This is a genomic window from Paenibacillus sp. 4624, from assembly GCF_050435065.1.
GTDB lineage: Bacteria > Bacillota > Bacilli > Paenibacillales > Paenibacillaceae > Paenibacillus > Paenibacillus amylolyticus_D.
Genome location: NZ_JBNDJR010000019.1, coordinates 1 through 57,671 on the forward strand (window position 1 = coordinate 1; position 57,671 = coordinate 57,671).

The window sequence follows — 57,671 nt, forward strand, 5'->3', positions numbered from 1 at the left end:
TCATACAGTCCGAAGACGTGTACCAATTTTTCCAGCGTCGATCTTGCAAGCAAGATCGTTACTCACTCGTTGTTCAGTTTTCAAAGATCAAACTTGTTTAGTTACCTTTACTCATTCGCATCAGTAACTTTTATATCATATCACTTCCGAACCAACTTTGCAAGCTTTTTTTGAAGTTTCTTTCGAAGCTTTCTTAATTCACTGCTTGCCGCACCGTGTTAATTGTGTTTTCTTGGCCGGAATTAGAATATACCATGTATAGAAGTTGAATGCAAGTTTTTTTTCTAAATTCATATCATATCTTGAAACTTAACTTTAGTTGGCTCATATAATCACTAAATTTACTTATAAACGATGATCTATGAACGACTAATTAAAAATTAAGAGGAGACCCTCTCGTTATGAGAAGGTCTTCCCACCTATAAATCTAGATACGTATTCAACCGAGTACTTCCTGTATATATAACTGTCTTTGTTGCATTAGATTGATAATCGATCCTTCTACAGATACCATTGGCCGTGTAGGATGATTTCGATCCGAGAAGATAATTTCCCCAATTTGGCTATTACTCAGTTTTACCCGAATCCCGTTATGAATTTGAGTGGAGCGCTGTACAAACACATTCACAATAGAAGGTTCAAGCTTACCAAATGCCTCGCTTTGAATTTGTTCCAACACCAGATATGGAGATTGAGCCTTTCGATAGACCTTCTCCAGGGTCATTGCATGGAAAATATCTGCAATAGCTACGATTTTGGCATAGATATGAATCTGCGTACCGGTAAGTTGCAGGGGATAACCCGATCCATCCACTTTTTCATGATGCTGCAGTGCTGCGAGTCTTGCACCCTCATTAATCGCTTTAGCCTGTTTAAGAATCTGATAACCATATTTACTGTGTTGCCTGATTTCCTCCTGCTCCTCGGCTGTTAGAGAAGAAGGTTTATGAAGAATCTGCGGATCAACCTTGTTATTACCGATATCATGGAACAATCCAGCAAAGGCAACCTGCATCCAATCCTTGGAGGGAAGATCGATCCACTGAGCCAGTTGATAGGATGTAATTGCGCTCAGCACGGCATGGTGATATACATAATCATGCTCTTTCATATTGCGTGGAGTGAAGGTGAGCACATTATATTGCTTGAGATGCATGAACAGAGCCTCAAGTTGTGTCCGTAACTCATAAACGGGCAATTCGGCAGCCAATGAGGAGAGAAAGGCGTTTTTAGTCAACGTAACCATTTTCTCGTATTCGTCCTGAAGCGTAATAACCGGAGCTGAAACCATTGTACTTGTCCGATCACCATTCTTCTCAGCGACGGCTGTTCCTAATGCTCCGCCGGGTCCAGTTGCTCCTTTGGAACCACCACTGCTAGTTCCTGTCCTGTCTTGTTCGATATCTACCTGATGAATCATAAACGCCCTGAGGACTTCCATATCTTTGGGTAAAATAATTTTACCCTTTTGAAGCAACACATTGCCACGCAACGTCTGCACATCACTTCCCAACTTCAGTCCTGGTTTGACTTCTGACAGGGTAATTAATCCCATAGTGATTCCCCTCACTCATCGTTCTTCTTAAGATGATGACAATACAAGACCATAGTCCCGGTTTCTCATGTTATTTCCCATTATATTACTCAGAAAACAGGCTGTACATCCTAGATTTTGAAGCTTCCATCATTTCATCTGTACATATCAAAAAGGCCCCCATAAAGGGAGCCTTTCCTATCCTGTTCCAATCTTCTGAACGATTTGATAAACAAGATACCTATGTTATTCTTCCGAACCTGAATCATCACCTTGAACATCAGCTTCGGCCTCAGATGTCATGTTCTCTTCCAGATTTGACTCTGTAAGAGAAGACACCCCAGCTTCCATTGCTTCAATGTTATCTTCGTCGGGTTCTTCTTCATTTTTATCGATGCGGCTCACGGTAGCCACAGCGTCTTCCTCACGGATATGAATCAGCTTCACACCCTGTGTATAACGACCCATGGTTGAGATGCCATCCATGCTCATCCGAATCAATGTACCACTGGATGTGATAATCATCAGATCCTCTTCGGTTTTAACCATTTTGAGGCTGACAACAGCACCATTCTTCTCGGTAACATTGATCGTCTTGATCCCTTTACCGCCACGGGTTTGCATCCGGTAATCACTAACTGGAGTCCGTTTACCGTATCCTTTGGCTGTAACGATCAGAACATCCAAATCAGAATCTACGACATCCATACCGATAACTGCATCCTGATCATCAAGCGTGATACCCTTAACCCCGGTAGCGCTACGTCCCATAGAACGCACATTACCTTCCGAGAAGCGAATAGACATTCCATGAGCTGTACCCATAATAATCTCTTGCTGCCCGTCCGTCAGTTTCACATCAATCAGGCTGTCATCATCACGCAAGGAAATCCCGATGAGACCACCTTTACGGATATTGGTGTAATCTTCAAGCGGCGTTTTCTTCACTACACCCTGACGTGTTGCAAAGAACAGATACTTGTCGCTCTCGAATTCCTGTACCGGAATAACCGCATTGACGGATTCTCCCTGCTCAATCTGAATCAGATTGATAATCGGTGTCCCGCGCGCTGTCCGTCCAAGCTCCGGAATCTCGTAGGCTTTCAACCGGTATACTTTACCTTTATCCGTGAAGAACATCAGGTAATTGTGAGAGTTGGTTACGAAAAGATGCTCGACAAAGTCAGTATCCTTCGTGTCCATCCCTACAACACCACGTCCTCCGCGTTTTTGACTACGGTAGGTAGATACAGGCAGACGTTTAACGTAACCCGTATGGGTAATCGTGATGATTACTTCTTCGCGTGGAATCAGATCCTCATCCAGAATACTCTCTTCCCCAACCGTGATCTCGGTGCGGCGATCGTCACCAAAGCGCTCACGGATCTCTTGTAGCTCTGTACTGATAATCTCAAGTACAAGATGCTCATTAGCCAAAATTTCGCGATACTCGCTGATTTTGACCATCAATTCGTTGTACTCGTTCTCGATCCGTTCACGTTCCAAACCTGTCAGACGTTGCAGACGCATATCCAGAATCGCCTGCGCCTGGTCATGACTGAGTGAGAAACGCTCAATCAAACCTTCTCTAGCGGCATCTGTATTGCTGGATGAACGGATCAACGTAATAATCTCGTCGATGTGATCCAATGCAATACGCAAACCTTCCAGAATGTGAGCACGAGCTTCCGCTTTTCTCAGTTCGAATTGTGTACGACGACGAATAACCTCGATCTGATGCTGCAAATAGTGATACAACACTTCACGCAGATTCAAAATCTTCGGTTCTTTATTTACAATTGCCAGCATGTTAATGCCGAACGTGGACTGCATCGATGTATGCTTGTACAGATTGTTCAGTACAACCCCAGGGTTAACGTCCCTGCGAAGCTCTATCACAATCCGCATACCGTTACGGTCAGATTCATCACGAAGGTCGGTAATGCCATCGATCTTTTTGTCACGAACCAACTCAGCAATTTTCTCTACGAGCCTGGCTTTATTCACCTGGTACGGAAGCTCTGTAACAACGATTCGAGCTTTGTTGTTGTTCTCCTCGATATTCGTTCTGGCACGCATCGTTACCGATCCGCGTCCAGTCTGGTAAGCCTGACGAATGCCTGAGCGTCCCAGAATATAACCGGAAGTAGGGAAGTCTGGCCCCTGAATATAATCCATCAATTCCATGGATGTAATGTCTGGATTTTGGATCATGGCCTGTACGCCGTCAATAACCTCGCCCAAATTATGAGGGGGAATATTGGTAGCCATACCTACGGCGATCCCACCGACCCCGTTAACAAGCAAGTTAGGAAAACGAGACGGCAGAACAACGGGTTCACTTTCTTCACCATCATAATTCGGTTGGAAGTCAATCGTATCTTTGTTGATATCTCTGAGCATTTCCATTGCAATTTTGGACAAACGTGCCTCAGTATAACGCATCGCTGCAGCCATATCGCCATCGACTGAACCGAAGTTACCGTGACCATCCACGTGCATGTAACGCAGGGAGAAGTCTTGAGCCATCCGTACCATCGTCTCGTAAACGGCAGAGTCACCGTGCGGGTGATACTTACCGATAACTTCGCCGACGATTCTGGCTGATTTTTTATGTGGTTTATCAGGTGTCATGCCAAGCTCCGACATTGCGTACAGGATACGCCGGTGAACCGGCTTCAATCCATCACGCACATCTGGCAGGGCACGGCTCACAATGATGCTCATCGCATAATCCATAAACGATTCACGCATCTCGACGCCAATATCCCGATCTTTAATCTGCGAGTTCATTTCTTCCGCCATGCTGGACCTCCTTCTTGTCCTTCAACAAACGTTCCAAATCAATCATTTCCAAAAAATTAATATATGTGAAAAGCCTAACAAGGCTAAAACCGCGCAAGAACGCTACTCTTTATTATATTACTTTCACAAAAGTTACACAATTAAACGTCCGCTGGGCAATAGCCTTTCTTCCGGGAACTTGAGCGTGTCTGGGGGTTCGCCCTGCCTTCCTCTGCAATTGCACATACAATGCTAGAAAAGCGGCATATGTACTGTCCAATCAAGGCTAGAGCCGTTCCCGCGTGGCAATCAAACTGCAATTTTATTGGCTGACAGCACAAATCGCCATATTCCTCTATTATACCACTGAAATCATCTCTTGTCCTTTGATTTTCTGCATAATGTCCCTCAGCACAACGGATCAAAACCAAGAAAGGACTGATGCACATGAGTATCCAGCGTGTCTCCAGCAAATGGACTAAAACGGCCATTTTGCAACGCAGTCGTCATGTCAATGAATATATACCAGTGACCCGAAAATATAGCTCGCAAACACTAGAACGAATGACCGAGTTATTCCCAGCAAATTTTATTAAGCCCGACCGGGGAACTTACGGTAATGGGGTGATGCGGGTAAGGACAGTTCGCACCTCAATAGAAGTCCCTCGTTCCGCAGATTCAACAACCGAATCCACAAGTGATGAAGCTCCCGATGAATCCACCTCACCCGATTCGGTAGACTCAGATCTTAATCCTCCAACCATGTCCGATCTGACGACCTATCATCTGCAACATGGAACAGAAGAGCGAGTCTTTCATTCGCTCACAGAACTTGAGAACGCATTGAACGAACGTATTCAGAAACGTGACTACATTATTCAACAGGGCATTCCGCTGATGACACATGGGGGATTACCTTTTGACCTGCGTGTATTAACCCAGAAGAACCCACAGCACAGCTGGGAAACGACAGGTATACTGGGACGGGTTGCTGCACCAGGTAAAATCATTACCAATATCCACGGAGGCGGCCGTCTGGCCACCTTTGAAGAACTTGTACTCCCGCAACTCAAAAGGGAAGGATATCAAAAGCTTGAGCACGAATTGCGCCGCCTCGGTATTCATACTGCTGTCCAATTGCAAAGTTCTTTTCCCAGACTCAAAGAGATCGGGATTGATATCGCTTTGGATGACCACGGGCGGCCCTGGATCCTGGAGGTTAATACACTGCCAGGCATCTACGCCTTCGGTCTGCTTCCAGATAAGGCGGCTTATCGTAAGATCAAACGTTATGCCATTGCTTATGGACGCTTACCCTCCAAAAAGGGCAAAACGAAAAAGGCAACTTCTAAAGCTTCCAAAGCGCAAGCTTCAGCCGTTAAACGACGGACAGTCAGATAAATAAGCGCATAGCCTCTCATAATATAAAAAAGGCGCCCTCACAGGCGCCTCTTCGCAACTCGTTAAATATCGAGGTTTTTCACGTATTTTGCATTCTCCTGGATGAAGTCACGACGAGGTTCGACGTTATCTCCCATCAAGGTGTCGAACATGGCATCCGCGAGCATCGCATCGCTAATCGATACTTGCAACATCGTACGGCTTTCCGGGTCCATCGTGGTTTCCCACAGCTGTCCGGCATTCATCTCGCCCAGACCTTTGTACCGCTGAATGTTGAACTTGGCGTTCTCACCCAAGGAAGCGATAATCTCGTCACGCTCTTTCTCGGAGCCTGCATAACGAATGACTTTGTTACGCTCAATCTTGAAGAGTGGTGGCTGTGCAATATATACGTAACCAGCCTCAATGATTTTGCGCATGTAACGATACAAGAATGTCAGCAACAGTGTCCGGATATGGGCACCATCAACGTCGGCATCGGTCATCAGGATAATTTTGTGATAACGTGCTTTGGAAATGTCGAAATCATCGCCGATCCCTGTTCCCATCGCTGTGATAATCGCACGAATCTCGGCATTGCCCAGAATACGGTCAAGGCGTGCCTTTTCCACGTTCAGAATCTTACCACGAAGCGGCAAAATCGCTTGGAAGTGACGGTCACGACCCTGTTTGGCTGAACCGCCGGCAGAGTCCCCTTCGACGATGTACAATTCACTGATGGATGCATCTTTGGATGAACAGTCCGCCAGCTTACCCGGCAGCGAGCTGACTTCAAGCGCGCCTTTACGGCGTGTCAGTTCACGAGCTTTACGAGCCGCTTCACGGGCACGGGCAGCCTGCAATCCTTTTTCCAAAATACGACGGGATACGGAAGGATTCTCCTCCAAGAACTCCTGCAGCTTCTCTGCAAACAAAGACTCCACAATACCACGTACTTCACTGTTTCCGAGCTTTGTTTTCGTTTGTCCTTCGAATTGCGGTTCCGGGATTTTGACCGAAATAATGGCCGTCAGACCTTCACGCACATCGTCACCAGACAGATTGCCGGTGCTATCCTTGATTACACCCGCTTTACGGGCATAGTCATTAATAATCCGTGTAAGTGCACTCTTAAAACCGGACTCGTGCGTTCCACCTTCATGGGTGTTGATATTGTTGGCAAAGGAATAAATATTCTCGGTGTAGTTGTCATTGTATTGCAGTGCAACCTCCACCTGAATGTTATCCCGCGAACCTTCAACGTAGATCGGATTCTCATGCAGCACTTCACGCTTTTGATTCAGGAAAGATACATACTCAATGATCCCTCCCTCGTACATGAAGGAATTGGTTGCACCAGTACGCTCATCCGTTAACGTTAGACCAATGCCTTTGTTCAAGAAAGCCAGCTCACGGACACGTGTAAGCAATGTTTCGTAGTCATATACAGTCGTTTCTGTAAAAATTTCAGGATCGGGATGGAACGTTACAGTCGTTCCTGTCTCGTCTGTTGTACCGATCACTTTGAGGTCATATTGCGGAGCACCGCGGCGGTATTCCTGCTGATGGATATGACCATCCCGTTTTACAGTGACGACCACTTTCTCAGAGAGTGCGTTGACAACGGATACACCTACACCATGCAAACCACCGGATACCTTATACCCGCCTCCGCCGAATTTACCCCCTGCATGGAGAACAGTCATAACGACTTCCAGAGCTGGACGTTTCATTTTGGCATGTTCGCCAACTGGAATACCCCGTCCATTATCCACAACGGTTACGCTGTTGTCTTCATGGATACTGATTTCGATATGATCACAGTAACCCGCCAGCGCTTCATCGATACTGTTGTCCACTACTTCCCAGACCAGATGATGCAGACCTTTGGCACTGGTGGAACCGATGTACATCCCCGGACGTTTACGTACGGCTTCCAGTCCTTCAAGGACCTGAATTTCATTCGCATCATATGACGGTTGATTCATAGACATGCCTTTCACCTACTTCTATAGATTCAATATCTTGAATATGCGTTAACTTAAGAATATTAGCAGACATAGGAGTTTTCTCTTGAATATCCGCTATAGATCAGGAAAATGGTGAGCACGCTTCTTAAGCGTGGCAGAGGAGATCGGTGAGTAATACACAATGTTTTTCGTCACCACAATGGACTTTGCTTCCTCTTCACCGATATGTTCAACGGTTTTCTCCTGTTCGGCATGTGTAACATACTGCTTGGATATTTTTGAGGATTTCTCAATCGATATATCAAAAATAGCAACCAACTCAGAAGAACGGATGATTTTTTCACCGCCCAGATGAATGTACATAAGCCCTCACTCCTTAGCGTTCCACCTGTCCGGCATGAACGTGATAGATACTAGCGTCTTTAAGCTTGTCAACGTTCAGGCTCTCAATTCCCGTAGCAGTAATAAAAGTCTGTACCTTGCTTTGGAATGTTTCGATCAGCTGGGTCTGACGAAAAGGATCGAGTTCGGATAATACGTCATCCAGCAACAGAACCGGATATTCTCCGATCTCTTCATGAATCAGTTCAATCTCCGCAAGCTTAAGAGACAACGCTGTCGTGCGCTGCTGCCCCTGAGAGCCGTACGTTTGTACTTCCCGTTCGTTAATGAAAAAGGACAGGTCATCCCGATGTGGCCCACTCAGCGTTGTGCCTCGGCGAATCTCCTGCTCTTTCATTTGTGATAATTTTATCATAAATTGCTCCATTAAGACAGCTTCATCTTCCTCAGCGGCTTCGCTGAAGGAAGGAAGGTAGGCCAGACGCAGGACTTCTCCACCTCCAGTAATCCCCTGATGGATCGTTTCTGCCCATTTTTGAAGTTTCTTTATGAATTGTTTCCTTTTTTTGACGATTTTAACACCGTGCTCTGCAAGCTGTTCGTTCCAGATCTCCAGCATCGCTTGAGCCGAATCCCCTTTTCCCCACAGTTGCTTGAGCAAATTATTCCGCTGCACCAGCACCTTCTGATACTGCTGCAGATGATAGAGATAACCTGGAGCCACTTGCCCGATCTCCATGTCAAGGAACCGGCGGCGTACCCCCGGTGTGCCTTTGACAATCTCGAGATCTTCAGGGGCAAACATCACCACATTGAGAGAACCGACAAAATCGCTTAATTTACGCTGCTCCAGACCGTTAATCTTTGCCTTTTTCCCTTGCTGTGATAAAGACAGTTCCAGCTTAACTGCTCCGTATTTTTTGTCGACCTCGGCGGTGAGCCTTGACCGTTCTTCCCCGAATCGGATCAATTCCTTATCTCGGGAGGTGCGGTGGCTCTTGGTTAGTGCCAGCACAAAAATAGCCTCGGCCAGATTGGTCTTGCCCTGAGCGTTTTGTCCAATCAACAGATTGACGGGTCCAAACGAATCCAGCTTCAGATGCTCATAATTGCGGTATTGCTGCAACTCTATGCTGTTTACAAACACGCGTTAACCTCCCTTTTATCCCGTCCGTCAGGAGGCAGCAGGATTGCACCTTGTTTTCTACTCTGCAACCACTTCGAACGTTCCTTCTCCGTCTACCTCAACGATATCCCCAGGGTATAACTTCCGTCCACGGCGTTCTTCAGCCTCTTTATTCACACGAACAAGTCCTTCTTGGAGGAGGGCTTTCGCCATACCTCCGGTAGGGATGCAGTCTGCGAGTTTCAAAAATTGGTCAAGCTTAATATATTCCGTACGAATCGATACTTGCTTCATCGTGTGATCTTCCTTTCGTTAGTTGGTCGTCCGATAAGGCAGGATGACGTATAGGCTCTGACTGTCGTCCAGTGGTTTCAGGATAATCGGACTCATTACACCGGTAAAGGCAATCATCAGTTGCTCACTTTCCACCACTTTCAGTACATCCAGCATGTATTTGGAGTTAAACGAGATTTTAAGCGGATCACCCGTAAATTCAGCCGGTTCGATCTCTTCTCGTACTTTACCAAGCTCGGAGGAGCTGGAGGATATTTCAATCGTGCCGGAGTCCATCGTCTGCATGCGCACAATGTTTGTTTTTTCCTCACGCGACAGCAAATAAGCCCGGTCAATCGATTCACTTAATTTTTTTGTGTCCAAAACAAGTTCTGTTTTGTATGACGTTGGAATAATTCTAGAAGTATCCGGATATGTTCCGTCCAAAATACGGGAATAGAACAATACGCGGTCAATTTTAAACAAGACCTGATTATCTGCGACAACGATATCCACAAGTGTGTTCTGGTCGGGAACGATTTTACTCAGCTCGTTCAGTGTTTTACCAGAAATGACGACGTTGTTGAAACGGATACCCTCTGCATTATCCAGCATTGCCGAGCGTGTAGCAAGACGATGACGGTCCGTTGCCACGAATTTCAACTCGTTGTCACCAAGACTCCAGAGTACACCTGTCAGAATCGGTGTCGTTTCATGGGTGGAAATGGAGAACACAGTTTGTTTAATCATATTTTTCAGCAAATCTCCAGGAATGGAGACTGTTTGGTTCTCTTCAATGCTTGGCAGTACCGGGAACTCTTCCGGGTCCAGACCTACAAGTTGAATCTCCGTTGCTCCTGCAGATATAAACGTGTTGAAGTTTTCTTTGACTTCCATATGCACTTCCTGGGAAGGCAACTTTTTAATGATCTCTACGAAAAATTTGGCTGGAAGAACAACGCTGCCTGGTTGCTCTACTTGAACAACACTTTTGTCTCCCTCTTCAAGCGGGATAAACGACTGGATCGAGATATCTGTGTCACTTGCTGTCAACGTTACACCTTGGTGATTTACGTCGAATTTGATACCGCCCAGAATAGGAATCGTCGTACGACTGGAGATCGCTTTGGATACTTGTTGAATAGATTCGTTAAGATAACTTTTCATTATGCTGATTTTCATGGTTTCACTCCTAGCGGATTTTTTAGATGTCTTTTGGTTTTGATCTGGTCTTAAAAAGGTGTTTATCGAAAGGCCGAAGGCCGTGCTTTGCAACGGCTTTTTGGAGAAGATATCTTTAGATCTTTATAGTAATAATAGTAATAGGGGCACTGAATATGTGGATAAGTAGGGTTAAACCCATAAAATTAAGCCTATCCACATGTGTACACGTTGTGCATAGGCTTGGGACTTGTTCAGGTTGGATTCTTAATTTTTTCGGTTAAGCTGTTGATAACTTTATAGAGATCCTGATCGTTCTTGATCGCTTGAGAGATTTTTTCATGGGCATGAATGACCGTGGTATGATCTCGTCCTCCAAAAGCATCCCCGATTTTGGGCAGAGAAAAGTCTGTCAATTCACGAGAGAGATACATAGCGATCTGTCTAGGAAAAGCAACAGCTTTCGTCCGTTTCCGTGCTTTGAAATCTTCAAGCTTGAGGCTGTAGTATTCGCCGACCTTTTGTTGGATGTCTTGAATTGTGATCATTTTGGGACGGCTGGAAGGAATGATATCCTTCAGTGCTTCAGCTGCCAGATGAGAACTAACGTCCTGATTGGTCAGTGAAGAGTAAGCAACGACACGAATCAGAGCTCCTTCAAGCTCCCGGATGTTCGTATCGATCTGGTTCGCGATGTACATCATCGCTTCATTTGGAATATCCAGATTCTCCGCACGCGCTTTTTTACGCAAAATCGCAATCCGCGTCTCCAGATCAGGAGGCTGAATATCCGTAATTAATCCCCATTCAAACCGAGAGCGAAGCCGCTCCTCCAGAGTTGGAATTTCCTTCGGCGGTCTGTCGCTGGAGATGATGATCTGCTTCCGTTCCTCATGCAGCGCATTAAACGTATGGAAAAATTCCTCTTGTGTTGATTCTTTCCCGGCAAGGAACTGAATATCATCAATAAGCAGAATATCTACGCTCCGGTACTTGTTACGGAAGCTTTCACCGCGATTATCACGGATGGAGTTGATGAACTCATTCGTGAATTTCTCAGATGACAAATAAACCACCTTGCTACTCGGATTATGCTCCAAAATATAATGTCCGATGGCATGCATCAAGTGGGTTTTGCCAAGTCCTACGCCTCCATATAGAAAAAGAGGATTGTAGGCTTTGGCGGGCGCCTCAGCGACCGCCAGCGATGCGGCGTGGGCAAAACGGTTACCCGGCCCAATGACAAAGGTGTCGAACGTATATTTAGGATTCAGCATGCTAAGCACGGCTTCTTCCTGAACAACTGTCGGCGTCGGCGCCGGCAGTTGCGGATCTGGTTCTACAGGTTTGTTCTCCTCGATGACAAATTTCACATCGACCTGTTTGCCAAGCAGTTCATAGACCGTCGAACCAACCAGTTTGGTGTAACGGCTCTCCAACCATTCGACGGCAAACGTGGTTGGGGCGGAGATGACGATCGTCCGATCGTTCAGCTTGGTAGCCTTGGTTGCTTTGAACCAGGTGTCGAAGCTGGGTTTGCTGAGTTTATTTTGTATGATTGATAGAATTTGCTGCCATAAATCAGAAGTATGGCTGTCCACAGACTGTCACTCCTTTTACATGTTCCAAGTGTGGCTTAAGCCATGATGCAGTGTCGAAATACGAGATATATTGCCGAATTTATCCCCAAACTCCCGCAGTTCAAAAACAAAAAAAGAAGGAACAACGGAAAATTGTTCACAACTTTATCCACAGGCTGTTGATAATATTATGGGTCAGATCACATATTCACATCCAAAAGTAATACAATCATAGCAAAAGAAGCCCCGCATTTCAACGTATGGCGAGATTTTATCCACAAATTCAATAACTTGTGTATAATTTTTAGTCACAACACAATATATTGTTTATAAATTGTTTAATTTTCGACAGCATGACCTAAAGTACAAAAAATTTTTATACACAGGATATCCGTCGAAAGATGCTAAATGATGTGCAAAAGTGGACTTGCAGTGTGAATAACTTGGTTGTGGATAAACTGAAAGTGAATTGAAGTGAGTAAGTGGAAAATGAGACGAAGTGTAGAGAGGTCTTTTTCAACCTCATGAGGTACTACGTAGTAATAAGGTGACGTATTTGGTTGCTGAATACTCATAAAGGGATGGTTGATTAAATTAAAAGTGACCAGGAGAAAATGAGTGAGGGACATAAGTATGACTGTGCTCACTGAATTGTGACAAAATATCATCAAAAAGAGGAAGACCCCGAAGCCGTTTATGGCTTCGGGATCTTCTCTACTTATATATGAAGCGTAGACATTTTGCGTTGGAATGCAGCAATGTCTGCATATTCCTCTTCCAGTTTGCGCGAAATTCGAATGTAGATCGGCAGCAGCTCCTGATAGAGGGAGGCATTTTCTTTGACCGGCGTATGCCGGTGAGTTGTGCCTATCATTGAGGAAACATCTTCAAGAGACTTGATTCGTCCTGTAGCATATAGGCCAAGTACAACAGCGCCGAGGCATGAACTTTCAAAGCTCTCAGGCACAACGACTTCCTGATTAAAGATGTCGGACATCATCTGCCGCCACAACGGCGAACGTGCAAATCCACCCGTAGCTTGAATAGAGGTGGGTTGCCCGATCTGTTCCTCCATGGCAAGCAGAACGGTATAGAGATTGAAAATAACCCCTTCAAGTACTGCACGAATCATATGCTCTTTCTTATGATGGAGGGTCAGGCCAAAAAAGGAGCCTCGAGCATCTGGGTTCCAGAGTGGAGCACGTTCGCCCGAGAGGTACGGATGGAACAACAACCCTTCGGAGCCAGGTGGAACACGTTCTGCAATTTTGGTTAGTACATCATAGGAGTTGATACCGAGGCGTTTCGCTGTTTCTACTTCAGACGCGGCAAACTCATCCCGAACCCAGCGGAAAAGCATTCCACCGTTATTTACAGGCCCACCTACAACCCAAAGTTTTTCCGTCAGGGCATAACAGAAGGTACGGCCTTTCGGATCAGTCACAGGGCGATCAACGACAGTACGAATGGCTCCACTCGTGCCGATGGTTGCGGCGACGATGCCCGGTTTGATGGCATTAACGCCAAGGTTGGATAATACCCCGTCACTTGCGCCAATGACAAAGGGCGTGGAGGGGGAGAGAACCATTTTTTCGGCCCATTCAGGATGCATTCCCTCTATTGTATAAGTCGTCGGTACAAGCTTTGATAGATGATTCGGTGTGATCCCTGCGATGTCTAGTGCTTCCTGATCCCAGTCCAGTTGTTCAAGGTTCAGCAGCCCTGTACAGGAAGCGATGGAATGATCGACAATATATTGCCCAAATAGACGGAAGAAAAGGTACTCTTTAATCGAAATAAACTTTGCCGTGCGTTCGAATAGTTCTGGCTCGTCATGACGCAGCCACATCAATTTGGTCAGGGGCGACATCGGATGAATGGGGGTGCCTGTACGTAGATAGATCTGATGACCGACGCCATTTTCTTGCAGCTTGGTGGACCAAGCTGCGCTTCGATTGTCAGCCCAGGTGATGCAGCGCGTCAGCGGATGATCGTTCTGATCCATGGCGATGACACTGTGCATGGCTGAACTGCAGGATACGAAGAGAACGTGGTTAGCGGAAATTCCGCTCTGGGTCATCACGCCGCGTACAGAGCTAATGGCTGCTTGCACAATCTCATCCGGGTCTTGTTCTGCAACATCCGGAGCGGGTGTATAGAGCGGATATTCCTGAGTAGAGGTTGTGACCACCTCGCCTTGCTCTGTGAATAAAACAGATTTGGTGCTAGTCGTTCCGATATCGATTCCAATCATATAGTTGGTCATTCGTCTTTCCTTCTTTCGATTTTTTACATGAAAAAAACTGATGTTAACGTATGATCACACCACTGTACTTAGTAGCAAGATAAAGATCAGTCCAACCACAGAAAGCAGTGTTTCCATAACAGTCCACGTCTTCAGTGTCTGAGCAACACTCATATTGAAGAACTCCTTGATCATCCAGAAGCCTGCATCATTAACATGTGAAAGTACAAGGGAGCCTGCACCCGTAGCAAGTACAACCAGCTCAATGTTAGCTCCTGGTGTAAGAGCGAGTACTGGAGCAACAATACCAGCAGCTGTAGTCATCGCAACTGTAGCTGATCCAGTAGCAACACGAATGAGTGCGGCTACAAGCCAGGCAAACAAAATGACGTTAATGTGTGCATTTGTAGCGAATTCTGCAATGGCATTGCCAACGCCACTATTAATCAGCACCTGTTTGAAGGCACCGCCGCCACCAATAATGAGAATAATAGTAGCTGTAGGGGCCAGACATTCACTGGTGAAGCGGGAAAGTTCATGTTTGGTAAACCCGCGGGCAAAGCCGAGTGAAAAGAGAGCGAAAACAACAGAGATCAAAAGCGCAATAATCTCATTGCCGATAAACTCGCTAAAAACGGTAAATCCACTTGTTGCATCAGGATCAACGATGTTCGCAATGGAGCCGATCAGCATCAAAATGACGGGTAGCAGAATCGTAAGCAATGTAATGCCAAATCCGGGCAAATTACTGTTTTTCTTAGCCGAGAACTGTTCAGCGAGTTCAGCTGGTGGTTCGGTGTGAATTCTTTTGCCAATAAATTTACCGAATACCGGTCCGGCAATAATCGCAGTAGGGATGCCCACAATTAAAGAATACAGAATCGTTTTTCCCAGATCCGCGTTGAAGGCTTCAATGGCAATCATCGGTGCCGGATGTGGTGGAACAAGCCCGTGAACTGTGGAGAGACCAGCCAAAATAGGAATTCCGATCTGAAGCAGGGACATATTGGTTTTGCGGGCTACCGTGAAAATGATTGGAATCATTAGAATGACGCCGACTTCAAAGAAAACAGGAATACCTACAATGAATCCAACAATCATCATGGCCCAGTGCACACGTTTCACACCGAATCGATCAACAAGAGTCGTTGCAATCTGCTCGGCACCGCCGGATTCAGCCATCATTTTACCAAGCATTGTGCCAAGTCCGATGACAATAGCAATCGTTCCTAAAGTACCGCCAAGTCCGCCCGTAATGGAGGAAATGACATCAGCTGGTTTCATACCTGCAAGCAAACCAAGCATTAATGCAGATAATAGAAGGGTGATAAAGGGGTTCCATTTATATTTGGAGATTAACAGGATCAGGAAGATGATCGCGATCAACGTCCAGATCAGCAATGTAGCATTATGGGATAATCCGAAAATCGTGCTCATGATGTAATTACTCCTTCGTCTTGGGGATCAACGCTTACAATGAAAACAGTGTTAAGAAAATTAACGCCTTGGTCTGATAACAATGTCAATGAAGCAAACTATTCTTATCATGTCCGAAAAATGAATAAACATCGCATTTTGTATACTTGTCGACAAGTTAAGTGGCAATCATTCACGTCGTTGACGCTGGATTGATTGCACACTCTACCGTCACTCCTAAGAAATCTGTAGGGAACGCTGGAGGTTCTAACAGATACCAAGATTTCTGACAAAGGTAAGCTTAAGAACTCAAGTTCCAAATTCAAAGCTTTCGTGTAACGTTTGGCCGGAGTCTTTAAAATATGTGCGTACCCCGTTCTGGATCAGAACTTTGTCCCCTGATTCCAGAGCAGTTGCAAGGGAGCGGTGTTTTTCAATTACAGCGGTTACTTTGGGCTCGCCTTGGGCAAATACTCTACGCGTAGTAAGCAGCATGACCGTCATAACGACATACCTGATGCTCTTCCACAAATGTGAGATGCGGGAATGGGCAGCTGCCTCGACAATGGTCTCGTGAAACGTGAGATCCTGATAAGCAAATTCGACAGCATCTTGATGTTTGCCAGCGAGTTGCATTTTGTCGATGATATTTCTCAGCTGAGTGATTAGTGCTGGAGGCACATCTGCCGCTAGCCGTTGCTGTACAAAGCTTTCAATGAGAAAACGTACATCATACAGTTCTTCGACATCCTTCATATTCAGGCCCAAGATCACAACGCCCATCCGTTCAAGCCGAATCAGTCCTTCATTTGACAACGTTCTCAACGCTTCGCGAACAGGCGAGCGGCTGCTGTCAAAATCAGCAGCAATTCGATTTTCCGACAAAATTTCCCCAGGCCGCAGGGTTCCGTTGATGATTCTCAGCCTTAATTCGCAAGCTATGGCCTCACCGCGAGATGCTCCTTGAAGCCAGGAAGATGGAAATTGCATATGGCTAACGCTCCTAAATTAAGTAATCCGTACATTAGAATCATAACACAATGTGCTGCACCTCAGAATTCGGTCAATGTCGGAAAACCGAATTGCTAAAAGTGCTTAGTCAGAAGTGATAAAAGCTTTGCTAAGTTCCCATCCGTTCATATCTAGTCGATCGTTTGCAAAATAACATGAATCAAAAGCAACAGGTATACTTGTATACAAGATATTTTCCATCCTACACCTTTCTCAAAAGGTTGTAAACCTTCACAGTAAAGCGGATACATTCAAAATATATTAAGCTTTCATATATCCCGAATTCAACCTAATATTCTTTATCCACATGTGAATAACTTAAAACAGGAAGGTAGAGTTTTTGTATAGATCGCTAAGGGATGTGGATAACAAAAAGAGCCGAAACATCAGGCTTTTTTAGGAATTGGGGATAACTATTTTTGATGATTTGGTGGCTAAACATTGAGGAGAAAAGTCCATGATAGGGGTGGTATGTTTTTTGAGCTCTGGAAAGCATATGAAAAAGAGGGAGGGAGGCGTCGCTTTTCAGTTGACTTTTCCAATTGGACGTGGTTAAATATATAAAGGTGTTTTCTGTGAAGATGAAAAGGATTCATCACATAAGTATTTCCTTGTAAGGAGGTGCAATACATTGAGACCTACATTCAAACCGAACGTTAGCAAACGTAAAAAAGTTCATGGTTTCCGTAAAAGAATGAGCACAAAAAACGGCCGTAAAGTTTTGGCTGCACGTCGCCTGAAAGGCCGTAAAGTCCTGAGTGCTTAATGCATCTGAAGACCACCGAGGTGGTCTTTTTTTTCTTAAAATGGATATTTTGGTCAGGTTTATGGTGTAAATCATCATGATATTGGCTGTGAGAAAAGGGACCGCCCAACTAAACATATAATGTAGATTATGTTCCTCTTTTCGGAAGCTTACCTTATATACAAGTTGTCGCCAAGACGGTTTACCGTCGATCAAGAAAGCCTATACTAAATCAGTAATGAGGCCTCCGTCAATAACATGGATGGGGGACAGCAAGGAGAAGCGCCGTGTATAAAAGATTGCGTCTGCGAAACCGGGCGGATTTTAGCCGCGTATATCGGTATGGAAAATCGTTTGCCAATCATCAATTCGTGGTGTATGGCTGCCGCCGTAAAGATACGGAACAATTCCGGGTGGGCGTATCATGCAGCAAAAAAATCGGTAACGCTGTTGTGCGTAACCGGATGAGGCGTATGATCAAAGAAATTGTTCGGCATCATGAGCAAGAGATTGTTACGCAGATGGATTTGATTTTCATCGTTCGTAAGGGAGCTTTGGACATGTCCTATAAGGAAATGGAGAAAAGTCTGCTGCATGTCATGCGTAAGGCCTCTCTGTTGAAGTCTTGCAAGCGGTAAGCTTCGGTTTATTTGTCCTCCTAATTATGGTATGATTTACGGTGGAATGGAATGGTTAAGAGAGGGGTTATGAAGTGTCGCGATTGAAGACATCTAAGGGGAAGTGGATTCTCCTCATTGCAGTCATTGCAATGGTCACTGTACTCGCCGGATGTACTCCGCAAGGTGCAGGAGTTACAACGGAAGATCTGAAGAATAGTGAGTCATTCTGGCAGGCCAATGTTGTGTACTGGTTCTCACTGGCGCTGGATACATTCGCCAACTGGTTTAACGGTGAATATGGACTGGCCGTCCTTGTGATGGTGCTGATTGTACGGACATTGATTTTGCCATTAACGATGAAACAGGTTCGCAGCTCCAAAGCAATGCAGGCCATTCAGCCGCAGCTTAAGGAGATTCAAGCCAAGTATAAAGATACACCTGAAAAAGTTCAGCAAGAAACGATGAAATTGTTCCAGGAGAACAAGGTTAATCCGATGGCCGGCTGTCTGCCTCTTATCATTCAGATGCCGATATACATCGCACTTTATAACTCCATTTACGGAAACTCCAGTCTGAGAACGCATGATTTCTTGTGGCTCCAGCTGGGATCACCGGATCACCTGTTTATTTTGCCAGTGCTGGCTGCGATCACAACATTCATTCAAACGTGGATGATGATGCGTATGAATCCTGCACAGCAGATTGGCCCAATGCAGTTCATGCTGTGGGTGTATCCGATTTTGATTTTTGTTATGTCGTATCAGTTCCCGTCAGCGTTGCCGCTTTACTGGTTCTACAGTAATATTTACACCATCGTGCAAAACTATTTCCTTTACCGGAATAATGATAAAGTTGTGGCCGAGGTCAACGTGAAGCAAAGCAGCTCTTCCAAAAATGGAGCTAAACGCAAAAACGGTGGCAAGGCAACCGTCTCTGGGAAAGGGTCGAAAGGGGCCAAAAAATCGAAATGACCACAGTCATTACGTCAGGAAAAACCGTTGAAGATGCTGTAAACCAAGGATTGGCTGAGCTTGGCGTAAGCCGGGACAAGGTCGAGATACAAGTGTTAGAGCAGCCGTCAAAAGGATTCCTGGGTTTGTTCGGGGTGAAGGCTGCTAAAGTTGAAGTGAAACTGTTGTCCGTACCCGAAGCTGTACCACAGCCGATCAAACCAGCCACACCTGAACCTGAGATTGAAGCATTACTTGAGGGTGTAGCAGTCCATAATCCCTATGAAGAAGCGGCTGCGTTTTTGAAAGAGGTTGCGGCAGGTATGGGGTTGGATGTCGAAGTGCATATCAAGAAACAGCGAGATGGTCATATCTTCAATATCTCCGGGGAAGACCTTGGCATGATTATTGGCAGACGTGGACAGACGCTGGATGCTCTTCAGTATTTGACCAATATCGTAGCCAACCGCTACTCGGAGAGCTTTGTTCGCATCGTACTTGATGCCGAGAACTTCCGCCAGCGCCGGCGGAAAACGCTTGAAGATCTGGCTGAACGATTAGCTGGACAAGCGATCCGCACAGGTAAGGAAGTTGTGCTAGAGCCGATGCCTCCGCTTGAACGTAAAGTGATTCATGCCAAACTGCAAAATCACCCGCAGATTAAGACCTTAAGTAAGGGCGAGGAGCCCAATCGGCGTGTGGTTATTACGTTGAAATAACACGCAATTGATGACGCAATGGCTGCCTGCCCGGTGCAGAAGCCATTGCTTTTTTCGTACCGAAGTATATGAGACAGGTAGAGTACCCATAGAGTTGAATATGTGTTGGCATTCTCCGGGATGGGATGGATGACAACTTCATTATAGAGAGTAGGGAGAGATCACAATGATTAGCGATACGATTACAGCCATATCTACGGCGGTTGGTGAAGCCGGCATAGCCGTTATTCGCGTCAGCGGGCCGGATGCGGTGACCGAGACAGAGAAGATTTTTCGCAGCAAAACACCTTTGACTCAGGCACCTTCCCATACGGTTCATTACGGTCATATTATAGATCCTGGCCATGGGGAAAAGGTTGAAGAGGTACTGGTCACGGTGATGCGTGCGCCTCGTTCCTTCACCACAGAGGATGTTGTTGAGATTAGTGCACATGGTGGTGTCGTATCTGTTAAGCGGGTGATGGATCTGCTACTGCAGCTGAACATCCGTTTGGCTGAACCGGGCGAATTTACGAAACGTGCTTTCCTCAATGGACGGATTGACTTGTCCCAAGCAGAAGGGGTCATGGATCTAATACGTTCGAAGTCAGATCGTGCCTTCTCGGTAGCACTGAAGCAGGTAGAAGGTAAACTCTCCTCCAAGCTTCGTGATTTGAGATATACGCTGGTCGAGACACTGGCTCATATCGAAGTGAATATCGATTATCCTGAGCATGATGTGGAATCATTAACGTCTGAATTTATTAAAGAAAAATCCAGCGAGGTTATGGCTGAGATCGATAAGTTGCTCACAACAGCAGAACAAGGGAAAATATTGCGTGAAGGTATTACGACAGCGATCGTCGGAAGACCTAACGTGGGTAAATCTTCATTAATGAATACACTTGCGCAAGATAACCGGGCAATCGTTACCGATATTCCAGGAACGACCCGCGATGTCATTGAAGAATTCATTACAATAAACAATATCCCTTTGAAGCTGCTCGATACCGCTGGAATCCGGGAGACGATGGACGTTGTTGAGAGAATTGGGGTAGAGCGCTCACGTTCTGCTGTCAATGATGCGGATCTGATTCTGATGGTTGTGAATGCGGCTGAGCCTCTTCATCAGGATGAGATTGAATTGCTGGAACAAATCCGCGGTAGACAATCAATTATCATTATGAATAAAATGGACTTAACACCACAGATTGACCGTGACGTTCTGCTCCGTTACATTCCCGAGGAGCGGCTTGTCCCGATGTCGGTGAAGGATGATCTGGGCGTTGATCGATTGGAAGATGCCATCTCGACGCTGTTCTTCAGTGGAAAGCTGGAGTCTGCTGACTTGACATATGTAAGTAATGTTCGCCACATTGCCTTATTGAAAAAGGCGAAGCAATCTCTGATCGATGCGTATGAGGCTGCGGATCAGTTTGTTCCAATTGATATGATCCAGATCGATGTTCGTTTGGCATGGGAGCAGCTCGGAGAGATCGTGGGAGATACAGCGCATGATGCATTAATAGATCAGATTTTTTCCCAGTTCTGTCTAGGAAAGTAAATCATTATCCCGTTTCTTTCATTGAAATGGTTGTGTATGATGGGAAGGTACAATTTCTGCCCGTTGTCAAAGGATGGAATGATGTTGTTGCCAGAAAGTGTTGGTTTTCATATAGATAACAGCAAAATTAAGGAGGTAATACACATGGCTTTTGATGGCGGCAGATATGATGTTATTGTCGTTGGAGCAGGACATGCCGGGGTAGAGTCAGCTCTTGCAGCAGCCCGAATGGGTTCAAAAACTCTGATGATTACGATCAACCTCGACATGGTGGCTTTCATGCCTTGTAACCCATCCATTGGTGGGCCGGCAAAAGGACACGTTGTACGGGAAATAGATGCACTGGGCGGGGAAATGGGCCGGAATATTGACAAAACCTTTATCCAGATGCGGATGTTGAATACGGGTAAAGGACCTGCCGTTCATGCGCTGCGTGCGCAAGCGGATAAGTTCTCTTATCAGCATACAATGAAAGAAACGATGGAGAAAGAACCTAATCTGACCATGCGTCAGGGTATGGTGGATCGTCTGATTGTTGAGGACGGTCAGTGTGTCGGAGTTGTCACTCAAACAGGTACCGAATATCGTGCCAAAGCTGTAGTGCTCACAACAGGAACATATTTGCGCGGTAAAGTTATTATGGGAGAGCTGATGTATGAGAGCGGACCAAACAATCAACAGCCATCCCTTAAATTGTCGGAGCATCTGCGTGAGCTGGGCTTCGAGCTTGTACGTTTCAAAACAGGTACACCACCACGTGTGCATAAGGATACGATTGATTTTAGCAAAACTGAAATTCAGCCCGGTGATGATGAGCCGAAGTTCTTTTCCTATGAGACAAAATCTTCTACAAATGAGCAGCTACCTTGCTGGCTGACGTATACTTCTGTGGAAACTCATCAAATTATTAATGATAATCTGCATCGTGCGCCGATGTTCTCTGGTGTGATTGAAGGAACAGGGCCGCGTTACTGTCCATCCATTGAGGATAAAATCGTGCGTTTTAGCGATAAGCCGAAGCATCAGATTTTCCTGGAGCCAGAGGGTAAAAATACGTCCGAGTATTATGTACAGGGCTTGTCTACAAGTTTGCCAGAGGATGTACAGCTTGCTGTTCTTCGCTCCATTCCAGGAATGGAAAAAGTCGAAATGATGCGTAACGGTTACGCGATTGAATACGATGCGATGGTACCAACGCAATTGTGGCCTTCTCTGGAAACAAAACGTCTGCCTGGATTGTTCACAGCAGGTCAGATTAATGGTACTTCCGGGTATGAGGAAGCCGCTGGACAAGGGGTAATGGCTGGAATTAACGCAGCACGTAAAGTGCAGGGCAAAGAGGCTATTGTGCTTGATCGTTCCCAAGGTTACATTGGTGTACTCATTGATGATCTTGTTACCAAAGGGACGAATGAGCCCTACCGTCTGTTAACTTCTCGTGCCGAGTATCGTTTGCTGCTCCGTCATGACAATGCGGATATGCGTCTTACGGAGATTGGTCATGACATTGGATTGATCACCGAGGAACGTTATGAAGCTTTCTTGGACAAAAAAGCAAAAGTCGAGCAGGAGATTGCACGTCTGAAAGAGGCAAAAGTACGTCCAGTTGAGGTTAATGCCAAACTTGAAGAGATTGGTTCTACACCGATTCAAGATGGAAGTACATTGCTGAATCTGATGCGTCGTCCTGAGATTGGCTATGACTGGATCGAGCAGATTTCTCCTTCCGAGGTTGAACTGACGGCTGATATGAAGGAACAAGTCGAAATTCAGATCAAATATGCAGGATATATAGAGAAACAATTGATTCACGTGGAACGTTTGCTGAAAATGGAGAAAAAGAAAATTCCAGACACCATCGTATATGATGAGATTCATGGTCTTGCGATGGAAGCCAAGCAGAAGCTTGCAAAGATCCGTCCAATCTCCATTGGTCAGGCATCTCGTATAGCGGGTGTTACACCTGCGGATATTTCCATTTTGCTTGTCTACCTGGAGCATTATAATCGCGTTACCGCAGCAAGGGGACAATAATGGACGATATTCAACAGCAGTTGCAGCTACGCTTGAAGGAGCATGGCTTGGAAGTTGGAGAACTCCAGCTGGAACAGTTCGAAATGTATTATAAAGAACTTGTCTCCTGGAATGAAAAAATGAATCTTACCGGTATCACAGATCGTGAGCAGGTATATACCAAACATTTTTATGATTCGGTATCGTTAGCGTTTTATACGGATATGACCAAAGTAAACAAACTAGCTGACATCGGATCAGGAGCAGGGTTCCCGGGAATCCCGCTTAAGATTTGTTTTCCACATATCCAGCTTACAATCATTGACTCATTGAATAAACGGATTGGTTTCTTACAGCATGTAGTGGATACACTTGGTCTGGAGCAGGTCGAATTGATCCATGGTCGTGCTGAGGAGCTGGGCCGCAAAGAAGGATATCGGGACAGCTATGATCTGGTTACTGCACGTGCGGTAGCCAAGCTTGCGGTATTGAATGAATTCTGTCTTCCTTTTGTACGTAAAAGCGGTATGTTCGCTGCCATGAAGGGTGGAGACCCGCGGGAGGAAATGAAAGAAGCCGAATTCAGCTTTAATCAGCTGAAAGGGCGGGTAAAGGCAGTTCATCCATTCCAGCTTCCGGTAGAGGAATCAGAACGTCATATCATTTTGATTCAGAAGTTTGATAAGACACCACATAAATATCCTCGTAAACCGGGAACACCGCTCAAAACTCCACTTGTTTAGCAGTATGACATGAGGATAAAAACAAAATAACGCGTCGAATGACAAGAGAGAAAGAGAGGATGTTTCACGTGAAACATCCTCTCTTTTTTTAATTATTTTTAAAATAGAGTTGAGTTAAATTAAATTTGAACTGTGGAATGAGATTTTCCATACAAAATCAGGACTAGAAATAGTCTTAGCCCACCAGGATCGGACGTACATGTGAATCTTTCATACAAAGATATTAGGCAAGCCAAAAATTCTTATAAGATGAGAAAAGTTTTCTCTTTAATGGGAACTGCAGAAATTTCATAGATTAGCCGGAATAGGTAGAGCATCATTCTTTCAATTTCATAATAAACAGAATAAAAAGCAGGAAAATTTGATTCTTTTAAAGAATAGGTAAACATAGGATTATGGTGAAAAAGATGATAGAATAGAAGTAACAGTTTATGCGTAAACAGTGATCTTAGATTAGTTCATATTAATAGATGGTTAAGGATTTGATGCTGTTTCGCAGCAGGCAATACGAATGGCATAACTTATTTCAGTAACGATGAATATGAAGTCTCGCTTATGGAATAAGAAGCACCTGCTCTTGTGGGAGCTATTACGAAACTAGGTGGTAATCTACGGAATGAAAGAACAATTTTCGAAGTTGTTTGGTTTGGCGGAGCGCAATAACGGAGATGAGATTAAACAGGTCCCGGTTAACGAAATTGTGAGCAGCCCGTATCAACCCCGTACTATTTTTGATGATGATAAAATTGATGAGTTGTTGCAAACGATCAGAACACATGGCGTTATTCAACCTATTGTTGTGCGGGTTCGTAATGGATCATATGAGATCATCGCTGGGGAACGTCGCTGGCGTGCTGTTCGCAAACTAGGCCTTGAGCACATCCCGGCCATTGTGCGTGAATTCAACGACTCTCAAGCCGCATCCATTGCTCTAATTGAGAATTTGCAGCGTGAAGGGTTAACTTCAATTGAGGAAGCGGTTGCCTACCAAAAGTTGATTGATTTGCATCAATTGACACAGGAGAGCCTTGCTCAACGACTCGGTAAAAGCCAATCTACCATTGCCAATAAGATTCGGTTGTTGCAGCTTCCAGAAGGTGTAAAAACAGCCTTGATGGAGCGCAAAATATCTGAACGTCATGCAAGAGCCTTGTTGTCTCTGGATACGGAAGAACTGCAATTGAAATTGCTGGGCGAGATTATCGACAAGGAATTAAACGTGAAGCAGACAGAGGTACGTGTTGCTTTTTACAAGGAAGCATCCAAGATTAAAAAGTCCAAACGGATATCCTTTACTAAGGATGTAAGACTGGCACTTAACACGATTCGTCAATCCATCGATATGGTAACAGGTTCAGGTATGGATATCAAAACCAAAGAAGCGGATCATGAGGATCATTACGAAATCGTTATTCATATTCCAAAACGCAAATAATTGAAGCTTAAGGCGGCAATGGCCGCTTTTTCTGTCTATATAGTCAGTTTTTCATGCGACGTGAAGGGAACAAATCGTTCTGTTAAGGAAACGGTAGTTGTTGTTCTTGTGGACGGTGACCGCCTGCTTATTGTTAACTTGTAACTCACAACCTACAAGAAAAGACTCCTATTTTATTTGAGGTGAAGGTATTGTCTAAGATTATGGCCGTAGCAAATCAAAAGGGCGGTGTGGGGAAAACAACGACATCGGTTAACTTGGGTGCAGGACTTGCTTCACTCGGGAAGAAGGTACTGCTTGTTGATATTGACCCCCAAGGAAATACAACGAGCGGAGTCGGAATTAATAAAGCAGATGTGGCGAATTGTATATATGATGTCCTGATTAATGATGTGCCTCCACAGGAAGCGATCGCGGAGACACAGATTGAAGGACTCCATATCATACCTGCAACGATTCAACTTGCCGGAGCCGAGATCGAATTGGTATCCACCATATCGCGAGAAGTTCGTCTGAAGAAGGCGCTCGCACAAGTGAGAAATAATTATGATTATATTCTTATTGACTGCCCGCCATCGCTCGGAATGTTGACAATTAACTCATTAACTGCCTCCGATTCCGTGATTATACCGATTCAATGTGAGTATTATGCATTGGAAGGATTAAGCCAATTGCTGAATACAGTCCGGCTGGTACAAAAACATTTAAACACTTCTCTTCAGATTGAAGGCGTATTATTGACGATGTTTGATGCCCGTACGAATCTTGGCATTCAAGTTATAGAAGAAGTGAAGAAGTATTTTCAGCAAAAAGTATATCAAACGATTATTCCGCGTAATGTACGACTGAGTGAGGCACCATCTCACGGACAATCCATTATTACGTATGATCCCCGTTCCCGAGGAGCGGAAGTGTATCTAGAGCTCGCAAAGGAAGTGATTTCTTATGAGTAAGCGGCTTGGAAAAGGACTTGATGCCCTCATTCCTTCGCTTTCAATTAATGACGATGATAAAGTCGTAGAAATCCCGATTAGCCAACTGCGGGCTAACCCTTATCAGCCGAGAAAAGCATTTGATGAGGAAGCAATACATGAACTGGCGGAATCGATCCGGCAACACGGCGTGATCCAACCCATTATCGTTCGCCCTGTACTCCGTGGTTATGAGATTATTGCAGGTGAGCGCAGATTTAGGGCATCACAGTATTGTGGTAATGCGACCATTCCAGCGGTTGTTCGTACCTTTAATGATCAGCAGGTTATGGAAATAGCCCTGATTGAGAACCTGCAGCGGGAGAATCTGAATGCAATGGAACTGGCGGTTGCCTACCAGGGATTAATGGATCAATTTTCTTTGACTCAAGAAGAGTTGTCCGTGAAGGTCGGCAAATCACGCTCTCACATCGCTAACTTTTTGCGATTGTTGGCTTTGCCAGAGGAAGTAAAGGATCATGTTTCACGTGGAACATTGTCAATGGGGCATGCACGTGCCATTGTTGGGGTGAAAGATGAGAGCTTGGTTAAACAGCTAGCTAAACAGTCCATTGATCAGCAATGGAGTGTTCGTGAGCTGGAAGAAGCAGTGCAACAACTTGATCGTTCCAAAACAGGTGAAGTGAAGGCTAAGGCCAAGCTAAAGAAGAAAGATCCGTTTATCGACACCTTGGAAGAGTCACTACGGGAACGATTTAAAACGACAGTGAAAATTAAACATGGTCAGAAAGATAAAGGTAAAATAGAGCTCAACTACTATAGCAAGCAAGATCTCGAACGGTTATTAGAACTGTTGCAATAGCAACTCGGGTGCATCATTAACAACATGCAGAGCTACTCATGTCATGACATATCGACTCTGTGTCTTGGAGAAACGATATGTCATTCTTTGTTTGTAAACAAATCCTGTAATTATTTCTTATGAGCTGAGGTGGTAGGAGGGTGGAGAAAACAATCTATCTGGATCATGCAGCAACATCTTGGCCTAAACCACCTGCTGTTGGTGAGGCAATGATGAATGCCCTCGAATTTGCTGGAGCTAACCCAGGCAGGGGGAGTCATCGTATGGCTGTGCAGGCGAGCAGGGTTTTGTTTGAAACAAGAAAAGGCCTAGCGACTCTGTTTGGTATTAAAAACCCTAATGATATTGCATTTGGTTCGAATACAACGGAAGCTCTTAACCTCGCGATTCAGGGTGTGCTTCGAGAGGGTGATCATGTGATAGCCACCATGGCGGAACATAATTCAGTTCGGCGCCCACTGGAGTTCCTTCGCAAACAGGGTAAAATTGAGGTTGATTATGTACCTGTCACAGCCTATGGGGCAATGGATTTGAAACAGATGGAGCGGATGTTTCGAAAAAATACTCGTTTGGTCGTATGTACACACAGTTCTAATCTTCTAGGCAGTATTTTGCCAATTGGAGAAATCTCAGAACTATGCCGTCAACATCAGGCTCTTTTACTGGTGGATGCAGCTCAGAGCGTTGGGGTAATGCCGGTGGATGTAGGAAAACTAGGCATTGATATGCTTGCTTTTCCAGGACATAAGGGGTTGCTGGGACCCCAAGGTACAGGCGGCTTGTACATCGCTCCTGAGCTTGATGTGCAACCTCTGGTTCATGGAGGCACGGGTAGTCAATCCGAGGCGATAGAGCAGCCTAAAGTGCGCCCAGATCGATATGAAGCAGGGACTCCTAATACGGTGGGGATTGCTGGGTTAGGAGCGGGGGTGAAGCATGTACTTGCTATGACACCTGCTTCAATCTATCAGCATGAGTGGGAGTTGACACAACTTATAATGGAAGGACTTTCTTCAATTAAGGGTATTCAACTTTTGGGTCCAGACATTGGACAACCTCGTTCAGGATTAGTATCCTTTATAGTTGAGGGATATGATTCGGCTCAGCTTGCATTCCGGCTGGATCGGAATTATGGTATTGCGGTTCGCTCAGGATTTCACTGTACCCCACTTGCGCATGAGTCAGCAGGTACAACAGCTACCGGAGCTGTCAGAGCAAGCGTTGGATACAATTCTACCCATGAAGAGGCCGAGGAACTCATTCGGGCCATTACTGAGCTGACAGCAGAGAAGTAAGGAATAATAAAATTGTTCAACCTTCTGTTATTTAAATTGGAAATATATGATTAATTCCTTGAATAACGGGTTGATTTATAATAAAAGCTAAGGACTACGGACAGACGTGAATCTGATCAAAAACATAGAGGGGTAGTTGCACTTACATGGCTGAATTAAATGAGCTGATTCTGGAACAGCTGTTGTGGATTATTGGCGGATTGGCATTGCTTACGGTAATTTTGTTGATCGTGAGTATTGCTCAAGGGGCAAAGTTACGGAAATTCAAACGTAAATACGAAGCCATGATGGCTGGCAGTGGTGTGGAGGATTTGGAGTCCTTATTGATTAATCTGAAGATTCAGATGGACAGTATTGAGGACGAACACAAACTGCAAACGAATCAGTTGCAAACAGCATTGCAGAAGCTGGCTCGTATTCAGGGCAAGGTCGGCGTGAAAAGATACAACGCTTATGGAGAGCGTGGTAGCGACCTGAGCTTTTCGATAGCCATGATTAATGAAACTCAGGACGGTATGATCCTTACAGGATTATTCAATCGTGATGGTTCATATGTATATGCAAAACCTCTAAAAGGGGGAGAGTCAACGTATACACTTTCCCCAGAGGAGAAGGAAGCTATTACTCTGGCACAGCAAGCAGAGTAGAGCGGGTATGCCATTCCCGAATGGCCGAATACAGACTACTTGCTATAATTTCAGACATCCGCATAACGAGACTAAGCCGTGTGTTCTGAAGCACAAAGTATTCCATAAAACCGCCGACGTTAACGATACCTGTCAGATGGATATCGCCGACCGGCGGTAATTCTTTATTTACCCCCGCGCCAGGCTTAAGGGGGCCGTTTACGACTTGGATACAACCGACACTAGAGGATTGACCAAGACAGGCATCAATGCCAATCACATACGGATTGTGATGGGTGTTGTAGATTTTGTGGAGCGTGTCTTGCAGATTTACAGCATGAACGGGCTCATCCAATGTGCCATATAGATGGAACAGAGGGCTGTCCCATTTTGCAAGTGACGTACCAACCAGCGGTCCGAGACAGTCACCTGTGGAGCGATCTGTACCGATGCAGACGATCACTACATTTTGCAAGGAATGTGCCTTGTAGAGATGGAACATTAAACGATGTACAATGGCAGAATGCACACCTGGATCGGTATGAGGAACTTTTAGGCTGGTCAGATCTTGCGACGAAAAGGAACGCGAAGTAGGGTTCATAGGATCTATCCTTTCCCTTGGAATAGTAGTATCAGTATATGGAAAGGTAGAGTATTTTATACTTCGGAAGGACAGGCTTTTTGCCTCAGAGTGGTTGAAGTTTGAAAGGAGCAGGACATGGACGAATGGCTGGATGATTGGATGTTGATTGCATTTGATTCAACGCAACAGGCATTGCGAGCAGAGATGCTGCTAGAGTTTGCTGAGATCGAGATTGACTTGTTTCCGACACCTAAGGAGATTACGGCAGGCTGTGCACTGTGTATTCAGTTTCCAAAAGAGGATATGATGCGAGTACAGAAAATTATTCGTGATGAGTTTGTTGAGATTCGCGGCCTCTATTTCAAAACCGAAGACAGCTATGATAACATACCGATGTAGAGGAGTGATCAGACATGATGTCATTTTATTTTGCCCAGGGAAATGATTCTGATAATGAAACTGCTGCACAGGCAGTGACTAATGCCATCCGTTGGACGGATCAGGTGTGGGCTAAAATTTCGGATACGGATATGTGGCTTAACATCATGTTCAGTTCGATTCGCATCCTCATTATTTTCATTATCACCCGTATTGTCATTAAAGTGGTGTCTCGGGTTATTGATCGTTCGATGGCACGGAAGCAGGAAGGCAAAATTCGCGTCAACCCGCGCAGATTCGTTACGATTGGTGAGTTGTTGAAAAATGCGACCTCGATAACATGTAATTTCATTATGATTTTGTTACTGTTATCGGAGATCAATGTACAAGTTGGGCCATTGCTAGCTAGTGCCGGTGTACTGGGGCTTGCAATTGGTTTTGGTGCTCAGGGATTGGTGAAGGATGTCATCACTGGATTCTTTATTATTCTAGAGGATCAGTTTGCTGTAGGAGATGTAATTCAGACAGGCACATTCAAAGGAACTGTTGAAGTCATTGGCCTAAGAACAACCAAACTGGTAAGCTGGCAAGGGGAAGTACACATCATTCCGAATGGTACGATTGCAAGTGTGACTAACTATTCGATGTCTAATTCGCTCGCTGTAGTGGATATCCCGATGAAGGCTGATCTTACGCTGGATGAGTCCGTACACTTGGTGAAGCAATCACTCGCAGGTATTGAGGAACGAGATTTGAATATCGTGAAGGTTCCTGATGTGCTGGGTATTCAGTCCATGTCCACTTCTGATTATGTCATACGTGTGGTAGCAGAATGTATGCCGAACTCCCGGTCTTCGGTGGAGCGCCAAATCCAGGGAGATGTGAAGAAAATACTGGAGTACCATGAGAGAAGCAAGTTGGCTGCATTAGAGCAGGCGGCTGCGATGGATAATGATGAGGGAGATGGTGCAGGTGGAGCGTAAAAGTTTCCAGCTTGGAGATATTGTACAGATGAAAAAGCAGCACCCCTGTGGAAGCAATGAGATGGAGATCATTCGGATGGGGATGGATATCCGGATCAAATGTGTTGGATGTAAACACAGCGTGTTGATTCCCCGGGCTAAGTTTGAGAAAAACATGAAGAAAGTGCTTCGTTCGGTGGAAGAGGATACGCAGTCCTGAGGGCAGGGTGGAAGAGGAAAACCAATACCCAGTTTTGGCAACATGATAAACCAGAAAGCCGCGATAAAACGTACTGGTGAAATAGCGTTTACATGCATGCAGCGCACAGGTATTGCTTTCCTTCTACAAGCGTGATATAATCAATTTTGCTGCGGAAAGGTACCCAAGAGGCCCAAGGGGGCTGACTCGAAATCAGCTAGGCGTGTCACAGCGTGCGTGGGTTCGAATCCCACCCTTTCCGCCACTTAAGTCATTTAGATATTCGGAAGATGCTTACATAACTCCATTGACTGGAGTCTTTATAAACAACGCTGAAGAGACTTTCCAATTGGGGAGTCTTTTTATTTTACTTCTTTTAATTACTTTTAGCGGTTCTTTATAATGGTCATCTATAAAAAATAAAGAGCCCAGAAGGGCTCTTTATCCGGCGGTACATGTTTAGTTAGATCACAATCGGTCGTAACGATAGAAACGCTGGCTGTACTGCTTGCAGCAATACCTGTGCTTCAGACAAGAGTCTTATACACCCACAAGCTTCTTATATTACGTGATGCATCTCCAACATCGAAAAATCGGCTTCGTTGTCCAACGGAACCACACCTCTCTCGTGTACCGCCTGATTGTATTATGTGCTAACTGACGTTTTATATACGCGGTATTGAAAAAATATTTAGTGGACGCGTGCTTTGGTCAGCTTTTTCCACTTGCGGTTGTGATTACTCGTTTCCGGAAAGGCCTCGCCTTTTTTCAACGTTACTCGCTTGGGATCATTAATCTCCGTGTGAAAGCTTTTCTCTCCGACTTCATTGTACTCTCCATCATTCGGTGCTTTGTCTCCTGGTTCGAACTCGGTTCTTTCACCCATAATAAGCAGCCTCCTCTACAGATTGCAGATCGTAATAACTTCTATAGTGTGTTCCGGCAAGGAGCTGATCATGTTAGTGATTATGTACCAATATGTACAGGGAACGTTTGCTTGCATTTGGTCTCCGTATTTGTTATATTAATATAGTTCGAGTTTGTGCTCGTTCCTTGCTCTCAACCTGGATTGAGGGCCAGAGTCCATAAGGAGGTGAAAATTATGCGCAAATATGAAGTGATGTACATTATTCGTCCTGACGTTGAGCAAGAAGTTGTTCAAGCTACAGTCGATAAATTCCAAGGCATCATCTCCAACGGCGGTGGTGAGGTTACAGCTCACGACGTTATGGGTAAACGCCGTCTTGCGTATGAGATCAAGAAATTCCGTGATGGTGTTTATGTTCTGGTACACTTCACTGCTGAACCAGCAGTAGTTACTGAGCTTGAGCGTCTCATGAAGATTTCTGACGAAGTTATTCGTTATCTCATTACAAACGACGTTAAGTCTGCCTAAGACAATAACTCGTGATTATCGCACCAATACGCTCAGAAGGAGGGGATTACATTGTTGAACCGTGTCATTCTGATCGGCCGGTTAACCCGGGATCCTGAGTTGCGTTATACTCCAGCAGGAGTAGCCGTGACACAATTTACTTTGGCCGTAGACAGACCGTTTACAAGCCAAGGAGGAGAGCGGGAAGCAGATTTTATTCCGGTCGTAACCTGGAGACAGCTTGCCGAGACTTGTGCAAACTATTTGCGTAAAGGTCGTCTGGCTGCAGTCGAAGGACGCATTCAAGTACGGAACTACGAGAATAACGAAGGAAAACGTGTATACGTGACCGAAGTCATTGCCGATAATGTTCGTTTCTTGGAGTCAGCTAACCGTGAAGGCGGTGGCGGCGGGGGTCAACCTATGCGTGAAGAGCCTTCTTATGGAGGCGGCGGCGGACGTGCAAGCAACAATAATGCTGCGCGTAGCAACAATCAGGATCCTTTTTCCGATGACGGAAAACCGATTGATATATCGGATGATGATTTGCCATTTTAACGTGAGCCGTTACTCGTTACGAGATTTCGGTTACATGATAGGAAAGGACTGAAAAGCATGGGCTTCAAGCAAAGAGAAGGCGGAGACGATAAAAGACCGGCACGTCGTGGTGGTCGCAACAAACGTCGTAAAGTGTGCTTCTTCACAGCGAACAAAATTACTCACATCGATTATAAAGATACGGACTTGCTTCGTAAATTTATCAGCGAACGTGGAAAAATTTTGCCACGCCGTGTAACAGGTACTAGCGCTAAATATCAACGCATGCTGACGATTGCAATCAAACGCTCCCGTCAAATCGCATTGCTGCCATACACAACTGAGTAGTCTTTACTCAGTTTGCATACAAGAGCAGTCGGCTTATAGCCGGCTGCTTTTTTGTTTGTAAATGCTATGAATCCTGAGGATAAGCATACTATATGAAAATTAAAGAAAATGAAAACGTATAATCATGTAATTTTTACAGAAGAAGCATTCAAAGCTGAGATGAATTATAATAGAAGTTAGTTTACCTGAAATGAAGCCTTTGAATAGAAAAGAAGTTTGATGAGTAGAAAAAATGTAGGAGAACATATGAATTCATCATTACGTAAGGAAAGACAGCGAAGGAAGAAAAGTCTGAGAAACTGGATCATCGCAACGATTATTCTATCCATTGTATTTGTATGGTTGCAACAAAAAGGAGACTTGGGAGAGATATGGCAAGATGAAATAATCCCTGAGCCTTTACCCATTACCGGTTTGCATCCAGTTGTTGCCGAAAGTGAAGGTGTATTAGTTCGTATGGCTGCCAGGCGAGGTATAGAAGTTGTGATTACACATGGATATCGAAGTGTGGAGGAACAAGATGCTCTCTTTGCACAGGGACGTTCATCTTCTGGGAATATTGTCACCAACGCAAGAGGAGGAGAGTCATATCATAACTATGGACTTGCCATTGATTTTGCCCTAAGAACCCCTGATGGAGATATTGTCTGGGATATGAAACGAGATGATAATGGCAATGGTAAAGCAGATTGGACGGAGGTTGTTGATTTAGCTAAAGAGCTAGGTTTCACCTGGGGTGGGGACTGGACTAACTTTCCGGACTATCCTCATTTACAGATGGATTTTGATTTAACCATTCGTGATTTAAAACGTGGTAAAAGACCACCAACGGCACAGTAAAGATAATAGTATATATGCGCAATTATGTATATTTATTAGAAAAGTCCTGCTTTTTGCAGGACTTTTTTCTTTCTTTTGTAAAATAAATGTTCAAAAATAACAATTAACTCTTTACAGCAACAATTAAATAAAACTATACTATAATAACTAGATTTTTATGTTTATCTTACAAACGTTGAATAAATGTATAAATATAAGGTTCATTTTGACCTGTATATATAGAGTCTATTAAACGACAAAATCCCCCTAAATATGACATGCTATTTACATTAACTAAGCTATACACACACTATTTGTCCTTAACACTACCTATAGTGTCATATATATGTTATATATTCGTTATATATGCGCACGAAAAAAATCAGTACACTCGCCTCATATTATTGTAAATCCACCCAAATGCACTTAAATCTCACACTAAAACCCTGTTATATATACCTTTTAAACAAAACTATTACCCAAAACTGTAGTATAGAAAACATTTATTCCAAAAATCTCAAAATAATGATTGACGTTAACTAAAATTACACGTATGATTACAGTAATTATTTGTATTTATAATTCCGCTAGGAATTATAAACATTAATTGACCAATGGTTTAAATTGAAGACTATAATCTTGATTCTGTTAACGATAAGGTATTTTGTATACACTTTTGTTCAATTTGAGGAACAACATGGAAATATACAGTGGATGCATTCTTCTACTTATGAATACAGTCTGATGAAATTACAGGGTTAGGGTGATTGATTTGAATAAAGAGCTATTGGAAGTCAGAGACTTAACGACATCATTCAGAATTGAAGATAACTATTACGCAGCAGTCGATCACGTTAATCTTAAGGTTAAGAAAAATGAAGTATTGGCTATTGTTGGAGAATCAGGGTCAGGTAAGAGTGCATTTGCATTTTCTCTAATGGGATTGCATAACAAAGCCAAAATCGAAGGCCAAATTCTCTATAAAGGGCGAGATATCGCCAACATATCCCCTAATCAATTGAACAAACTGCGCGGAAAAGAAATGGCCATGATCTTTCAGGATCCATTATCCGCACTTAATCCTCTAATGATCATAGGTGAACAGATTGAAGAGATCCTTACGCTTCATCAACCGAAGCTGTCTTCCAGAGAGAAGCGGGAAAAGGTTATTCACTTATTGAACCAGGTAGGGATTCCACGTCCCGAACAAATATATAAGCAATATCCCCACGAACTATCTGGTGGCATGAGGCAACGTATTGTTATCGCGATCGCAATTGCCAACAAGCCAGAACTGCTCATTGCCGATGAACCAACAACAGCACTTGACGTTACTATTCAGTTGCAAATTCTCGAGTTGATTCGAGAGCTGAAGGATGAGATTAATGCAGGCATTATCCTTATTACGCATGATCTTGGTGTAGTGGCTGAGATGGCTGATCGGGTAGCTGTCATGTATGCAGGAGAAATTGTTGAAATAGCGGATATTGTTACTTTGATGACCAATGCAAAACATCCCTATACACGTTCATTGTTGAACTCGATCCCTACTATTACCGAAGAAAAATCCAAATTACATGTCATTCAAGGTATTGTACCTTCTCTCAAAAATCTTCCAAGGCAGGGGTGCAGATTCAAGGCGCGAATTCCATGGATTAGCGACTCGGCTCATGAAGATAACCCGCAGATGCATGAAATTGCGCCAGGACACTTCGTAAGGTGTACCTGCTATCAGCACTTTCATTTCCCTGATCAAGCGGAGGAGGAATAACATAATGGCACTACTTGAAGTAGAAGGACTCAAAATACACTTTCCGATTCGCGGAGGATTACTGAAACGGGAGATTGACAGTGTCAAAGCGGTTGACGATGTCAGCTTTTCCATTGAAGAAGGACAGACCTATGGGCTTGTTGGAGAATCAGGTTCAGGCAAGACAACAACAGGCAGAGCTGTTATTGGTCTGAATCATGTGACAGGCGGCAAAATTTTATTTAATGGCAGGGATTTGACCAAAGAACGACGCAAAGATCGCCAGCTTCAGAGGGATGTACAGATGATTTTCCAAGATCCTTACTCCTCTCTTAACCCGAAGAAGCGCGTTATGGACATCATTGCTGAGCCTCTAAGGAACTATGAACGACTGACGGCAACGGAAGAGAAGAGGCAAGTCGGCAGCTTGTTAGAGAAGGTCGGGCTAAGTCCCGAGTCTATCTACAAGTATCCGCATGAATTCTCAGGGGGACAGCGCCAACGGATTGGAATCGCCCGTGCCATTGCACTCAAGCCCAAACTGATTATCGCTGATGAACCCGTATCTGCACTGGATGTATCCGTACAAGCCCAGGTGCTCAACTTCATGCAGGAGATCCAGAAAGAACTGAATCTGACGTATTTGTTTATCAGCCACGATCTGGGCATTATTCGTCATATGTGCGACCAGATCGGAATTATGTATAAAGGTCGATATGTGGAACAAGGGACAACAGATGATATTTTTGAAAATCCCCAGCATATCTATACCAAGCGTCTTATTGCAGCGATTCCGGATATGGACCCAACCAAACGTGAGGAAATGATAGCTTTCCGACAGCAGATCAAATCCGAGTATGAAAATTCATACCGCAATTTCTTCGATGAGGAAGGGCTTGCTTATTCGCTCCAATCCATTTCCGATACTCACCGGGTAGCTTTACCTCAGAAAGGTTGAAAGCCATATGTGGAAAACTATTGTACGCCGAATATTCATTATGATTCCTCAAATAATTTTGCTTAGTATTCTGGTCTTCCTGATGGCCAAAGCCATGCCAGGCGACGCGTTGACAGGATTGCTTGATCCAAGTATTGATCCCAAAGCGCTGGAAGAACAGCGTGAACGTCTAGGGTTGAACAATCCATGGTATATACAGTATTGGGACTGGATCAGACATGCTGCTATGGGTGATTTTGGACAATCCTTCCGTTTCAAAATGCCAGTAACAGACCTTATTGGTCAACGGATTGCCAATACATTCTGGCTTGCTTTGGCAACACTGGTTCTCACATATCTTATTGCTATCCCACTCGGTATCATCAGCGGTCGTTATAACGACACCTGGTCTGACCGTTTAATTACAGGATATACGTACCTGGGTTTTGCAGCACCACTTTTCATTTTTGCTCTAGTCATGGTCTGGATTTTCGGTTTCCGTTTTGGTTGGTTTCCAACCGGGGGAAGTGTTGCACCGGGGCTTACACCAGGGACATTCGAATATGTTATAAGCAAGATTCACCATTTGCTTCTTCCAGCATTATCAATGGCTTTAATCTCCACTGTATCTACGGTACAGTATTTACGCAGCGAGATTATTGATATCAAACATAAAGAATTTGTACTTACGGCGAGAGCCAAAGGTGCTTCGGAATCCCGAATCTACAACAGACATATTTTGCGGAACTCCCTGTTGCCGATTGCTGCATTTTTCGGGTATGAGATTACGGGGCTAATTGGCGGGACCATCTTCATTGAAAGTATATTCAGCTACCCGGGTATGGGACAGTTGTTCCTGAATTCCATCTCATTACGGGATTTCAGTGTAGTCACAGCACTCGTATTATTATATGGGATTGCTACGATTCTCGGCTCACTGCTGTCTGATATTATTCTGGGATTGGTCGATCCGCGTATTCGCATTAAGTAAGAACTTGAAGATTTCGGGGTGAAAACAGATGAGCAAGACCAATGATGTTATTGTAACTTCACAGAAGGTTGATAAAAGCCCTTCCGGCTTAAGCATTGTGTGGCGAGAGTTGGTCAGGGACAAAGTAGCCCTCGTTTCGCTCATATTCCTGGGGCTTGTCATCCTGCTTGTATATGGAACTTCCATGATCCTGAATCAGGACGATATTGTTAAAGTTGATTTGTTTGCTCTGTATGAGCCGCCATCCGCACAATACTGGCTGGGAACGGACTATGGTGGCCGAGATGTATTTGGTCAGCTTGTTATAGGGACAAGAAACTCGCTAACCATCGGTATTCTGGTAACCTTAATGACTGGATTTATTGGCATTCTGGTTGGTGTGCTTTCGGGATACTTCGGCGGAATGATTGATAATATGTTCATGCGTGTAGTGGACTTTTTCATGATCTTACCATTCCTGATGATGGTTATCGCCTTTGTAACGGCTGTACCGAAATATAATATCGTTTCATTCTCTCTCATTATGACCGCCTTCCTATGGATGGGAATTGCCAGGTTGATTCGATCCAAGGCGCTACAGGAAGGTGAACTTGAATACATTAAAGCTTCCAAAACACTTGGATCTTCTCACTTTAAAATTATTGTATCGCAGCTTCTTCCCAACCTGAGCTCAATTATCATTGTTACGATGACATTGAACCTGGCTGCTAATATTGGTCTTGAATCCGGGTTGTCTTTCCTAGGGTTTGGTTTCCCGGAAAGCACACCGAGTCTTGGAACACTCGTAAGTTATGCACGTAATCCGCAAACTTTGGAATACAGATGGTGGATATGGCTACCTGCATCACTGCTGATTCTGGTATTGATGTTGAGTATAAATAATGTCGGACAGGCCTTAAAACGTGCGACGGATGCAAGACAAAGAAGAGGTTAAAAAAAGGGAGGAAAGGTTCATGAAAAAGGGATTATTTTCACGAGGACTATTTTTCACGATGATGCTGGTCTTTGTATTGGCGCTTGCGGCGTGCTCCGAGAAAGAAGCAGCAACTCCTGCACCAGGAGCCAAAACAGAAGAAGGAAAAACGGAGGAGAAACCTGCGAAAGAAGAAGGGGTTTACTCCATTGAGGATTTCAGCAATGTCAAAAAGAATGAAGGTACAGCCATCGAAGGTGGATCACTTACCTTTGGTCTCGTATCCGATACTGCTTTTGAAGGTACATTAAACTTTAACTTCTATTCCGGTAATCCAGATGCGCAAGTTTTGCAATGGTTTGACGAAGGTTTGCTGACTTGGGATAAAGACTATGTCTACACCAATGATGGTGCTGCAACATATGAAACATCGGAAGATGGCAAAACGTTTACACTCACGATTCGTGACAATGTAAACTGGCATGATGGCAAGCCAGTAACGGCTGAAGATTTGCAGTTTGCTTATGAAGTCATCGGTGGCAAAGGCTATGATGGCCCGCGGTATGATTCCAATTTCACGAGTGTTGTAGGTATGGATGAATATCATGCTGGAAAAGCAAAAACAATCTCTGGTATTAAAGTGCTGAGTGACAAAAAAATCAGCATTACGTATAAAGAAGCAACGCCATCCCTTTTGACAGGCGGCGTGTGGACATATCCATTAGCCAAACATATCTTTGGTGGTATGGATATTGCGAAAATGTCTTCTTCCAAAGAAGTACGTGAGAAGCCAATTGGTTTTGGTCCGTTTAAAGTAGAAACGATCACACCAGGTGAGTCTGTAACGTTTGTTAAAAACGATGACTACTGGCGTGGAGCTCCGAAACTGGACAAAGTAACATTGAAAGTAATCAACCCGACAACGGTTGTTCAAGAGCTGAAATCTGGCGGTGTAGATCTGGTAGACTCCTTCCCGACAGATCAGTATAAAGATAATGCTAATCTATCCAACGTTGAATTCCTGGGTGCAATCGACCGTGCGTATACGTATATCGGTTTCAAACTTGGAACGTGGGATGCTGAAAACAATAAAGTTAAATCCAATCCTGACGCAAAAATGGGTGATAAAAACCTGCGTAAAGCGATGTGGATGGCTGTAGATAATGACCAAGTAGGTAAACGTTTCTACAATGGTCTTCGCTGGAATGCAACAACGCTGATTCCGCCTTCTCACCCTGAATTCCATGATTCCAACAATCCAGGTGTGAAATATGATCCGGAAGCTGCAAAGAAATTGCTTGACGAAGCTGGCTATAAAATGGACGGAGAATTCCGTACGAAGCCAGATGGTTCACCACTTGAAATCAATTTTATTTCTATGACAGGTGGCGACACAGCTGAGCCACTCGCACGTTACTATGTTCAATCTTGGGCAGCAATCGGTCTGAAAGTAAACTTGGAAATGATCGAGTTTAACAACTTCTACGACCGTGTAGGTAACACAGGTAAAGATGATCCAAATGTCGATGTGTATCAAGCGGCTTGGGGCGTTGGTATCGACGTTGACCCATCAGGTCTGTATGGACGTGATGCACTCTATAACTTCCCTCGTTTCTCCAGTGAAGAGAACGACAAATTGCTGGCACGTGGTATCTCTGCTGAAGCATTTGACGTAGAGAAACGTAAAGAGATCTACAATGAGTGGCAACAATACATGGTAGATGAAGTTCCAGTATTCCCAACGTTGTATCGTGCTGTGGTATCCCCAGTTAACAAACGTGTAATGAACTATGCGATTGGTGATGGAACTGGCGTATACTTGAGCGATCTGGCAGTAAATGCAGATAAACCGGTTGTTGCTCAGTAATTATGAATAAACTAAACATGGATTCCGACACTCTGGCATGGGGTGGAAGGAATCCATGTTTTTTTTGTAACCAAAAAATAAAAAAAATTTAATTTTTTCTCAAAAAAGTGCAGACAAAATTCCTCTTTGCTACGTCTATATAAGTAAGAGGTGATGAATCGATGAAAATATGGTGGAAACGTGCAGGGATGCTGTTCACTTTACTAGTTATTATATATTTGGGAGTAAAACCGGACATGCTGGTTGGTAAACCAGGCATTAAAGCAGAATCAGCTGTTTTGATGGATATGAATTCGGAAAAGGTGCTGATGGATTACAATGGCTCTGAAGAGATTGCTCCCGCAGGTGTCAGCAAGTTAATGACGGAGTTACTTGTGATGGAGGCTGCAATGAGAGGAGATATTCGTTGGGATGATCCTGTTAATGTCAGCCGTTATGCCAGTTCTGTTGGTGGCAATCAGCTTGCACTCAAGCAGGGGGATCGATTCACTGTTCAGGAACTATTCCAAGTGGTGGCGGTATACTCTGCCAATGATGCTACCATTGCTTTAGCTGAGCATATCAGCGGTTCAGAGCATCAATTTGTACAACGGATGAATCAGAAGGCTGCTGAGATTGGTTTGTCAGGAGATACTCACTTCACGAACTCCACAGGTCTAGGCGAGACTATGCTTGGTCCTTACCGTCCACAGAATATCGAGGGTCAAACGTTAATGACTGCGATGGATGCCTGCAAGCTTGCTCGATATTTGCTTGACCATCATCCCGAGATTCTTAAAGTATCCAATCAGATGCAAGTCTCCTTGCACCAAAAGGGGATCTATATGAGCAATACAAACTGGATGTTATCTTCAATCGGCGGTCCATATGCTTATGAAGGAAATGATGGGTTAAAGACTGGATATGATGAGGATACGGGTTATCATTTCGTCGGAACAGCAGAACGGGATGGCAAGCGTCTAATTTCGGTTGTATTTGGATCAGATACGAGGGAAGGGCGGTTTATTGAAACCCGTAAGCTGTTGAATTATGGATTTTCGAACACAAAAGTAAATTAAACGTACCACCCGTGTCAAGGAGAGTTGCCGCTGTTACTATATGGATAATCATAGTAAAATAGGATATGTATAGATCCATATTATCCTGTAATTCACTTATAAGGAGGAAAACATTTGAACCCGATTAGCAAAAAAGTGTATGCACTCACGCTGTCTATGGCCATGTCGATTGCCTTGATTCAGCCTGCCGTACAGGCAGCCGAAGCAGTCAAACCTACGGCGGCTGTCTCGGAATCTATCGTTTCCAAGGCGACACAGACACTGCAACAACTGGGATACATAGATGGCACCACAGATGGAATGAAAGAAACAGCAACACCTATAACACGTGCTGAAGCTGCGATTATTCTACAGCGTGTGCTTGAACTGGATGCTCCGGCAACCCTTACAGGCTTTGCAGATGTTCTGTCAGATCATGTAGCAGCGCCGGCCATTTATGCGCTGAAACAAGGTGATCTCATTCAAGGTAATACCAGAGGGTATGCGCCAGATGCCCCGCTCACACGCGCTCAGATGGCCTCTCTGTTCACACGAGCATTCGAATTGAAGGATAACGGAATCCAGGTGGTTTACAGTGATGCTGACCAAATCCCGGCTGTACATGTGAATGACGCTGTCCGAGTTAAACAACATTTCATTATTGAAGGTAGTGCATTTCATGCAAAACAAGCAGTAACGCATGGGGAATTTGCGAGAGCATTGTACCTTGCCTTAGGGCTTGATGTGAAAAAAGCAGGGGTCACACCGCTCGAAGACTTCTTCAAACAGCCTGCTCAGGCAGCTTTCCAAATGTCCCCGGATGGCAAACATCTGGCTTACATGGAACCGTGGAACAATCGAATGAACATCGTGGTTACGGCAAATGGTCAAGATAAACCTGTACGTATTACAAGTGAAACAGATCGCAGTATTGCTAGTTTTGCCTGGGCAACGAATGACAAACTGCTGTATGCAAAAGATGCAGCCGGAGACGAGAACTATCACTTATATGTTACTGATATTGATGGCAAAAATAGCAAAGATCTGACACCTTATCCAAACACAAGAGCTATGCTTGTCGATCCTTTGGAGAATATTCCAGATGAAATTTTGGTGAGCATGAACAAGCGTGACCCGAGAATTTTTGATGTATACCGTATCAATATCAAGACCGGAGAGGCAGTTATTGCTGCGGAAAACCCAGGTAACATTACTGGCTGGATGACAGACCATGAGGGAAAAATTCGTGTGGCCATATCCAGTGATGGCAATGTGTCTTCCTTATTGTACCGTGATGCAGAAAATCAGCCGTTCCAGCCGTTGCTCACCACAGATCTGGGAGATACGTTCGTTCCTGTCATGTTCACAAGCGACAACAAGAACATGTATGCGGTATCCAATCTGGAGCAAGACAAAATGGCTATTGTGGAATATAGCCCAGCAACGAAGAAGGTAACCAAAACTCTTTTTGAAAACAAAGATGTCGATGTCAGCAATGTTATTCCTTCCAAAGAAAAAGGAAAGATCCTTGCAGCAGTCTATGAGACAGACAAGGTAAACTATGAGTATTTTGACAATGGCTTCAAGACACTCATGCAGGATATCAAAGCCAAGGTACCTGGCAAAGAGGTTAGTATTATAAGTACAAGTGACGATGGGCAGGTACTCTTTATATCTTACAGTGACAAATCGATGGGCACGTATTATTTCTATGATTCCAAAACAGGTAAGCTGGATAAACTGGCGGATACGGCTCCATGGATTGATGAGACCAAAATGGCAGATATGAAACCAATTACGTTCAAGTCTCGGGATGGTCTGGACATTCATGGATATCTAACGCTGCCAAAGGGCGAGACATCATCTAATCTTCCGTTGGTTGTTCTTCCGCATGGTGGACCTTGGGCTCGTGATTCATGGGGATATAGTCCGGATGTTCAGTTCTTGGCAAGCCGCGGATATGCAGTCCTCCAAGTGAACTTCCGTGGATCAACAGGTTATGGTAAGAAGTTTCTAGAGGCAGGCAACAAGCAGTGGGGTAAAGCCATGCAGGATGATCTCACCGATGGTGTGAACTGGCTGGTAAAAGAAGGTACAGTTGATCCGAAGCGAGTTGCTATCTATGGTGGATCTTATGGGGGTTATGCGGCGCTCGCTGGCCTGGCCTTCACACCGGACGTATATGCTGCTGGGGTTAGCTATGTAGGTCCATCCAACATCTTTACGTTGCTTAACTCGTTACCTCCATATTGGGAATCAGGGCGCAACCTGTTTTATGAGCGCGTTGGTGATCCTGTGAAGGACAAAGAGTTGCTTACCGCGATCTCACCGCTCTTCCATGTCGATCAGATGAAAGCACCGCTACTTGTTGTTCAGGGGGCCAATGATCCGCGTGTCAAACAGGCAGAGTCTGATCAAATCGTAGAAGCACTGCGCAAACGTGGAGTCGATGTGCCTTATATGTTGAAAATGAATGAAGGGCACGGCTTCGCCAATGTGGAGAATCAACTGGATCTCTACCGCGCTATGGAGAAGTTCCTGAACCGTCATTTGATGCAGTAACAAAAGCTAAGGTTGTTCTCTGATTCCCCATGAGGGATTAGGGAACAACCTCTTTTTTGAATCGTGAGATAGAGAAATACATCATGGAAATGGAAATGCAGATGTTCGCATGGTTTGGCCCAATCAATATTCATCAATTGACATATAGGCTCGCTTTATTTTAAAATGACCAGTGAGTCATTCTTATTCATTCACGTTTATATAGATCGTATGAAGAGCTGTACGAGAATGTACAAGATCAGATGAAGGAGGAATCCAGGATGCAAAAAGAAATGAAATGGCCATTGATTCTCTTTGCCGTGGGTGTATTTATGGCCGCACTGGATAACGGAATAATTACATCGTCGCTGACCACATTAAATGCCTCGTTTGGTGTTTCGCCAACATGGGGTGCTTGGACGATTACTTTATACACGCTTGGGCTTGCGATCAGTGTACCGATTGCGGGCAAGCTGTCAGATCGATTTGGACGCAAAAAACTGTTTCTCATTGAGGTTGCTTTATTCGGAATCGGATCGTTTCTGGTTGCATTAAGTACTTCGTTTACCTTTTTCCTGATTGCCCGGGTGATTCAGGCGCTTGGTGGAGGCGGGATATTTATCATTGCGAGCTCTTATGTGCTTAGCAAATTTCCTGCTCAGCGGCAGGGTACAGCTCTGGGGCTTCTGGGAGGTATGAACGGCATTGCAGCTATTCTTGGTCCTAACATCGGCGCATTCATCCTTGATATTACGGGGAACTGGCATTGGTTATTTCTCATCAACGTACCGATTGCAATCCTGCTGTTCATTGCCGGAATTCGTTATATCCAGGAAGAACAGGAGTTAAGCCGAGCGGCTGTCGATTGGAGCGGCATAGCGGTCTTAACATTAGGCGTACTGAGTCTGATGTACAGCTTCAGCAATCTCGACGGTGTGAACATGCTTCAAAGCTTGGCCTCACCGATGTTTTATAGCTTCTTTTTAGTGGGTGTAGCTGTGCTGGTGATCTTTTATTTTATGGAAAAAAGGTTGGAAGGATCAGACCGTGAACCGGTCGTTTCCACAAAACTGCTTGGCATCGCGTCCTTCCGCTGGACGCTGCTCATTGCCTTTTTCTCAGGAGCCATTCTGGCCTCCGTTATCTTCATTCCTGGCTTTGTAGAGCAATATCTAGGCGTATCAAGCACGGCTTCGGGTTACTGGTTTACACCGCTCGCTCTGGCTTCTGGGATTGGAGCAGGAGGAGGAGGGTACCTCGTTGACCGCAAAGGACCAATCTGGACATTGTCGGTAGCTGGCTTGCTCTCTGCGATTGGTTTCCTATTATTCCCGCTGTGGGTAGAGCATATCTGGCAGTTTGTTATCGCGAGTACCCTTGTCGGCATTGGTTTTGGTATGATGCTGGGTGCGCCAGTTAACGTTCTGGTGACCGAACAGGCAGGTGAGAACAATAAAGGTATTGCGGTAGCAACCAGCTCTTTGTTCCGCCAAATGGCGATGGCTATTGCACCGACGATCTTCGCCGGATTCCTGGCACGTTCTTTTTCTAACCTGGGTTCGAACATCCAGTCAGGTCTGGCAGATCGAGGAATTGAAGTACCACCAGCTGCGCTGGAGCAATATGCTTCTGGTGGAGCATCAGGTAATGACGTCTCCAGTCTCATGGCGGGGTTATCCAAAATTCCGGATGCTAATATACGGGAAACGTTGCTTCAGGCTGTACATCAAACGACAGGCCAAGGGTACAACGGACTTTTCTGGTCAGCAGTTATTTTTAGCGTGTTAACCTTGATCGTGGCTCTTATAACGGGACGTCTTCGTCAAAAAGAGAAACAGAAGCAGAAACCAGATGGATCGCTGGGATCCATATAATATTTAGAAAGTAAAATGAGGAGAACGGGAGAACAGTGAACCTTTTGTAACCGAAAAAGGGGTCGCTGTTCTTTTCAATTTAACCCGATTGTAACTTTTCATGATGCAGGAATGATTACAATAGAACGAGCATGAACGAGCATCAGCGGTACTCCGGCTCAAAGAGAAATAAAAGTTTGGAGAACTGCGTGTCATCAGACGTTGCTGACGTTTAATGGGTAGTAATGAATTTCAATTTTGAGAGTGAAGAAGGAATCGACAGATGAAAAGCAGAACTAAAGAAAAGAAGAAAAAAAGTCGCAAAGGCCTCTATATAACACTTATATCCCTCGTCGTTCTGCTCATTGGCGGTTATATTTTCCGTCAGCAGTTGGCTGTGGCCGCTTTTGACCTGTTTCTGGCAGATACGGTAGAAGCGCAGCTAACGCATTCTTACGTGCCGCAGGAAGGCAATAAAACGCCAGATCCGACGGTATATCGAAAAGAACCATTCTCTGTGTTGCTCTTGGGCTCCGATAAACGAGATTACGAGAAGTCACGTGGACGTTCGGATGCAGTCATCTATGCTGTTGTTCGTCCGAAGGAATCTCGAGTGTTGCTGGTATCTATTCCGCGTGACACATATGTGCAGATCGTGGGAAAAGATGCGGACAAAGACGGAACGGATGATTATGACAAAATTGCGCATGCTTACGCTTTCGGCGGGGAGAATATGTCCATCAATACGGTGGAAAAGTTTCTCGATGCTGACGTAGGTTATTACGCAACGATTAACTTTCAGGGGATCAAAAAGGTGGTTGATGCCCTCGGGGGTATATCACTGCCAATTGATAAGGACATTGTGAACAAAGATCCAAATCATGAGCAGTTCACGATTAAGGGCGGTAAACCGATTTACGACGGGCAGGAAGCACTCTATTACGTGAGATATCGGGAAGACAGTGACTTTAACCGCACGAATCGGCAACAAATCTTCCTGAATGCATTTGCAAACAAGATGTTGAATCTGAATCAAATCGCGAAAATCCCTGAGCTATTTCAGATCATGGGCGATAATTTTCAGACCGACATGCAGCCAAACTTTATTATTGATTTGGCGAAACAGGTGCTGACACAGGAGAAACCACAGGTTTCCAGCTTTACGATTTTGAGCGAAGGTATGCGCAAAAACGGCATTTATTATGGCCGTGCCGATGAAAAAGATGTTCAATATGCCAAAGAGCTGATTAAAAACTGGATGGATCAATCGACCCCAGCCGGTGAAGTCATGATCCCTGACCGGCAGAAGATTGAATAGTTAACTCCATACAGATGGTTTGTCTTACACAACAATCAGCAGTACGTTAATGAGCGGGCTGCTGTTTTTTCATTGTGTGAGGCTTTTCATCGTGTAAGATTTTCAACCTTTTGGAACATCCTTCGTTCTATAACGTATAATATAAGTTGAGCGATCTAGTTGAACGAGAAATACACAAGGAGGATACATGAGGGTATGAACATCGCATTTTTTTTGCTACCCAAACAAGAGGTTACATGTGTGACGTCGGACTCTACACTGCGGCAAACGCTGGAACGGATGGAATATCATCGGTTTACAGCAGTGCCTATTTTGAATAAGGAAGGTAAATATATTGGTACGGTTACGGAAGGCGATTTGTTGTGGTATATGAAAAATGCGGAGGGGAAGATATCATTTGAAAACGCTTCAAAATTTCTTCTTAAGGACGTTCCGCTAAGACTCGATATCAAGCCGGTATCCATCGATGCCAATATGGAGGATTTAATTAACCTAGCCAAGGTGCAGAATTTTGTCCCAGTCGTAGATGATATGGAACGCTTTATCGGGATTGTAAGACGCAGTCAGATCATTGAATACTGCGAAGGAATTGTTGCCAAGGAGTCCATGAAGGCTAAATAGTTGAATTCTTTTTGGAATAATGATGCTGACAGGCATAATCACAGTGATTATTACGAATATATATGAATAAGACATACGGGGCTCGGGATCACACCTGACATGGGGTTTCGGAGACTTTCTTCGTTTTTGGGGTTAATTTTGCAGGCCCCTTTTTTATGCTATAATCGAGAATAAAGCTTTTTCGGGGGAGAGTGACTTTCGCCAAATGCCTAAAGAACTGGATGTAGCCAAGCGGGCTAAAGTGATTGAATGGCTGAAAACCGAAGTACTTGATCAGGTATCCCGATTATTTAAAGCATTGTGGGAAGGCAGCACGATTCGAATCGGAGATAGTCTTGCCAGTTTAATGATGAGCAGTTACATATTGGGCCGTCGGCTCGGTATTCCGTTTAAGGATCTCGATGCTCTGCTTGTGGAGAAGTTGAAAAAGCATAAACAGGAAGGTCACCAGCTGGAAGACTGGTACCAGGATATTTCCGCACTAGAAGATCATATGCGTAAGAGGTGAATTTGTTGAAATTTAGCTTTAAATCAGCTGTCTGGAGTGCAGTGCTTTTACTTTTACTGCTTTCGCTACTAACTCCTTTATCGGTGCTCTCTATATTTTTTATGATGATTCCGGGAGTTATTTTGTATGCCTCATTATCTGTAAAATCCTTTATTTTGCATCTCGCACCGGTTGCTATTATTTTGGCGATGGTCCATCCGATTTATCTGTTATTCATGGTGATCTTAATTTTGCCAGCAATCGCTATGGGGCACGCGTATAAAAAACAAAAATCGGCGTTGTTTGCTTTAATGACAGGTGCCGGAACGATGCTGGCAGAATATCTGTTGTTACTTTTGGTGGGCAGTCTCATTTTCCAATTTGATCTGTCCAGTTATATCAGAGATGTGGTACAGCTAACGATCGAACCACTCACGAATTCTTCGAATCAGATGATCAATGGCTTCGTTTGGACGCCTGAAATGACCGAAGATATCGCTAAACAAACACAGTTAATGATTCCTTTTGCACTGGTCGTTACGTCGATGGTCATGGCATTCATCACACATATCATTGCTCGTCCAATTCTGAGTGTTATGGGCTTGAACGTATCCAAACTTCCACCTGCACGAGAATGGCGTATGCCACGTGCATTGATCTGGTATTATTTCCTCGCATTGATTATTGAGGTAGTATCCAGACAAAATGACGGATCATATTGGAAGATGATTGCGATGAACTTGTCACCATTAATTAATCTTGGTTTCATGATTCAAGCCATCGGTTTCTTCTTTTTCCTCTCGCATACAAAAAGATGGAACCCGATTATTCCATTTTTATTGGGAGCGGCAGTGTTCTTCATTGGTCCGCTTCGGATTGTCGGAATTATTGATCTGGCGTTCCCGATCCGTGAGGCAATATCGAAATCAAAACGATAGGGTGATGAGTCATGCCTAAATTTCTAAAGAAACGCTGGCACGGCTATTATACCGTATGGGCGTTCATACTGCTGTTGCTGCTAGTGATGTTGGTTACTATCTATAACTGGACGCTTGGTTTGATTAGTCTGATACTGGCTTCGGCGCTGGGAATCGTCATGATCAAGGCAGAACTGGCATTCCGCCGGGAGCTTAATGACTATATTAATGGCCTTACCATTCGTATTAAACGTATGGAGGGTGAGGCGGTCAGCATGCTTCCCTTCGGAATTGTGCTGTACAGCGAGGATCGTACGATAGAGTGGCATAACCGCTTCGTTGCAGAGATGTTCCATGAGAAGACGGTCGTTGGCAGTTCACTGCTTAACCTGTTCCCACATCTCCCCCAACCGAAGGAGAAGAAGGATAAGGATGGATCGAAAGAACCTTCACCCAAGGAATTCCATGATGAATTCCAGTTGGATGATCGGTATTACGGTGTAATTCACAATCCGCAGGAGCGGTACGTATATGTCTACGAGATCACCGAGTTAGCTGTACTGCGGGATAAATATGAGAATGAACGCATTGCCCTGGGCATTCTTGTTCTGGACAATCTGGATGAGGCTGCTCAAGGCATGGATGACCAGCAACGTACAGCGCTCATCGCGCGAGTCGCCAGTGAGATTACAGCCTGGGCGAAGCAATATGGCGTGTATCTCCGTCGCCTTTCTTCAGATCGTTACTTGATGATGCTAAATCATAAGTCTCTGCAGGAGCTTGAACAGAGCCGGTTTGTTATTCTGGATGAAGTTCGGGAGATGACAGCCGATCTGAAAGTACCGATGACGCTTAGCGTCGGACTTGCATCGGGTTCAGACAGCATCAGCGAGATGGGTGAACTGGCACAATCAAGTCTGGATATGGCGCTTGGACGAGGCGGGGATCAAGCGGCTGTGAAGTCGGGCCAACGTTTATCGTTTTACGGTGGAAAGTCCAATGCGGTGGAGAAACGCACACGCGTCAGAGCACGGGTTATTGCTCATGCACTGCGAGATTTGATGCAGGAAAGTGACCGGGTGATTGTCATGGGTCACAAAATGCCGGATATGGATGCCATCGGTGCATCGATTGGGGTGTGGAAGGCGGCGAGTCTGTACAACGTTGAGGCTCGTATTGTGCTGGACGGGGTGAATCCTTCTATTGAACGGCTGATGGAGCAGGTGAACAAGGACGAGAAATTGTCCAAAGCTTTGATCTCGCCCGAGCAAGCCACACAGTTGATGACAGAGCATACACTGCTAGTCGTTGTGGATACCCATAAGGCTTCGATGACGATGGAACCTAGACTGGTGCAATCTGCAACCCGTGTAGTGGTAGTGGATCATCATCGCCGGGGTGAGGAATTTATTAATGATGCGGTACTAATCTATCTGGAACCTTATGCTTCATCTGCCGCTGAGCTTGTCACGGAGCTTCTGCAATATATTCATGAAAAGGTACAATTTACTCCACTTGAAGCAACGGCGCTTCTCGCGGGCATCACGCTGGATACGAAGCATTTTGCGCTGCATACGGGTTCGAGAACATTTGAAGCTGCAGGCTTCCTTCGTCGCAGTGGCGCAGATACCATTATGGTCCAGAAGCTGATGAAAGAGGATTTGTCAGAATATATTGCTAAGGCAGAAATCATAAAGCATGCTAAAATGGTATACGGGAACATTGCGCTGGCAGTTACGGGTCCGGGCAATAAGATTTCACAAATGATGATCGCCCAGGTGGCGGACACATTGTTGAACATGACCGATGTGGTCGCCTCATTTGTGATCAGTGAGCGTCCGGATGGACTGATTGGCATCAGTGCGAGATCACTGGGGCGCATGAATGTGCAGGTTGTTATGGAACGATTAGGTGGCGGTGGCCACTTAACGAATGCTGCGGTGCAGCTTGAAGGAACGCTGGGAGCAGCGGAGAAACGGCTGATGAACGTCCTGGCTGAAATCGAAAAGGAAGAGGGGTTATTCGAATGAAAGTCATTTTTATAAAAGATATGAAGGGTCAAGGCAAGAAAGGGCAAGTGAAGGAAGTATCGGAAGGGTACGCACAGAACTTCCTGTTGCCACGGGGAATTGTACGACTGGCAACAGAAGGCAACATGAAAACACTGGATAATCAGAAGGCGGCTGAAGAAAGACTCAAGCAGGAAGAGAAAGCCGAAGCTGAAGTACTTGCGAAAAAGCTGGAAGCAGAAGTGACGGAACTCAAGGCAAAAGCAGGTGAAGGCGGCCGTCTATTTGGTGCCATTACAAGTAAACAAATCGCGGAAGCTTTGGCCAAAAAAGGTCTGAAAATAGACAAGCGTAAAATCGAGCTGAATGATCCGATTCGTACGCTTGGTGTAACACAAGTGATCGTCAAGGTTCACCCTGAAGTGAAGGCAACCTTGAAGGTACAGGTAACGGAGGAGTAAGATGGGCGGCGAAATGCTATTCGACCGGATTCCCCCGCAGAACCTGGAAGCCGAACAGGCAGTGCTGGGTGCAATCCTGTTGCAGGGCGAAGCTCTGATTACAGCGATGGAACGGGTGCAAACCGAGGATTTCTACGATAAGCCCCATCAATTGATTTATGAAGCAATGATTCAGCTGGGTGAGGAAAATCAACCGATTGACCTTGTCACGCTGACTTCGCGTCTGAAGGATAAAGGCGAGCTGGAGGACATCGGTGGTGTCAGCTACCTTGCCAAGCTTGCTCACGGTGTGCCAACAGCGGCCAACGTGGATTATTATGCGCAGATTATCGAAGAGAAATCGATGCTTCGTCGTCTGATTCGCACAGCTACGCAGATCGTAAGTGAAGGATACACAGGCGGCGAAGATGTCGCAGGTATGCTCGGCGAAGCGGAGCGCCGTATCTTGGAGATTTCCAATAGACGCTCCAGCAGTGGTTTTATTGCGATCCAGGATGTTCTCATGGAAGTATTCGACAAGGTCGAAACGTTGCATCAAAACCGGGGAACGACAACCGGGATTCCTTCCGGCTTCATCGATTTGGACAAGATGACCGCTGGATTTCAGCGCAGTGACTTGATCATTGTAGCGGCGCGTCCATCCGTAGGTAAGACAGCCTTTGCCTTGAATATCGCGCAGAATGTAGGTATTCGGGCACAAGAAACGGTAGCCATCTTCAGTCTGGAGATGTCCGCGGCACAGCTCGTACAACGGATGATCTGCGCCGAGGCCAATCTGGATGCGGGAGTTCTTCGTACAGGAGAATTCAAAGGCGATGAAGACTGGCAGAAGCTGACCATGGGTATCGCTGCTTTGAACGAAGCGAATATCTTCATTGATGATACGCCAGGCATCACGGTAGCCGATATCCGTGCGAAATGCCGTCGTCTGAAAAAAGAGAAGGGTCTCGGTATGATTCTGATCGACTACCTTCAATTGATCAGTGGACGTGGCAAAGCCGGAGAGAACCGTCAACAAGAGGTATCCGAGATTTCACGTACACTGAAACAGATTGGCCGGGAACTGGAAGTTCCGGTTATCGCCTTGTCTCAGCTTAGCCGGGGTGTAGAGCAACGTCAGGATAAACGTCCGATGATGAGTGACTTGCGGGAATCGGGTTCGATCGAGCAAGATGCTGATATCGTAGCCTTCCTGTACCGGGATGACTACTATAACCAGGAAACCGAGAAGAAAAATATTATCGAGATCATTATTGCCAAACAGCGTAATGGTCCCGTAGGTACGGTAGAGTTAGTCTTTTTGAAAAACTTTAATAAATTCGTCAATTACGAGAGGGCGCATAATGATGCCTTCGCGATGTAGCGGATAGACTGCGAATGCTCTGAACAGGGGTGCACAGGCTATCCGTACAACCAGTAATCGGAGAATGCATGGTTGAATATTAGGATTTATACCATATATAGCGTCAATCAATTGCAAATGTAAAAGTACCGGTGAGAATGCAGTCAAGGTAAACAAGACTGGGTCACCGGTTTTTTACTGTGGAATTCGGTCATAATTCCGAACATTAAGCATGTGCCATATATAATTGTTCGCCATTTCATTTGACTTTGAAAAAGGGGACTGGTACACTAATATTGCTGCGTTAAAGCAGCGCAAACCTTCCCTTGAATGTAACGGAAGGACATTTTTACTGTCCGTTAGCACGCTTCTCAGTCGGTTTATTGCGTAACATGCCTGCCGGGATAGAGGACGGACAGACCAATACAAAGGTGCGCAAGGCACCCACGGAGGTATGTTAACTATGTCAACGGTAGTTGTAGTGGGAACGCAATGGGGAGACGAAGGTAAAGGTAAAATTACGGATTATTTGGCGGAAAGCGCTGATGTGGTGGCTCGTTACCAAGGAGGTAACAATGCTGGCCATACAATTCTGATCGACAACAAAAAGTATAAATTGACGATGATTCCATCGGGTATCTTTTACACAGACAAAGCTTGTGTGATCGGTAACGGTATGGTTATCAACCCGAAGGCACTTATCGAAGAAATTAATTATATTCATGATAACGGTTTTACAACGAAAAACCTGTCCATCAGTGAGCGTGCACATATCATCCTGCCGTATCACATGGTTCTGGATGCACTGGAGGAAGAGAGCAAAGGCCCGAACAAAATTGGTACAACCGGTAAAGGAATTGGCCCTTGTTACATGGACAAATCTGCCCGAATTGGTATCCGTATGGTGGATCTGCTGGATGCAGAAGATTTCGAATTGAAATTGCGTCATCTGGTTAAAGAGAAAAATCGTGTTATCGAGCAAGTATACAATGGTACTCCAGTGGATGTGGAAGAGATTCTGAAAGATTACCTCGGTTATGCAGAAATTCTTCGTCCTTATGTGAAGGATACATCGGTTGTGCTGAATGATTCCATTGATGAGAATAAAAAAGTACTGTTTGAAGGCGCACAAGGTGTGATGCTGGACCTTGACCAAGGTACGTATCCATATGTGACTTCTTCCAATCCGTCTGCAGGCGGCGTATGTATCGGTTCGGGTGTTGGTCCAGCACGCATTCAGCAAGTTATTGGCGTAGCGAAAGCATACACAACTCGTGTAGGTGACGGCCCATTCCCAACAGAATTGCATGATGCGATTGGCGACCAGATCCGTGAGACAGGTCATGAGTACGGAACGGTAACTGGACGTCCGCGTCGTGTGGGCTGGTTTGACAGTGTGGTTGTTCGTCATGCTCGTCGTGTAAGCGGCATTACAGGGCTGTCCTTGAACTCGTTGGACGTTATGACAGGTCTGGATGCCGTAAAAATCTGCACAGGTTATAAATTCCGTGGCGAGGTTATCACACACTACCCGGCTAGCCTCAAAATGCTGGCTGAATGTGAAGCAGTATACGAAGAAATGCCAGGTTGGAGTGAGGACATTACTGGAGCGAAGAAGCTGGAAGATCTGCCGGTGAACACACAGAACTACGTAAAACGTGTGTCTGAACTGACAGGTATTCCGATCGCGATCTTCTCTGTAGGTCGTAACCGTGAGCAGACGAATCAGGTTCTGCCAATCTACGAATAAAATGATATTTGAATAATAGATAGATATACCTCCAGTTGTTGCTACTCAGCGGCGACTGGAGGTTTTTTGTGTCTGTTTTGGATATAATCCCTAGATTTCCGTCAATACTGGCTAACAGGATATACGTTGAACGAATGATATCTATACGAGCACAACGATGCAAAGTATACATGGATTCAACCCGTATAAAGTCGGTTATCCCCCGAAATCCACTTGGATAAGGGAGAGCAAATTGGAGGGAGAGAAACAGAGATGAAGTTGCTGATGTGGTTTGTCAAAATGGTGCTTATCGTGTTGCTGGTCAGTTCACTGACATTGCTTACAACAGGTTTGATTGTGCAATCGTATGCCAAGTCATTACTTGCCAGTTTTAATATACAGTGGGAAGGTCAGCCCATGGGTCTGATGGGCATGTTCCAGGGGGCCTTGGGCGGCAAGCAGTCCAGTGAGGGAGAAAAGTCCGGGGATACGCCTGCGGATCAGCCGACGGGGACGGAAGAGGAAAAAGCTCCGGAGAATTCAATTTCGGTGATGGGCAACGGAACGAGTGAGGAAAACGCTGGAGTAGACAAAGGTAAGGATGATACTACAGCAGGATCAAATTCAGGCACAGGACAGGCAGGATCCGGAACATCTAGCAACGATGAAACGGGCGATGATGCAATCGTTGTTACACCGGATGACATTACAGGCGCCAAAAATAAACTACCGACGGAGGAAAAAGAACGTATTTTCACTCTGCTGATGAACAAGCTACCCCAGAAGGAAATGCAACAGATCTCAGGAGCGATGGAAGGTGGACTGACCGAGCAGGAGCTAAAAGAGATTGAACAGGTTATCTCAAAGTATCTCACGAGTGAGGAGTACGACAATTTGATGCAAGTGTTGCAGGCAGAATAGAGGTGGGTTGTTGTATATTGTTACTCCCCCGCATCCACCAAGTAGGACAACAATCTGGAGTGGAGAAATATTACATCCATGTTGAAATGTATAACTCATTTCCCATATAATTGCATGAATAGTAGAGAACGTACCTACCCAGGAGGAAGAGCATATGAAAATGAACCGCAAAGAACACGATATATAACAACAGAACCTCTCCTTACCAGAGGCTTCTAGGCCGCAGAGTCGTGGCCCTCCGTTCATGCCTTTTTACCAATGGTACGCTGTACCGATAACGGAAAAGAGCATGAATATGGACTATTGGAGGCCTAATAACTATGAATACATTGAATAATAAAGGTGCTAAAAATACAACATCAATGATGCCGGCTGAACAACTTGCTGCAATGAAGGAACGATTTGAGCAAGGATTAAAGGAAGCAGAACAGCCCTTCCATGGTTGGGATTTTGGATATATTACGAGTAGTGGGCGGATGCAGAGCGGTGTGATGCCATGGTCTTATAATGAGATGGCACGGAGTTGCATGCAGGATACGAAGCGAATGTTGGATATGGGCACAGGCGGTGGTGAGCTGCTCTCGAGTCTGCTCCCTTTACCCCCGTATACCTGTGCAACGGAAGGATATACCCCAAATATAGCGATTGCGAAGGACCGTCTTAGCCCGTTAGGTGTAAACGTGTATCCTGTAATAGATGATGCTCAGCTTCCTTTTGCAGATGAAGAATTTGATTTGATCCTCAATCGACATGAATCGTATGATCCACGGGAAGTATGGCGTGTGCTTTCAGAAGGTGGAGTGTTTCTGACACAGCAGGTTGGTTGGTCGGATTGCCGTGAGATTAATGATCGATTAGGTATTCCAATGCCATCTGATTATGCTGGATGGGAGCTGGATTTCGCCGTGGATCAGTTGGTGAGAAACGGTTTCCACATCTGGGATCAGCGTGAGTCTGCGCCTCTGCAGCGTTTTTATGACATTGGGGCTTTGGTGTACTATCTAAACACCATCCCTTGGCAGGTACCTGATTTTACAGTGGAACGATTCCGTGATCCATTATGGGATATCCATCTGGTGATGGAGCGACATGGGTTCTGGGAAGTGCAACAAAAGCGGTTTATTATAGGAGCAACCAAGAATAATTAAAAAATGAATCTTGGGTTATGCGTGATGAGCCTGCCAGAGCATAAATAGAATAAGCGATGTTATAATCCTTCATCAGAGTTTACTCTGATGGGGGATTTTTTGTATTTACATGAAAAAGATAATGCAATTTAGTAGGTCTTAGAACCTAGTCCTAGATTGAGATAAAAGGTACATAGTATAACTGGAGTTGAGGCATAATGGGTGATGGAACATACGGCCTAACCAATGGATATATCAGGGAAACCATATAGGACGCGGCTTTGTGTTGTGAGGATAAGAGTTGAAATGACTGTAAAACCTGTGTTAAAGTATACGGGTGTGAT

The 57,671-nt window shown here is 44.9% G+C and carries 51 protein-coding genes and 1 tRNA gene; 39 read left to right on the top strand and 13 right to left on the bottom strand.

All coding sequences use genetic code 11. The features are described from left to right. Window positions 1–439: 439 nt before the first annotated feature. Both ABIE27_RS28355 and gyrA read right to left on the bottom strand, forming a co-directional pair. Window positions 440–1,555, bottom strand: coding sequence for an HD-GYP domain-containing protein (locus ABIE27_RS28355; protein WP_123066982.1), 1,116 nt, complete (start codon window positions 1,553–1,555; stop codon window positions 440–442). 225 nt (window positions 1,556–1,780) lie between these two features. After that, window positions 1,781–4,339: a DNA gyrase subunit A gene (gene gyrA, locus ABIE27_RS28360; protein WP_123066983.1), complete on the bottom strand. Its 2,559-nt coding sequence runs from the start codon at window positions 4,337–4,339 to the stop codon at window positions 1,781–1,783. A 426-nt stretch (window positions 4,340–4,765) separates the two neighbouring features. On the opposite strand from gyrA, the gene ABIE27_RS28365 reads away from it, so the two are divergent. Then, a complete protein-coding gene (locus ABIE27_RS28365) occupies window positions 4,766–5,719 on the top strand; it encodes a YheC/YheD family protein (protein WP_161557061.1) in 954 nt (317 codons plus the stop codon). Between the two features lie 62 nt (window positions 5,720–5,781). Here ABIE27_RS28365 and gyrB read toward each other — a convergent pair whose 3' ends face one another. The 9 genes from gyrB to ABIE27_RS28410 form a co-directional block, all read right to left on the bottom strand. After that, window positions 5,782–7,692 carry a DNA topoisomerase (ATP-hydrolyzing) subunit B gene (gyrB, locus tag ABIE27_RS28370; protein ID WP_123066985.1) on the bottom strand — a complete coding sequence of 637 codons (1,911 nt, stop codon included), beginning with the start codon at window positions 7,690–7,692 and terminating at the stop codon, window positions 5,782–5,784. Between the two features lie 90 nt (window positions 7,693–7,782). After that, complete coding sequence (remB, locus tag ABIE27_RS28375) at window positions 7,783–8,031, bottom strand: extracellular matrix regulator RemB (RefSeq protein WP_090923610.1); 249 nt, start codon at window positions 8,029–8,031, stop codon at window positions 7,783–7,785. 13 nt (window positions 8,032–8,044) lie between these two features. Beyond that, a complete protein-coding gene (gene recF / locus ABIE27_RS28380; RefSeq protein WP_123066986.1) occupies window positions 8,045–9,157 on the bottom strand; it encodes a DNA replication/repair protein RecF in 1,113 nt (370 codons plus the stop codon). Between the two features lie 57 nt (window positions 9,158–9,214). After that, complete coding sequence (gene yaaA / locus ABIE27_RS28385) at window positions 9,215–9,430, bottom strand: S4 domain-containing protein YaaA (RefSeq protein WP_090923608.1); 216 nt, start codon at window positions 9,428–9,430, stop codon at window positions 9,215–9,217. Between the two features lie 18 nt (window positions 9,431–9,448). Further along, window positions 9,449–10,591, bottom strand: coding sequence for a DNA polymerase III subunit beta (gene dnaN, locus ABIE27_RS28390; RefSeq protein ID WP_123066987.1), 1,143 nt, complete (start codon window positions 10,589–10,591; stop codon window positions 9,449–9,451). Between the two features lie 233 nt (window positions 10,592–10,824). After that, window positions 10,825–12,171 carry a chromosomal replication initiator protein DnaA gene (gene dnaA, locus ABIE27_RS28395; RefSeq protein ID WP_123066988.1) on the bottom strand — a complete coding sequence of 449 codons (1,347 nt, stop codon included), beginning with the start codon at window positions 12,169–12,171 and terminating at the stop codon, window positions 10,825–10,827. Window positions 12,172–12,868: 697 nt separating this feature from the next. Further along, a complete protein-coding gene (gene gntK / locus ABIE27_RS28400) occupies window positions 12,869–14,416 on the bottom strand; it encodes a gluconokinase (protein ID WP_123066989.1) in 1,548 nt (515 codons plus the stop codon). 54 nt (window positions 14,417–14,470) lie between these two features. Beyond that, window positions 14,471–15,832 (bottom strand): gluconate:H+ symporter, encoded by a 1,362-nt coding sequence (locus tag ABIE27_RS28405; RefSeq protein ID WP_123066990.1) that lies wholly within the window; start codon window positions 15,830–15,832, stop codon window positions 14,471–14,473. A gap of 288 nt (window positions 15,833–16,120) precedes the next feature. Then, window positions 16,121–16,801 (bottom strand): GntR family transcriptional regulator, encoded by a 681-nt coding sequence (locus ABIE27_RS28410; RefSeq protein WP_123066991.1) that lies wholly within the window; start codon window positions 16,799–16,801, stop codon window positions 16,121–16,123. 652 nt (window positions 16,802–17,453) lie between these two features. Between ABIE27_RS28410 and rpmH the strand changes: the two genes are divergently transcribed. From rpmH to ABIE27_RS28470, 12 genes are all read left to right on the top strand, one after another. Continuing rightward, complete coding sequence (gene rpmH, locus ABIE27_RS28415; protein ID WP_019914530.1) at window positions 17,454–17,588, top strand: 50S ribosomal protein L34; 135 nt, start codon at window positions 17,454–17,456, stop codon at window positions 17,586–17,588. 266 nt (window positions 17,589–17,854) lie between these two features. After that, window positions 17,855–18,205, top strand: coding sequence for a ribonuclease P protein component (rnpA, locus tag ABIE27_RS28420; RefSeq protein ID WP_123066992.1), 351 nt, complete (start codon window positions 17,855–17,857; stop codon window positions 18,203–18,205). Between the two features lie 74 nt (window positions 18,206–18,279). Continuing rightward, complete coding sequence (locus tag ABIE27_RS28425) at window positions 18,280–19,158, top strand: YidC/Oxa1 family membrane protein insertase (protein WP_123066993.1); 879 nt, start codon at window positions 18,280–18,282, stop codon at window positions 19,156–19,158. Beyond that, entirely contained in the window at window positions 19,155–19,856 is a 702-nt protein-coding gene (gene jag / locus ABIE27_RS28430) for an RNA-binding cell elongation regulator Jag/EloR (RefSeq protein WP_123066994.1), read from the top strand. Before ABIE27_RS28425 ends, jag begins: the two co-directional genes overlap by 4 nt. A 166-nt stretch (window positions 19,857–20,022) precedes the next feature. Further along, window positions 20,023–21,399: a tRNA uridine-5-carboxymethylaminomethyl(34) synthesis GTPase MnmE gene (mnmE, locus tag ABIE27_RS28435; RefSeq protein WP_123066995.1), complete on the top strand. Its 1,377-nt coding sequence runs from the start codon at window positions 20,023–20,025 to the stop codon at window positions 21,397–21,399. Between the two features lie 144 nt (window positions 21,400–21,543). Next, entirely contained in the window at window positions 21,544–23,433 is a 1,890-nt protein-coding gene (gene mnmG, locus ABIE27_RS28440; protein WP_123066996.1) for a tRNA uridine-5-carboxymethylaminomethyl(34) synthesis enzyme MnmG, read from the top strand. After that, window positions 23,433–24,155, top strand: coding sequence for a 16S rRNA (guanine(527)-N(7))-methyltransferase RsmG (gene rsmG, locus ABIE27_RS28445; protein ID WP_123066997.1), 723 nt, complete (start codon window positions 23,433–23,435; stop codon window positions 24,153–24,155). The genes mnmG and rsmG overlap by 1 nt, the downstream gene beginning before the upstream one ends. Before the next feature lie 616 nt (window positions 24,156–24,771). Next, window positions 24,772–25,590 (top strand): nucleoid occlusion protein, encoded by an 819-nt coding sequence (gene noc / locus ABIE27_RS28450; RefSeq protein WP_429352070.1) that lies wholly within the window; start codon window positions 24,772–24,774, stop codon window positions 25,588–25,590. Window positions 25,591–25,781: 191 nt separating this feature from the next. Next, the gene (locus ABIE27_RS28455) at window positions 25,782–26,543 is read left to right on the top strand and encodes a ParA family protein (RefSeq protein WP_090923627.1); all 762 of its coding nucleotides are present in this window, start codon (window positions 25,782–25,784) and stop codon (window positions 26,541–26,543) included. Beyond that, window positions 26,536–27,384, top strand: coding sequence for a ParB/RepB/Spo0J family partition protein (locus tag ABIE27_RS28460; protein ID WP_123066999.1), 849 nt, complete (start codon window positions 26,536–26,538; stop codon window positions 27,382–27,384). Before ABIE27_RS28455 ends, ABIE27_RS28460 begins: the two co-directional genes overlap by 8 nt. 140 nt (window positions 27,385–27,524) lie before the next feature. Beyond that, window positions 27,525–28,679: an aminotransferase class V-fold PLP-dependent enzyme gene (locus ABIE27_RS28465; protein ID WP_123067000.1), complete on the top strand. Its 1,155-nt coding sequence runs from the start codon at window positions 27,525–27,527 to the stop codon at window positions 28,677–28,679. Between the two features lie 146 nt (window positions 28,680–28,825). After that, window positions 28,826–29,326 carry a DUF4446 family protein gene (locus tag ABIE27_RS28470; protein ID WP_123067001.1) on the top strand — a complete coding sequence of 167 codons (501 nt, stop codon included), beginning with the start codon at window positions 28,826–28,828 and terminating at the stop codon, window positions 29,324–29,326. Here the strand turns inward: ABIE27_RS28470 and yyaC are convergent. Further along, window positions 29,301–29,906, bottom strand: coding sequence for a spore protease YyaC (yyaC, locus tag ABIE27_RS28475; RefSeq protein WP_123067002.1), 606 nt, complete (start codon window positions 29,904–29,906; stop codon window positions 29,301–29,303). The genes ABIE27_RS28470 and yyaC overlap by 26 nt on opposite strands. A 117-nt stretch (window positions 29,907–30,023) precedes the next feature. On the opposite strand from yyaC, the gene ABIE27_RS28480 reads away from it, so the two are divergent. The 4 genes from ABIE27_RS28480 (at window position 30,024) to ABIE27_RS28495 (ending at window position 31,692) form a co-directional block, all read left to right on the top strand. After that, complete coding sequence (locus ABIE27_RS28480) at window positions 30,024–30,287, top strand: DUF3343 domain-containing protein (RefSeq protein WP_192895163.1); 264 nt, start codon at window positions 30,024–30,026, stop codon at window positions 30,285–30,287. 14 nt (window positions 30,288–30,301) lie between these two features. Then, on the top strand, window positions 30,302–31,249 hold the full coding sequence (locus ABIE27_RS28485; protein ID WP_123067003.1) for a mechanosensitive ion channel family protein: 948 nt from the start codon (window positions 30,302–30,304) through the stop codon (window positions 31,247–31,249). Further along, window positions 31,239–31,448 (top strand): DUF951 domain-containing protein, encoded by a 210-nt coding sequence (locus ABIE27_RS28490; RefSeq protein WP_123067004.1) that lies wholly within the window; start codon window positions 31,239–31,241, stop codon window positions 31,446–31,448. Before ABIE27_RS28485 ends, ABIE27_RS28490 begins: the two co-directional genes overlap by 11 nt. A 153-nt stretch (window positions 31,449–31,601) precedes the next feature. Next, window positions 31,602–31,692: transfer RNA gene (locus tag ABIE27_RS28495), tRNA-Ser, on the top strand. A 426-nt stretch (window positions 31,693–32,118) separates the two neighbouring features. Here ABIE27_RS28495 and ABIE27_RS28500 read toward each other — a convergent pair. Next, window positions 32,119–32,313, bottom strand: coding sequence for a YjzC family protein (locus ABIE27_RS28500; RefSeq protein ID WP_429352071.1), 195 nt, complete (start codon window positions 32,311–32,313; stop codon window positions 32,119–32,121). 216 nt (window positions 32,314–32,529) lie between these two features. On the opposite strand from ABIE27_RS28500, the gene rpsF reads away from it, so the two are divergent. From rpsF to ABIE27_RS28610, 22 genes are all read left to right on the top strand, one after another. Further along, a complete protein-coding gene (gene rpsF / locus ABIE27_RS28505; protein WP_024629534.1) occupies window positions 32,530–32,823 on the top strand; it encodes a 30S ribosomal protein S6 in 294 nt (97 codons plus the stop codon). A 51-nt stretch (window positions 32,824–32,874) separates the two neighbouring features. Beyond that, entirely contained in the window at window positions 32,875–33,360 is a 486-nt protein-coding gene (gene ssb / locus ABIE27_RS28510; RefSeq protein ID WP_090923588.1) for a single-stranded DNA-binding protein, read from the top strand. Between the two features lie 57 nt (window positions 33,361–33,417). Continuing rightward, complete coding sequence (gene rpsR, locus ABIE27_RS28515; protein ID WP_090923587.1) at window positions 33,418–33,687, top strand: 30S ribosomal protein S18; 270 nt, start codon at window positions 33,418–33,420, stop codon at window positions 33,685–33,687. Window positions 33,688–33,906: 219 nt separating this feature from the next. Beyond that, the gene (locus ABIE27_RS28520; protein WP_240037240.1) at window positions 33,907–34,527 is read left to right on the top strand and encodes a M15 family metallopeptidase; all 621 of its coding nucleotides are present in this window, start codon (window positions 33,907–33,909) and stop codon (window positions 34,525–34,527) included. 751 nt (window positions 34,528–35,278) lie between these two features. Then, entirely contained in the window at window positions 35,279–36,277 is a 999-nt protein-coding gene (locus ABIE27_RS28525) for an ABC transporter ATP-binding protein (RefSeq protein ID WP_123067006.1), read from the top strand. 4 nt (window positions 36,278–36,281) lie between these two features. Next, a complete protein-coding gene (locus tag ABIE27_RS28530) occupies window positions 36,282–37,214 on the top strand; it encodes an ABC transporter ATP-binding protein (protein ID WP_123067007.1) in 933 nt (310 codons plus the stop codon). 7 nt (window positions 37,215–37,221) lie between these two features. After that, the gene (opp4B, locus tag ABIE27_RS28535) at window positions 37,222–38,184 is read left to right on the top strand and encodes an oligopeptide ABC transporter permease (protein WP_123067008.1); all 963 of its coding nucleotides are present in this window, start codon (window positions 37,222–37,224) and stop codon (window positions 38,182–38,184) included. 28 nt (window positions 38,185–38,212) lie between these two features. Continuing rightward, window positions 38,213–39,118 carry an ABC transporter permease gene (locus ABIE27_RS28540; RefSeq protein WP_123067009.1) on the top strand — a complete coding sequence of 302 codons (906 nt, stop codon included), beginning with the start codon at window positions 38,213–38,215 and terminating at the stop codon, window positions 39,116–39,118. Between the two features lie 19 nt (window positions 39,119–39,137). Next, window positions 39,138–40,964 carry an oligopeptide ABC transporter substrate-binding protein gene (locus ABIE27_RS28545; RefSeq protein WP_123067010.1) on the top strand — a complete coding sequence of 609 codons (1,827 nt, stop codon included), beginning with the start codon at window positions 39,138–39,140 and terminating at the stop codon, window positions 40,962–40,964. A gap of 161 nt (window positions 40,965–41,125) precedes the next feature. Continuing rightward, a complete protein-coding gene (locus tag ABIE27_RS28550) occupies window positions 41,126–42,022 on the top strand; it encodes a D-alanyl-D-alanine carboxypeptidase family protein (protein ID WP_123067011.1) in 897 nt (298 codons plus the stop codon). 114 nt (window positions 42,023–42,136) lie between these two features. Then, the gene (locus tag ABIE27_RS28555) at window positions 42,137–44,563 is read left to right on the top strand and encodes a S9 family peptidase (protein WP_123067012.1); all 2,427 of its coding nucleotides are present in this window, start codon (window positions 42,137–42,139) and stop codon (window positions 44,561–44,563) included. Window positions 44,564–44,805: 242 nt separating this feature from the next. Next, window positions 44,806–46,416, top strand: coding sequence for an MFS transporter (locus ABIE27_RS28560; protein WP_429352072.1), 1,611 nt, complete (start codon window positions 44,806–44,808; stop codon window positions 46,414–46,416). Between the two features lie 262 nt (window positions 46,417–46,678). Then, on the top strand, window positions 46,679–47,713 hold the full coding sequence (locus ABIE27_RS28565; RefSeq protein ID WP_429352073.1) for an LCP family protein: 1,035 nt from the start codon (window positions 46,679–46,681) through the stop codon (window positions 47,711–47,713). Window positions 47,714–47,908: 195 nt separating this feature from the next. After that, window positions 47,909–48,334 (top strand): CBS domain-containing protein, encoded by a 426-nt coding sequence (locus ABIE27_RS28570; protein ID WP_090923576.1) that lies wholly within the window; start codon window positions 47,909–47,911, stop codon window positions 48,332–48,334. Between the two features lie 205 nt (window positions 48,335–48,539). Then, window positions 48,540–48,842 carry a MazG-like family protein gene (locus tag ABIE27_RS28575; protein ID WP_090923575.1) on the top strand — a complete coding sequence of 101 codons (303 nt, stop codon included), beginning with the start codon at window positions 48,540–48,542 and terminating at the stop codon, window positions 48,840–48,842. After that, a complete protein-coding gene (locus ABIE27_RS28580) occupies window positions 48,839–49,759 on the top strand; it encodes a DUF2232 domain-containing protein (protein ID WP_240037242.1) in 921 nt (306 codons plus the stop codon). Before ABIE27_RS28575 ends, ABIE27_RS28580 begins: the two co-directional genes overlap by 4 nt. 11 nt (window positions 49,760–49,770) lie before the next feature. Next, entirely contained in the window at window positions 49,771–51,768 is a 1,998-nt protein-coding gene (locus ABIE27_RS28585; RefSeq protein ID WP_123067015.1) for a DHH family phosphoesterase, read from the top strand. Further along, window positions 51,765–52,208, top strand: coding sequence for a 50S ribosomal protein L9 (gene rplI, locus ABIE27_RS28590; protein WP_123067016.1), 444 nt, complete (start codon window positions 51,765–51,767; stop codon window positions 52,206–52,208). Before ABIE27_RS28585 ends, rplI begins: the two co-directional genes overlap by 4 nt. 1 nt (window position 52,209) lies before the next feature. Further along, complete coding sequence (dnaB, locus tag ABIE27_RS28595) at window positions 52,210–53,571, top strand: replicative DNA helicase (protein ID WP_123067017.1); 1,362 nt, start codon at window positions 52,210–52,212, stop codon at window positions 53,569–53,571. A gap of 442 nt (window positions 53,572–54,013) precedes the next feature. Continuing rightward, complete coding sequence (locus tag ABIE27_RS28600) at window positions 54,014–55,300, top strand: adenylosuccinate synthase (protein ID WP_429352074.1); 1,287 nt, start codon at window positions 54,014–54,016, stop codon at window positions 55,298–55,300. Window positions 55,301–55,552: 252 nt separating this feature from the next. Next, the gene (locus tag ABIE27_RS28605) at window positions 55,553–56,200 is read left to right on the top strand and encodes a hypothetical protein (protein WP_123067019.1); all 648 of its coding nucleotides are present in this window, start codon (window positions 55,553–55,555) and stop codon (window positions 56,198–56,200) included. Window positions 56,201–56,589: 389 nt separating this feature from the next. Beyond that, window positions 56,590–57,348, top strand: coding sequence for a class I SAM-dependent methyltransferase (locus ABIE27_RS28610; protein ID WP_123067029.1), 759 nt, complete (start codon window positions 56,590–56,592; stop codon window positions 57,346–57,348). The last annotated feature ends 323 nt before the right edge of the window (window positions 57,349–57,671 follow it).

What these genes read in the sequence shown, in the direction of transcription:
- mnmG (WP_123066996.1), top strand. Translation starts at nt 21,544, where the DNA reads ATGGCTTTTGATGGCGGCAGATATGATGTTATTGTCGTTGGAGCAGGA.
- ABIE27_RS28480 (WP_192895163.1), top strand. Translation starts at nt 30,024, where the DNA reads ATGGACGAATGGCTGGATGATTGGATGTTGATTGCATTTGATTCAACG.
- ABIE27_RS28485 (WP_123067003.1), top strand. Translation starts at nt 30,302, where the DNA reads ATGATGTCATTTTATTTTGCCCAGGGAAATGATTCTGATAATGAAACT.
- dnaB (WP_123067017.1), top strand. Translation starts at nt 52,210, where the DNA reads ATGGGCGGCGAAATGCTATTCGACCGGATTCCCCCGCAGAACCTGGAA.
- ABIE27_RS28540 (WP_123067009.1), top strand. Translation starts at nt 38,213, where the DNA reads ATGAGCAAGACCAATGATGTTATTGTAACTTCACAGAAGGTTGATAAA.
- ABIE27_RS28570 (WP_090923576.1), top strand. Translation starts at nt 47,909, where the DNA reads ATGAACATCGCATTTTTTTTGCTACCCAAACAAGAGGTTACATGTGTG.
- gyrA (WP_123066983.1), bottom strand. Translation starts at nt 4,339, where the DNA reads ATGGCGGAAGAAATGAACTCGCAGATTAAAGATCGGGATATTGGCGTC.
- ABIE27_RS28600 (WP_429352074.1), top strand. Translation starts at nt 54,014, where the DNA reads ATGTCAACGGTAGTTGTAGTGGGAACGCAATGGGGAGACGAAGGTAAA.
- ABIE27_RS28500 (WP_429352071.1), bottom strand. Translation starts at nt 32,313, where the DNA reads ATGGGTGAAAGAACCGAGTTCGAACCAGGAGACAAAGCACCGAATGAT.
- ABIE27_RS28605 (WP_123067019.1), top strand. Translation starts at nt 55,553, where the DNA reads ATGAAGTTGCTGATGTGGTTTGTCAAAATGGTGCTTATCGTGTTGCTG.
- gntK (WP_123066989.1), bottom strand. Translation starts at nt 14,416, where the DNA reads ATGACCAACTATATGATTGGAATCGATATCGGAACGACTAGCACCAAA.
- ABIE27_RS28470 (WP_123067001.1), top strand. Translation starts at nt 28,826, where the DNA reads ATGGCTGAATTAAATGAGCTGATTCTGGAACAGCTGTTGTGGATTATT.
- ABIE27_RS28365 (WP_161557061.1), top strand. Translation starts at nt 4,766, where the DNA reads ATGAGTATCCAGCGTGTCTCCAGCAAATGGACTAAAACGGCCATTTTG.
- rsmG (WP_123066997.1), top strand. Translation starts at nt 23,433, where the DNA reads ATGGACGATATTCAACAGCAGTTGCAGCTACGCTTGAAGGAGCATGGC.
- rpsR (WP_090923587.1), top strand. Translation starts at nt 33,418, where the DNA reads ATGGGCTTCAAGCAAAGAGAAGGCGGAGACGATAAAAGACCGGCACGT.
- noc (WP_429352070.1), top strand. Translation starts at nt 24,772, where the DNA reads ATGAAAGAACAATTTTCGAAGTTGTTTGGTTTGGCGGAGCGCAATAAC.
- ABIE27_RS28355 (WP_123066982.1), bottom strand. Translation starts at nt 1,555, where the DNA reads ATGGGATTAATTACCCTGTCAGAAGTCAAACCAGGACTGAAGTTGGGA.
- rplI (WP_123067016.1), top strand. Translation starts at nt 51,765, where the DNA reads ATGAAAGTCATTTTTATAAAAGATATGAAGGGTCAAGGCAAGAAAGGG.
- mnmE (WP_123066995.1), top strand. Translation starts at nt 20,023, where the DNA reads ATGATTAGCGATACGATTACAGCCATATCTACGGCGGTTGGTGAAGCC.
- ABIE27_RS28565 (WP_429352073.1), top strand. Translation starts at nt 46,679, where the DNA reads ATGAAAAGCAGAACTAAAGAAAAGAAGAAAAAAAGTCGCAAAGGCCTC.
- ABIE27_RS28550 (WP_123067011.1), top strand. Translation starts at nt 41,126, where the DNA reads ATGAAAATATGGTGGAAACGTGCAGGGATGCTGTTCACTTTACTAGTT.
- ABIE27_RS28560 (WP_429352072.1), top strand. Translation starts at nt 44,806, where the DNA reads ATGAAGGAGGAATCCAGGATGCAAAAAGAAATGAAATGGCCATTGATT.
- ABIE27_RS28520 (WP_240037240.1), top strand. Translation starts at nt 33,907, where the DNA reads ATGAGTAGAAAAAATGTAGGAGAACATATGAATTCATCATTACGTAAG.
- yaaA (WP_090923608.1), bottom strand. Translation starts at nt 9,430, where the DNA reads ATGAAGCAAGTATCGATTCGTACGGAATATATTAAGCTTGACCAATTT.
- rpsF (WP_024629534.1), top strand. Translation starts at nt 32,530, where the DNA reads ATGCGCAAATATGAAGTGATGTACATTATTCGTCCTGACGTTGAGCAA.
- ABIE27_RS28610 (WP_123067029.1), top strand. Translation starts at nt 56,590, where the DNA reads ATGAAGGAACGATTTGAGCAAGGATTAAAGGAAGCAGAACAGCCCTTC.
- jag (WP_123066994.1), top strand. Translation starts at nt 19,155, where the DNA reads ATGACCACAGTCATTACGTCAGGAAAAACCGTTGAAGATGCTGTAAAC.
- ABIE27_RS28575 (WP_090923575.1), top strand. Translation starts at nt 48,540, where the DNA reads ATGCCTAAAGAACTGGATGTAGCCAAGCGGGCTAAAGTGATTGAATGG.
- dnaN (WP_123066987.1), bottom strand. Translation starts at nt 10,591, where the DNA reads ATGAAAATCAGCATAATGAAAAGTTATCTTAACGAATCTATTCAACAA.
- ABIE27_RS28530 (WP_123067007.1), top strand. Translation starts at nt 36,282, where the DNA reads ATGGCACTACTTGAAGTAGAAGGACTCAAAATACACTTTCCGATTCGC.
- ABIE27_RS28410 (WP_123066991.1), bottom strand. Translation starts at nt 16,801, where the DNA reads ATGCAATTTCCATCTTCCTGGCTTCAAGGAGCATCTCGCGGTGAGGCC.
- ABIE27_RS28405 (WP_123066990.1), bottom strand. Translation starts at nt 15,832, where the DNA reads ATGAGCACGATTTTCGGATTATCCCATAATGCTACATTGCTGATCTGG.
- opp4B (WP_123067008.1), top strand. Translation starts at nt 37,222, where the DNA reads ATGTGGAAAACTATTGTACGCCGAATATTCATTATGATTCCTCAAATA.
- remB (WP_090923610.1), bottom strand. Translation starts at nt 8,031, where the DNA reads ATGTACATTCATCTGGGCGGTGAAAAAATCATCCGTTCTTCTGAGTTG.
- ABIE27_RS28545 (WP_123067010.1), top strand. Translation starts at nt 39,138, where the DNA reads ATGAAAAAGGGATTATTTTCACGAGGACTATTTTTCACGATGATGCTG.
- ABIE27_RS28460 (WP_123066999.1), top strand. Translation starts at nt 26,536, where the DNA reads ATGAGTAAGCGGCTTGGAAAAGGACTTGATGCCCTCATTCCTTCGCTT.
- ABIE27_RS28585 (WP_123067015.1), top strand. Translation starts at nt 49,771, where the DNA reads ATGCCTAAATTTCTAAAGAAACGCTGGCACGGCTATTATACCGTATGG.
- gyrB (WP_123066985.1), bottom strand. Translation starts at nt 7,692, where the DNA reads ATGTCTATGAATCAACCGTCATATGATGCGAATGAAATTCAGGTCCTT.
- yyaC (WP_123067002.1), bottom strand. Translation starts at nt 29,906, where the DNA reads ATGAACCCTACTTCGCGTTCCTTTTCGTCGCAAGATCTGACCAGCCTA.